At 55.4% G+C, this 56,719-nt stretch carries 52 protein-coding genes (1 of these 52 cut by a window edge); 24 read left to right on the top strand and 28 right to left on the bottom strand.

The window, feature by feature from the left end:
- Nucleotides 1–551, bottom strand: partial view of a Fe(3+) ABC transporter substrate-binding protein gene (locus QQ91_RS03565; RefSeq protein WP_166280094.1) — the 5' portion only. Its footprint begins 490 nt before the window's first position; 551 of the gene's 1,041 nt are visible here — the first part of the coding sequence; the start codon lies at nt 549–551; its stop codon lies off the left edge, out of view.
- Between the two features lie 420 nt (nt 552–971).
- Between QQ91_RS03565 and QQ91_RS03560 the strand changes: the two genes are divergently transcribed.
- The 6 genes from QQ91_RS03560 to QQ91_RS03535 all read left to right on the top strand — a co-directional run bounded on the left by QQ91_RS03560 (nt 972) and on the right by QQ91_RS03535 (nt 6,708).
- Entirely contained in the window at nt 972–1,736 is a 765-nt protein-coding gene (locus QQ91_RS03560; protein WP_166280091.1) for a helix-turn-helix domain-containing protein, read from the top strand.
- A gap of 120 nt (nt 1,737–1,856) precedes the next feature.
- Complete coding sequence (locus tag QQ91_RS03555) at nt 1,857–2,999, top strand: nucleotidyltransferase family protein (protein ID WP_166280088.1); 1,143 nt, start codon at nt 1,857–1,859, stop codon at nt 2,997–2,999.
- An 809-nt stretch (nt 3,000–3,808) separates the two neighbouring features.
- Nucleotides 3,809–4,108, top strand: a complete 300-nt coding sequence (locus QQ91_RS03550; RefSeq protein WP_201277304.1) for a hypothetical protein — start codon at nt 3,809–3,811, stop codon at nt 4,106–4,108.
- A gap of 19 nt (nt 4,109–4,127) precedes the next feature.
- Entirely contained in the window at nt 4,128–5,393 is a 1,266-nt protein-coding gene (locus QQ91_RS03545; RefSeq protein ID WP_166280085.1) for a tetratricopeptide repeat protein, read from the top strand.
- Nucleotides 5,394–5,579: 186 nt separating this feature from the next.
- Nucleotides 5,580–6,026 (top strand): hypothetical protein, encoded by a 447-nt coding sequence (locus QQ91_RS03540; protein ID WP_166280082.1) that lies wholly within the window; start codon nt 5,580–5,582, stop codon nt 6,024–6,026.
- Nucleotides 6,019–6,708 carry a TIGR04282 family arsenosugar biosynthesis glycosyltransferase gene (locus tag QQ91_RS03535; RefSeq protein WP_166280079.1) on the top strand — a complete coding sequence of 230 codons (690 nt, stop codon included), beginning with the start codon at nt 6,019–6,021 and terminating at the stop codon, nt 6,706–6,708. The genes QQ91_RS03540 and QQ91_RS03535 overlap by 8 nt, the downstream gene beginning before the upstream one ends.
- A 230-nt stretch (nt 6,709–6,938) precedes the next feature.
- On the opposite strand, the gene QQ91_RS03530 is transcribed toward QQ91_RS03535, so the two are convergent.
- A complete protein-coding gene (locus QQ91_RS03530; RefSeq protein ID WP_201277303.1) occupies nt 6,939–7,535 on the bottom strand; it encodes a hypothetical protein in 597 nt (198 codons plus the stop codon).
- A 174-nt stretch (nt 7,536–7,709) separates the two neighbouring features.
- On the opposite strand from QQ91_RS03530, the gene QQ91_RS03525 reads away from it, so the two are divergent.
- On the top strand, nt 7,710–8,072 hold the full coding sequence (locus QQ91_RS03525) for a TMEM14 family protein (RefSeq protein WP_236096057.1): 363 nt from the start codon (nt 7,710–7,712) through the stop codon (nt 8,070–8,072).
- An 80-nt stretch (nt 8,073–8,152) separates the two neighbouring features.
- Here the strand turns inward: QQ91_RS03525 and crtL are convergent, their stop codons facing one another.
- From crtL to QQ91_RS03510, 3 genes are all read right to left on the bottom strand, one after another.
- Nucleotides 8,153–9,388: a lycopene beta cyclase gene (gene crtL, locus QQ91_RS03520; protein ID WP_166280073.1), complete on the bottom strand. Its 1,236-nt coding sequence runs from the start codon at nt 9,386–9,388 to the stop codon at nt 8,153–8,155.
- A gap of 425 nt (nt 9,389–9,813) precedes the next feature.
- Entirely contained in the window at nt 9,814–12,195 is a 2,382-nt protein-coding gene (locus QQ91_RS03515) for a metallophosphoesterase family protein (protein ID WP_166280070.1), read from the bottom strand.
- A gap of 313 nt (nt 12,196–12,508) precedes the next feature.
- The gene (locus QQ91_RS03510; protein ID WP_166280067.1) at nt 12,509–12,745 is read right to left on the bottom strand and encodes a hypothetical protein; all 237 of its coding nucleotides are present in this window, start codon (nt 12,743–12,745) and stop codon (nt 12,509–12,511) included.
- Between the two features lie 148 nt (nt 12,746–12,893).
- Here QQ91_RS03510 and QQ91_RS03505 point away from each other — a divergent pair, with 148 nt between their 5' ends.
- The 3 genes from QQ91_RS03505 to QQ91_RS03495 all read left to right on the top strand — a co-directional run bounded on the left by QQ91_RS03505 (nt 12,894) and on the right by QQ91_RS03495 (nt 14,876).
- Nucleotides 12,894–13,466: a hypothetical protein gene (locus QQ91_RS03505; RefSeq protein ID WP_166280064.1), complete on the top strand. Its 573-nt coding sequence runs from the start codon at nt 12,894–12,896 to the stop codon at nt 13,464–13,466.
- 506 nt (nt 13,467–13,972) lie between these two features.
- Complete coding sequence (locus QQ91_RS03500; protein ID WP_166280061.1) at nt 13,973–14,380, top strand: Na-translocating system protein MpsC family protein; 408 nt, start codon at nt 13,973–13,975, stop codon at nt 14,378–14,380.
- A gap of 88 nt (nt 14,381–14,468) precedes the next feature.
- Nucleotides 14,469–14,876, top strand: coding sequence for a Na-translocating system protein MpsC family protein (locus QQ91_RS03495; RefSeq protein ID WP_166280058.1), 408 nt, complete (start codon nt 14,469–14,471; stop codon nt 14,874–14,876).
- 2 nt (nt 14,877–14,878) lie between these two features.
- Here the strand turns inward: QQ91_RS03495 and QQ91_RS03490 are convergent, their stop codons facing one another.
- On the bottom strand, nt 14,879–15,364 hold the full coding sequence (locus QQ91_RS03490) for a response regulator (protein WP_250833244.1): 486 nt from the start codon (nt 15,362–15,364) through the stop codon (nt 14,879–14,881).
- A gap of 486 nt (nt 15,365–15,850) precedes the next feature.
- Between QQ91_RS03490 and QQ91_RS03485 the strand changes: the two genes are divergently transcribed.
- Nucleotides 15,851–16,759 (top strand): mechanosensitive ion channel family protein, encoded by a 909-nt coding sequence (locus tag QQ91_RS03485; protein ID WP_166280052.1) that lies wholly within the window; start codon nt 15,851–15,853, stop codon nt 16,757–16,759.
- A gap of 25 nt (nt 16,760–16,784) precedes the next feature.
- On the top strand, nt 16,785–17,123 hold the full coding sequence (locus tag QQ91_RS03480; protein ID WP_166280049.1) for a 2Fe-2S iron-sulfur cluster-binding protein: 339 nt from the start codon (nt 16,785–16,787) through the stop codon (nt 17,121–17,123).
- Here QQ91_RS03480 and QQ91_RS03475 read toward each other — a convergent pair.
- Nucleotides 17,120–18,451 (bottom strand): adenylosuccinate synthase, encoded by a 1,332-nt coding sequence (locus tag QQ91_RS03475; protein ID WP_166280046.1) that lies wholly within the window; start codon nt 18,449–18,451, stop codon nt 17,120–17,122. The genes QQ91_RS03480 and QQ91_RS03475 overlap by 4 nt on opposite strands.
- Nucleotides 18,452–19,042: 591 nt before the next feature.
- On the opposite strand from QQ91_RS03475, the gene carA reads away from it, so the two are divergent.
- Complete coding sequence (gene carA, locus QQ91_RS03470) at nt 19,043–20,188, top strand: glutamine-hydrolyzing carbamoyl-phosphate synthase small subunit (protein WP_166280136.1); 1,146 nt, start codon at nt 19,043–19,045, stop codon at nt 20,186–20,188.
- A gap of 79 nt (nt 20,189–20,267) precedes the next feature.
- On the opposite strand, the gene QQ91_RS03465 is transcribed toward carA, so the two are convergent.
- From QQ91_RS03465 to QQ91_RS03445, 5 genes are all read right to left on the bottom strand, one after another.
- Nucleotides 20,268–21,113 carry a carbonic anhydrase gene (locus tag QQ91_RS03465; protein WP_166280043.1) on the bottom strand — a complete coding sequence of 282 codons (846 nt, stop codon included), beginning with the start codon at nt 21,111–21,113 and terminating at the stop codon, nt 20,268–20,270.
- Nucleotides 21,114–21,195: 82 nt separating this feature from the next.
- Complete coding sequence (locus QQ91_RS03460) at nt 21,196–22,113, bottom strand: alpha/beta fold hydrolase (RefSeq protein WP_166280040.1); 918 nt, start codon at nt 22,111–22,113, stop codon at nt 21,196–21,198.
- Nucleotides 22,114–22,266: 153 nt separating this feature from the next.
- The gene (locus tag QQ91_RS03455) at nt 22,267–23,124 is read right to left on the bottom strand and encodes an ABC transporter permease (RefSeq protein WP_166280037.1); all 858 of its coding nucleotides are present in this window, start codon (nt 23,122–23,124) and stop codon (nt 22,267–22,269) included.
- Entirely contained in the window at nt 23,121–24,140 is a 1,020-nt protein-coding gene (locus QQ91_RS03450) for an ABC transporter permease (protein WP_201277302.1), read from the bottom strand. Before QQ91_RS03450 ends, QQ91_RS03455 begins: the two co-directional genes overlap by 4 nt.
- Nucleotide 24,141: 1 nt before the next feature.
- Complete coding sequence (locus QQ91_RS03445; RefSeq protein WP_166280034.1) at nt 24,142–25,782, bottom strand: ABC transporter substrate-binding protein; 1,641 nt, start codon at nt 25,780–25,782, stop codon at nt 24,142–24,144.
- Nucleotides 25,783–25,938: 156 nt separating this feature from the next.
- On the opposite strand from QQ91_RS03445, the gene QQ91_RS03440 reads away from it, so the two are divergent.
- On the top strand, nt 25,939–27,600 hold the full coding sequence (locus QQ91_RS03440; protein WP_201277301.1) for an alpha/beta hydrolase: 1,662 nt from the start codon (nt 25,939–25,941) through the stop codon (nt 27,598–27,600).
- On the opposite strand, the gene QQ91_RS03435 is transcribed toward QQ91_RS03440, so the two are convergent.
- The 6 genes from QQ91_RS03435 to QQ91_RS03410 all read right to left on the bottom strand — a co-directional run bounded on the left by QQ91_RS03435 (nt 27,597) and on the right by QQ91_RS03410 (nt 36,321).
- Nucleotides 27,597–29,123: a M16 family metallopeptidase gene (locus QQ91_RS03435; RefSeq protein ID WP_166280028.1), complete on the bottom strand. Its 1,527-nt coding sequence runs from the start codon at nt 29,121–29,123 to the stop codon at nt 27,597–27,599. The genes QQ91_RS03440 and QQ91_RS03435 overlap by 4 nt on opposite strands.
- Before the next feature lie 75 nt (nt 29,124–29,198).
- Nucleotides 29,199–29,951, bottom strand: coding sequence for a DUF748 domain-containing protein (locus tag QQ91_RS03430; RefSeq protein ID WP_166280025.1), 753 nt, complete (start codon nt 29,949–29,951; stop codon nt 29,199–29,201).
- Between the two features lie 2 nt (nt 29,952–29,953).
- Nucleotides 29,954–32,638: an FHA domain-containing protein gene (locus QQ91_RS03425; protein WP_166280022.1), complete on the bottom strand. Its 2,685-nt coding sequence runs from the start codon at nt 32,636–32,638 to the stop codon at nt 29,954–29,956.
- 227 nt (nt 32,639–32,865) lie between these two features.
- The gene (locus tag QQ91_RS03420; protein ID WP_166280019.1) at nt 32,866–34,140 is read right to left on the bottom strand and encodes a serine/threonine protein kinase; all 1,275 of its coding nucleotides are present in this window, start codon (nt 34,138–34,140) and stop codon (nt 32,866–32,868) included.
- Between the two features lie 167 nt (nt 34,141–34,307).
- On the bottom strand, nt 34,308–35,477 hold the full coding sequence (locus QQ91_RS03415) for a pyridoxal phosphate-dependent aminotransferase (protein ID WP_166280016.1): 1,170 nt from the start codon (nt 35,475–35,477) through the stop codon (nt 34,308–34,310).
- 145 nt (nt 35,478–35,622) lie between these two features.
- Nucleotides 35,623–36,321, bottom strand: a complete 699-nt coding sequence (locus QQ91_RS03410) for a DUF1995 family protein (RefSeq protein WP_166280013.1) — start codon at nt 36,319–36,321, stop codon at nt 35,623–35,625.
- 224 nt (nt 36,322–36,545) lie between these two features.
- On the opposite strand from QQ91_RS03410, the gene QQ91_RS03405 reads away from it, so the two are divergent.
- The gene (locus QQ91_RS03405) at nt 36,546–36,875 is read left to right on the top strand and encodes a hypothetical protein (protein ID WP_166280007.1); all 330 of its coding nucleotides are present in this window, start codon (nt 36,546–36,548) and stop codon (nt 36,873–36,875) included.
- A gap of 41 nt (nt 36,876–36,916) precedes the next feature.
- Here QQ91_RS03405 and QQ91_RS03400 read toward each other — a convergent pair whose 3' ends face one another.
- Complete coding sequence (locus QQ91_RS03400; RefSeq protein ID WP_166280004.1) at nt 36,917–39,130, bottom strand: amylo-alpha-1,6-glucosidase; 2,214 nt, start codon at nt 39,128–39,130, stop codon at nt 36,917–36,919.
- A gap of 184 nt (nt 39,131–39,314) precedes the next feature.
- Between QQ91_RS03400 and QQ91_RS03395 the strand changes: the two genes are divergently transcribed.
- On the top strand, nt 39,315–39,530 hold the full coding sequence (locus QQ91_RS03395; RefSeq protein WP_166280001.1) for a death domain-containing protein: 216 nt from the start codon (nt 39,315–39,317) through the stop codon (nt 39,528–39,530).
- A gap of 11 nt (nt 39,531–39,541) precedes the next feature.
- Here QQ91_RS03395 and QQ91_RS03390 read toward each other — a convergent pair whose 3' ends face one another.
- Entirely contained in the window at nt 39,542–39,796 is a 255-nt protein-coding gene (locus tag QQ91_RS03390; protein WP_166279998.1) for a cyclic di-GMP-binding domain-containing protein, MshE-related, read from the bottom strand.
- A 126-nt stretch (nt 39,797–39,922) separates the two neighbouring features.
- The gene (locus QQ91_RS03385) at nt 39,923–42,685 is read right to left on the bottom strand and encodes a UPF0182 family membrane protein (RefSeq protein WP_166279995.1); all 2,763 of its coding nucleotides are present in this window, start codon (nt 42,683–42,685) and stop codon (nt 39,923–39,925) included.
- Nucleotides 42,686–43,003: 318 nt separating this feature from the next.
- On the opposite strand from QQ91_RS03385, the gene QQ91_RS03380 reads away from it, so the two are divergent.
- A complete protein-coding gene (locus tag QQ91_RS03380) occupies nt 43,004–43,141 on the top strand; it encodes a hypothetical protein (RefSeq protein ID WP_250833243.1) in 138 nt (45 codons plus the stop codon).
- A 94-nt stretch (nt 43,142–43,235) separates the two neighbouring features.
- Here the strand turns inward: QQ91_RS03380 and QQ91_RS03375 are convergent, their stop codons facing one another.
- The 5 genes from QQ91_RS03375 to QQ91_RS03355 form a co-directional block, all read right to left on the bottom strand.
- The gene (locus tag QQ91_RS03375) at nt 43,236–43,391 is read right to left on the bottom strand and encodes a hypothetical protein (RefSeq protein ID WP_166279992.1); all 156 of its coding nucleotides are present in this window, start codon (nt 43,389–43,391) and stop codon (nt 43,236–43,238) included.
- A gap of 252 nt (nt 43,392–43,643) precedes the next feature.
- Nucleotides 43,644–44,903, bottom strand: coding sequence for a family 10 glycosylhydrolase (locus QQ91_RS03370; RefSeq protein WP_236096056.1), 1,260 nt, complete (start codon nt 44,901–44,903; stop codon nt 43,644–43,646).
- 415 nt (nt 44,904–45,318) lie between these two features.
- Entirely contained in the window at nt 45,319–45,921 is a 603-nt protein-coding gene (locus QQ91_RS03365; RefSeq protein ID WP_166279989.1) for a hypothetical protein, read from the bottom strand.
- Nucleotides 45,906–46,199, bottom strand: a complete 294-nt coding sequence (locus tag QQ91_RS03360) for a hypothetical protein (protein WP_236096055.1) — start codon at nt 46,197–46,199, stop codon at nt 45,906–45,908. Before QQ91_RS03360 ends, QQ91_RS03365 begins: the two co-directional genes overlap by 16 nt.
- 293 nt (nt 46,200–46,492) lie before the next feature.
- On the bottom strand, nt 46,493–46,798 hold the full coding sequence (locus tag QQ91_RS03355) for a hypothetical protein (RefSeq protein ID WP_166279986.1): 306 nt from the start codon (nt 46,796–46,798) through the stop codon (nt 46,493–46,495).
- Between the two features lie 277 nt (nt 46,799–47,075).
- On the opposite strand from QQ91_RS03355, the gene QQ91_RS03350 reads away from it, so the two are divergent.
- The 3 genes from QQ91_RS03350 to QQ91_RS03340 are packed head-to-tail and all read left to right on the top strand — an operon-like array spanning nt 47,076 to nt 50,469.
- Nucleotides 47,076–47,870 carry an ECF transporter S component family protein gene (locus QQ91_RS03350; protein ID WP_166279983.1) on the top strand — a complete coding sequence of 265 codons (795 nt, stop codon included), beginning with the start codon at nt 47,076–47,078 and terminating at the stop codon, nt 47,868–47,870.
- Between the two features lie 2 nt (nt 47,871–47,872).
- The gene (locus QQ91_RS03345) at nt 47,873–49,609 is read left to right on the top strand and encodes an ABC transporter ATP-binding protein (protein WP_166279980.1); all 1,737 of its coding nucleotides are present in this window, start codon (nt 47,873–47,875) and stop codon (nt 49,607–49,609) included.
- A complete protein-coding gene (locus tag QQ91_RS03340; RefSeq protein ID WP_166279977.1) occupies nt 49,609–50,469 on the top strand; it encodes an energy-coupling factor transporter transmembrane component T family protein in 861 nt (286 codons plus the stop codon). Before QQ91_RS03345 ends, QQ91_RS03340 begins: the two co-directional genes overlap by 1 nt.
- A gap of 564 nt (nt 50,470–51,033) precedes the next feature.
- Here the strand turns inward: QQ91_RS03340 and QQ91_RS03335 are convergent.
- Complete coding sequence (locus QQ91_RS03335; protein ID WP_166279975.1) at nt 51,034–52,779, bottom strand: diaminopimelate decarboxylase family protein; 1,746 nt, start codon at nt 52,777–52,779, stop codon at nt 51,034–51,036.
- 427 nt (nt 52,780–53,206) lie between these two features.
- Between QQ91_RS03335 and QQ91_RS03330 the strand changes: the two genes are divergently transcribed.
- Together QQ91_RS03330 and QQ91_RS03325 are read left to right on the top strand one after the other, a co-directional pair.
- Entirely contained in the window at nt 53,207–53,659 is a 453-nt protein-coding gene (locus QQ91_RS03330) for a GNAT family N-acetyltransferase (RefSeq protein ID WP_166279973.1), read from the top strand.
- On the top strand, nt 53,656–54,474 hold the full coding sequence (locus QQ91_RS03325; RefSeq protein WP_166279971.1) for a M90 family metallopeptidase: 819 nt from the start codon (nt 53,656–53,658) through the stop codon (nt 54,472–54,474). The genes QQ91_RS03330 and QQ91_RS03325 overlap by 4 nt, the downstream gene beginning before the upstream one ends.
- Before the next feature lie 123 nt (nt 54,475–54,597).
- Here QQ91_RS03325 and QQ91_RS03320 read toward each other — a convergent pair whose 3' ends face one another.
- Nucleotides 54,598–55,716, bottom strand: coding sequence for a TRAP transporter substrate-binding protein (locus tag QQ91_RS03320; protein ID WP_166279969.1), 1,119 nt, complete (start codon nt 55,714–55,716; stop codon nt 54,598–54,600).
- A gap of 166 nt (nt 55,717–55,882) precedes the next feature.
- Here QQ91_RS03320 and smpB point away from each other — a divergent pair, with 166 nt between their 5' ends.
- Nucleotides 55,883–56,350 carry an SsrA-binding protein SmpB gene (gene smpB / locus QQ91_RS03315; protein ID WP_166279967.1) on the top strand — a complete coding sequence of 156 codons (468 nt, stop codon included), beginning with the start codon at nt 55,883–55,885 and terminating at the stop codon, nt 56,348–56,350.
- Between the two features lie 180 nt (nt 56,351–56,530).
- Nucleotides 56,531–56,719, top strand: a 189-nt coding sequence (locus QQ91_RS03310; protein ID WP_166279965.1) for a DUF1800 domain-containing protein, incomplete at its 3' end; no start/stop codon positions are given.

The raw sequence follows: 56,719 nt of genomic DNA, 5'->3' as shown, positions 1-56,719 counted from the left end.
CCACGGGACTCGATCATGGATCCAATCAGGGACTGATTGTAAACATTCGAAGAGCTACGGACGCAAACCCGCCCTTTCCATTTGGGCTGGGCGAGATCTTCATAGGTGGACAGTTCCTCAGGCTTAACCTTGTCTTTGTTGTAAACCAAAATCCTTGCCCGCTTGGTGAGGCCAAACCAGTCCCCGTCGGGATGGCGCAGGTTTTCTGGAATGCGTTCCGTCAAAACCTCCGACTGCACAGGCTGGAGCAGACCGTCTTGATCTGCCCGCCAGAGCCGTCCCGCATCCACTGTGATGAAGACATCCGCTGGACTATTGACGCCCTCGGCCTTGAGGCGAGCCACCAGCTCATCGTCTTTTCCCTCCACCAGCTGCACGGGAATCCCCGTTTTCTCGGTGAAGCTATCGTAAAGCGCAGTGTCGGTGTCATAGTGACGCGCTGAATAGACGTAGAGTACTGGTTCTGTGGAGCTATTGGAACCTCCTCCACAGCCTGCCAACAGGGCAGAACCCGCGATCGCCAGAAAAAGTTGTTGGTAGAATCTGCGCATGAATCACTAAAGCCTTGGACAATCTAATTTTAATGAAAATCATTCTTGATTAAAAAATACAGATATCGTGACTTCATTGTCAATGGAAATTTTTTGCAGGGAGATGAAAAATCCTGAAATCACTGGTATCTCAAAGGATCTATGTCAAGGAATGTCCATCACCGGCGCATATCAGCGGGAGATTCGCCACCCTGGTTTTTAATAAATAATTTCGTTTGTAGGCCCGACGCCCTCGCGGCTACGCCTAACCAGCTAGGGTCTAACTGGCGTTTCCTCTGCTCCAGCAGAGGCCCAAGTCAATGGGCAAACCGATCTCGATTCGTCTCAAAAAGCTGCACAGAACCGAGGCATGAATAATAGAATAGATAAACTCTAGGGTTATTCAGACGACCTTTGAACCTATCCCGTCACCCAATCAGCATGACTCGAAGCAAACTCTCGGCCGCAGATAAACAAGACCTGATTCAACTGTTTAAAGAGACATCTGAAACCATTACCAATTTAGCGGAACGCTTTGGGGTGAGCGTATCAACGGCACGGCGAATTCTCAAGCTAGAGATTATGCCCGAGGAGTACGAAGCAATCGTGACGCGGCGACAGGGGACGCGGCAGGGCAAAAAGCACACTCCATCTGCCAATTCATCCGCGAACTCCCAGGCTGAGATGCCCTCAAAGCGATCGCGTCGAACACGCCACCGCAGGGTATCGCCTGACCCAGAGGATGGGGCTCTCTCTCCCAAGCCCACGCTGCCTGACCCCAAGCAAGCCCCCTCGGTGCTGAGCGCCCAGGAGGAGGAGGACATCATCATCCCTGGAAATGGAACTCAACAGGCTGAGTCCTCAGCGGATACGGGAAGCCGATCAGCGCCATTGCAGGTCTTGCCCATTGACGATGCCGACCTGCCCAAGCAGTGCTACCTGGTGGTAGATCGAGCCTCAGAGTTGATTACCCGACCCCTCAAGGACTTTTCGGAACTCGGGGCCGTCCCCCAGGAAGAGGAATCTGCCCAAACCCTGCCTGTCTTCTCGAACCACAAGCTAGCGAGTCGATTCCTACGCCGATCCCAGCGCGTCGTTAAAATTCCCAACACCGATTTACTGGAGAAAACCTATCCTCTGTTGAGCGCCAGAGGCATTAAGCGAATCCTCTACGACGGTCAGGTTTTTACTCTGGTGACTTCTTAATTTTGGTTGCTGGATTAAAGCTGCCTTGGAGCATGAGATTTGGTTAAACCCGACAAGAGACTCTGTTAAAGTAGCCTTGATACCTTCGCATTTGTTCAGGCTCCATCATTTGACTCACGCATGAAAGCTATGATTCTCGCTGCGGGTAAGGGAACTCGCGTTCAGCCAATTACCTACAGCATTCCTAAGCCCATGATTCCCATTCTGCAAAAGCCAGTGATGGAGTTTCTGGTTGAACTGCTTCGCCAACACGGGTTTCAGGAGATTATGGTGAACATTAGTCACCTCGCTGCTGAAATTGAAAACTACTTTCGGGATGGTCAGCGCTTTGGCGTGAATATTGCCTATTCCTTTGAAGGAAAAATAGAGGATGGTCAACTGGTGGGTGAAGCCCTAGGGTCTGCGGGGGGCATGCGCCGGATTCAAGATTTTCACCCCTTCTTTGACGACACCTTTGTGGTGCTCTGCGGCGATGCTCTCATTGATTTAGATTTGACCCAAGCCGTCCAGTGGCATCGAGCCAAGGGATCAATTGCCACGGTGATCATGAAGTCGGTACCAGCCTCTGAGGTATCTAGCTATGGCGTAGTGGTGACTGACGAAGACGGCAGAATCCAAACCTTTCAGGAAAAACCGAAGGTGGAAGAAGCCCTGAGCAACACCATTAATACGGGGATTTACATTTTTGAGCCTGAGGTTTTGGACTATATTCCTTCGGGACAAAAATTTGACATTGGCAGCGATTTATTTCCCCTACTGGTGGAAAAGCAAGCTCCTTTTTACGGCATCGCCATGGATTTTCAATGGATTGATATTGGTCGGGTGCCGGACTACTGGCAGGCAATTCGCAGCGTGCTAAAGGGTGAAGTTAAAAACGTTAAGATCCCAGGCCATGAGGTGAAGCCCGGCGTTTATACCGGCATCAATGTGGCCGTGAACTGGGATAAGGTTGATATTCAGGGACCGGTCTACATTGGCGGCATGAGCAAAATTGAAGACCATGCCAAGATCATTGGGCCTGCCATGATTGGCCCCAACTGTCACATTTGCGGCGGCGCGATTGTCGACAATAGCGTCATCTTTGAATATTCCAGGTTAGGGCCAGACGTGCGGCTTGTGGATAAGCTGGTGTTTGGCCGCTACTGTGTGGATAAGACAGGCATGGCCATTGATGTTAAGGCAGCCTCCTTGGACTGGTTAATTACAGATGCTAGGCAGGATCCTCCCCAGTCGCAGTTTACCGTGGCGGTCCCAGAGGCCTAAGATTTTTCGACAACCGGACGCCACCGATCATTTCCGATCCGCTGACTGGATCTCAAACGCCCTCTTTCCCCTGCCCCGTTTTTGATCCACACAGGCCATCGTTGCCGGGACTGCCTCTCGCTTAAACGCGCAATCCACAGGGGAGTGCAGGTCTCCTGACTTCAGCCATTCACCCAGAGAAACTCAGGCTGCTGGGAAGGGCTCCATAAACAACCCTCGCACCCCCTTATGGCTCAATCGGCCCCAGATCTAGGGTCCCATTCCCCTCCTGGATTCAACAGCTGGTGCTGGCTGCAAATCAGTTCATGGTCCATCGCTCCCTCTGGTCAACCATCCCTCTGGACAAACGATCATTGTTGGCCATTCCTGGGTTGGGGATTGGGTCCGCGATGCAACGATGAACCTGCGGGGCGAGCACCAGAGGAGGGGACATGGCCTGAGAGAGGATTCAGACCTTTACTCAGTCCCTGGATCACGGGATGCTGCCCAATACTTTTCAGAGGCGGGAGTCAGCCCCAGGACAATAGGGTGGACGCCATTGTCTGGTCTTTTGAGGCCTTCCAGACTTACCATACCGCCACTCAGGATGAGGCGCTGATTAGGCCCTGGCGCAGGATCTGGGCTATGCCCCCTATAGCGCCTTGGCCGAACAAACCCTGGGCTTTCAGCGCTATCCGCGTACTTCAATCCAGTCCCGTCCTTTGCAGGCGCCTTGCAGCAGAGACATCGAATATGATCAACCCATGATGATCAACCCATGATGATCAACCCATTGACCCCAGCACAGAACCCGCAAGGAGGCGAAAGTAATGGGATTTAAATTAACCGTCCGCAAACGCTGGATCGGTCTACTGCTGCTCTTTTTAACGCCCCTGATCATGGGGGCAGCCAGAAAAGGAGTGGGTGTGGTGATCGGTCTGCTTTTTTACTTGCTGCTCCTGGGGGCCTTTATTGGCAGCCTGGTTTGGGCCTACCGGGACGCAACCCGGCGGGGCAAACCGGGGTTTTGGGTGGCGCTGATGGTGGCTATCCTCTGGCCCCTTGGCATTCTCCTCTGGATTGTGTTCCGCCCTCCACTGCAAGGGGACCGAGTTCATCCTCACTCTTAGACAGACTCAGCAACAGGATATGACCCATTCTCTATGGACCCAAGCCCTGGCCCAGATCCAAGCCCGCGACTATACCGGAGCGATCGCCACCTTGACCCAACTGATCGAGAGCCATCCCCACGATGCCCCTGCCTACTTTCAGCGGGGAAAGGCCCACTTTCAGGCCGGACAAATTTACGAGGCGGTGAGCGACTACGGCAAAACCCTGGCGCTTGATCCCCAGCATGCCCAGGCTTACTATGGACGCGCTTTGGCTCGCCTCACCCTCAAAAATCCCCTTGGAGCCTTAGCAGATATCAACGCAGCTCTGGATCAGCAGCCCGACTACGCAGCAGCCCACCAGCTGCGCGCCACCCTGCACGAACGCCAGGCCCAAACCCGCCAGGCGATCGCAGACTATAAGGCCGCCGCCAAACTCTTTTTGGCCCAGGACAAACCGGATGGCGCTCGCTATTGCCTGGACAAAATTGATCAGATCCAGGCCCAGACTATCCGTCCCCCCTCTTCTCACCCTCACTCCCCAACCCCAGGCGAAAAGGACTATTTCCAGCACATCCTTTCCCTTACGCAGCAGGGCGATACCCGACAGGCCCTGGAGGATATCAACTGGATTCTCCAGGCCGATTCCCAGGATGGTCGCGCCCACTGCTGCCGGGGGCTCGTGTATCTCAAGCAGGGCAACCTGCAAGGGGCAATGGCGGATCTCAATCAGGCTCTGGCCCTCCAGTTTACGGACGCGCTGGTTTACCGCAGTCGCGCCAAGGCGCGACTGCAGCTAGGAGATATCCAGGGGGCCATTGCTGACTGTAACCAGGCCTTGAGTCTGAGTCCAGAAGATGCCGAGACCTACGTCGCTCGGGGGAATGCCTATCGATCCATGCAGCATTACCTGGGCGCCATCGAAGACTATGGCGAAGCCCTCAGCCGCCATCCCGAAAACCCCGAAGTCTTTTTTGATCGGGGGAACACCTACGCCCTCATCGGAGATCGTCCCCAGGCCATCGCCGACTATCAGCGCGCCATGACCCTATTCTGCGCCCAGGAAAACTGGCCCCAATATCACCGGGTGCAAAACCAGCTAGCAGCCCTGGAGTCCCAGGCTCCCGCCGCCGCCGCATCCTCTCCTGGCGATCGCCTCTATCAAAGACTGCTGGGATTGATCGGGGGCAACCGCGATCTCGCAGAGGGGATGATTAAGCGCATGAAGCATCAATATCCAGGCCGATCTCAGGAGTGGTACCTGGAGTCCGTCATCCACAATCTGGAGCAGAACCTGGATTTTTAGATATCCATAGAAAAACTTGACGACGAAGCTTTCGCCCGGTACAGTACAATTGTACCAATTCAATCCAAGGTGCCCCGGCATCAACGGGCGAATTCAAGGGCGCAAATTTAAGGGCGCAACACTCTCTCCCAATCACTGGTGCCGCCTGCCGTCCAAGCGTTGTCCTGAACCTAGGGAAAGTTTTTTATGGAATGCCTGATCCCCCCCTCCTCTCGGAATGCCGTTCTTGCCACGGTGGAACTGTCTCCTGTAGACGAGCAATATTTGCGCCACCGCAGCCGCTACGAGCAGCAGCGTCAAGCGGCCGCCCTGCGACTGCGCCGACGGTTAGTACATGATCGCGGAATTTTTCAACGCCGTTTGAATCAAGGGCTAAGCCAGTCGCTACAGCAGGATCTGGGTCTGCGCGTGCAGCTCGATGCGCGTTACCTGAAGCATCCTGAGTTTGTGGCCGTCTTCAACGCCGACGGTCAGCGCTGGGTTCTGGGCTACCAGCGATCGCCCTGGGGAGGACGTTGGTACTTCCGCTCTCCCCAGGCCGGGAAGCTTTACAGTTGCAAACCCCGCCAGCTAGAAGCGCTGCTCTGCTATGCTTTGGGGCAGCAGCGATCCTCAATGGTCCCGCGTGTCTGACTCCCGTGCCATCCTGCTATTTGTGAAGGCGCCCCAGCCAGGACAGGTTAAAACCCGGTTGGGGAAACGCATTGGCGACAATCTCGCCTGTGATCTCTACCGCTGCTTTGGCCTGGATCTCTACCAAACCTTGCAAGCAGTGCAGGTCCCGATTCTGGTGTTTTACGCCCCGGCTCACCAAGCCCCGCAGATTCGCGCCTGGCTCACCTGCGATCGCCTGTTTTATCAAGGAGAGGGGGACCTGGGTCAACGGATGCAGCGCGCCTTCGAATGCGGATTTGCGCTAGGTTACAAGCAGCTGCTCATTCTCGGTAGCGATAGTCCCGATGTGCCCCTCTCCATGCTGCAAGAGGCATGGCGCCATCTGGCCCAGGGGCGAGGGGTGATTGGCCCCAGCGAGGATGGAGGCTACTACACCCTGGGGTTCCATCGCGATGGTTTTAGGCCCGAAGTGTTTCAAAATATGACCTGGAGCACCCCAAGGGTCTACCAGGAAACGCTGAAACGCCTGAAAGCTGCTTCAGTTCCAGTGCATCAGCTTCCGGTTTGGTTCGATGTGGACACGGCCTCTGACCTGAGCGCCTTTATCCAGCGAAACCAGGGAAACCCGAACGTCCAGCTTACGCTAAACCTTTGCGCGGCCCACAGCCTCACCCCTGACACCGACTTTGGCCCAGATTAATTGGCCAGAATTCATGACTGAACTCCCCGTCACCCCGACTCCACAGGCCTTTTCCATTCCCCGTTGCCCACGGGTACAAATCACGGAGCTGACCGAAATTGCAGTCAACTAGCGGCAGCCGATTCAGCCCCAGCTTTAACCCGGCCGGCGAGGTTGGTTCCTGCGACACCCAGGCCTGAAGCCTAGGGGTAGAGCCGACGCAGGTCACTGGTGCAGATCACTAGTGCGGGTTACTTGTCTCGCACCACCTCATCAAAAAAGTCATCATCAAACTCGTCCCAGTTTTCGTCAGAATCCTGGTTCGGGCGCGAGTAGGGTGTAGAAACCACCCGATATTCAGCATCCACAATGGTTTGATCAGGACTCGGCGGGGAGGGCACCGCCTCTGCTGAGGGGCGATCCAAATCGGCGGCAGATTCTCGGCTGCGACGTGGGTTTGGGGACACCGATTTTTCTGGGGCTGACCAAAACCGGTCCTCTGCCTCTTGCTGTTCTGCCTGTTCACTCCAGGAGGAGGTCCCTCCTGTATTCCAACCCCCGGCTTGGGTGCCCGAGGACTGGGCCGCAGCAGGCCGACGTCTTCGAGAGAACCGATCCGACCGCGGCGATCGCTCATTCTGTCCGCTGGCGCGGCTGGCCGGCAAGAACAACAGCTGTAGAAACAGCCCCAATCCAACTCCAACCCCCAGGGCCGCTGCCGCCCAAAGCCCTAGGGAGAACGGTCGCGATTGCAGTCCCAAAAAGGTGAGCTGCAAGACGGGCGTTCGATTTTGCAAAATTAAGGCAGTTAGGGCAACAAGAGTCGCCAAGACAATAGGGATACGCATGATAGAGATCGCAACAGGCCTCCGAGGAAAACCGGGGCATTCACTTGCCCAGCGACCGCCCTCTCCTTAACGCTATCATCTCAGCTGAGGGGTGGGGGATAGTGGACCGGGCCAATTTTCTACTCTCCACGCTAAAAGTGGCGGCAACAGATCGATAAAATCGGAATCAGGTTAATGCCCAATGGGTATGCCCAATTTCTCCGCCCAGCCTTTGTAGCCCAGGAGGCAACTGCCATGGTGGGAATTCTATTTACCTCAGTGTACGGTCTGCTGGCCATAGTGGGTGGCATCCTAGGCTACCGACAGGCCGACAGCAAGCCTTCTCTCATTTCCGGTCTCATCAGCGGGACGCTGCTGCTGGTGGCGGCGGGTTTGCAGCTGCAACAACAGCAGAGCGGCCTGTGGTTAGCGATCGCCGTTAGCCTGCTGCTGGTCATTGTTTTTATCGTTCGTCTTCTCAAAACGCGCAAATTTATGCCCGCGGGTCTCATGACCGCCTTTGGGGTCGCCACCCTAATTGCCCTAGGGAGCAGCTAAGGGGATGTATCGCGGCGGCGGCACGCTCCAGCCAGAAATCAATACCAGCCAGAAATCAAGAATCCTGTGGACCTCAGTGGCTAGGCCGTGATGGAACGCCAGAGCAGCGGCGCTTCGCGCTCGGCAAACTTCATCAGCCCCCAGCGCACATCGTTGGGAGCAAGGGCAAAGAGGTGGATCATGGCTTGGACCAGTTCTGGGGTGGTGAGGGTGTTGGCTAAAAAGCCGGTCCACTGTTCCTGGGGCAGGCTAAAGAAGGTTTCAAAGAAATGATGCAGGCGAGCTTCTTCAAAGCGCATCAGCTTTTCCAGGCCAAAGCGATAGAGATAATATTTACGGAGCTGATCCTGAGGCCAAAGCGCTTTCCAGGCTGATCGGGCAAGGGTTTGGGGAGAGGGATTGCCCATCACAAGAGCCATGGCAATGGCATCGGCCACATCGGGCGATCGCCGCAGGAGCGATCCAATCATGTAGCCGGAGGCCGGATGAACCATACTGGCGGCCCCGCCAAATCCAATCACGGGCTGGCGCAGATCGGGCATGGGCAGATTCATGGGAAACAGGCAGCGCTCCACTTCATGGGTTTCCACCACCTCAACCCCTCGGGCCTGAAGCCGCTGATGCAGGCGACGCTCCAGGACATCAAAGCCAACAGGGGGGGCAGCGGCCAGGGAGGTTTCCTCCACAAAGAATACGTCGTTGCCCAGATCCATGGCGTAAAGAAAGGTGGGGGGATCTTGGGCCTTATCCGCCGCCGTAAGGTGGTCGGAACGATAGTCCATCAGCACAAACTGATTCTGGGCAATGGGGGGATGGGTAAAGCGACCCACGATGCCGTAGGCCGCTTGGTAGGCCACGGTGGTCTTGCGCAGCGATCGCTTCACAAAAACCGGCTGATGACCGCTGGCGTCGATGACGACTCGGGCCTGAAACTGGTCGCCTTCGTGGGTGGTGACGCTGGAGTGGTGGGAATGGTGATCCAGGGTGGCCGCATGGCCTTGATGCCAGCGGACCCCATGTTTTTGACAATCCTCGAGAAAGTAGGACTGTAGCTTGCGTTTATCGAGCAGTCCATAGGTGCGCTGGTGATTAACTTCCCCCTGGGAGAAATAGGAAACGCTGTAGGGCCAGCGATGGGAAAGTAGACCGGTCAACCCCAAAGCGTCAAGTTCATCTTCCCAGATGCCAAAGGTGTTCACCCAGGGTTCTGTGGGGGGTTTTGGAGAAAGACCTTGAACACTCAGTCCCCTGGCACAGAGGGCCGCCGCCATGGTCAGCCCCGCTGGCCCTGTCCCAATCACCAACGCATCAAACACTTGCTACCGTCCTTGCAAACTCCCGTATTTCCATTATTGCTCAGCAAGGAGCCCTCCAGGGAGCAAAACCCTGCACAACCGTCATCCCTGGGGGGAGCCGGATCCTCTTTTGGGTATCCGCTGCTGAGCCCCATATTCTAGGCATGAGCCTCCAGGGAATCACCGGGGAAGGAGGCCCTCCGGCGACGGTATCAGGCCAAGGGAGCGCGGAGACAAGGCTACGTGAATAAGAATACAAGAATACGCTCAGGTTTCCCAGCATGTGAAGGTGGGGGCCCACAAAGGGTCACTTTCCCCTGCCCCCCAGGCCCTGTGGCGTTCTCTACCGTCGGTCTCTCGACAATGCGCGCTCTGTGATCCCCCTCCAAGCGACATCGACCGATCAGCAAGGAGACTGGACTAGACCAGTGGGGATGATTCCCGTTTCATTCGTCGCGAGAGGGCAAAGGCTGCTCCGTCTGATTTCCAATGGATGCACAAAAGCGACTGCTCACCACCTGCCCTGGATGCCAGGGTGCCAACCAATAGCTATCTTGAACCACCCTCAATTCACCCGCTTCGATCTGAAACGACACCTGACAGAAATTGTTGTGGCCAATCACCTCCGGGCCTTCTTGAAACCAGCGATTACTCCAGATCCAAGAGAGAGAAGACACCTGGGGACGTTCCGGTAGTTGGAAGGGCGTGGTCACAGCAGCCTGACGCCGCAGCCAACGGAGTCGATACCGCCAGTCTGGAGGAGAACTTCCCGGTGCTGGCAGGAGGCGCCAGGCAATCCAATCATTGCCGTGACTGCTCCAAAACCGTTGGGTCGGGCACCAGTAGGGACCTTCGGCAGGCAAGGATTTCACACGCCGGGAACTGTAGCCGTCTTGCACCACCACCTCCAACAAGGTTGGGGGCGATCGCCAACCTAACCAGTCCTCAGAGGGCTCTGGCAGCAGCGATTTCAGCTTGGTGTGAATCACATGGGTGGAAGTTTCCGCATTTTTAATGGCGCTGGAGGTGAGCTGCACTAGCGTGCAGGGGGCCTGATGCTGTGACTGCGGGTGGCTCAGGGCTTTCCCAAACTGGGGCCACACCTGCATCTGCACAGCGCAACTGTAGTGAATATCCCCGGATAGAATGATTAGCCGCTGTCGATACCGACTCAGGGTGAGGAGAAGTCGGGTAAAGGCCACCTCGTGGAAGTTCCACGAATCTCCCACATCATGGGTAAACACGCGATCGCGGCACCAGTCCCACTCCTGCACCCAGTCCACCACCGTTAGGGCCACTAGGTTGGTCGGCAACACCACAAAGGTCAGAGGTGGAGGGTTAGCACTCTGGGAAAGGGGACGCTCTAGCTGTTCTTCAAAGGCGCTAGGAGACAACAGCATGGGCGGGGCAATGCCCTTGCCCTCTGGATACCCGCGCCAGGTGCGCGTATCGAGAACCAGCACCTCATGGCCACAGCTGCGCACCCAAAAATGCCAGCGCAAGGCATCGGGATGACGGTTCAGAATCTTCACATCCTGATCGCGGCAGAACCACTCTCCAACCGTCTGATCGGGCATGCCCAGATAGCGAGCGATCGCCTGGGCCGCAGCTTGATCCTCGCCATGGCTGTTTGACCAGCGCTCGATGGCGGCCAGTAGCTTTTCACCGGGCTGCCCCGGCAAGAACTGCTCAGGGGTATTGCCCCAGGCCTGGCACAGGGCATAGGCCATCAAGCCGTTAAACACAACTCGATACCCCAAGGGCTTAGCCAGAACGCGCTCACACCACTCTCGATTTAAGTACCAATCATCGCTAATGTCATGGTCATCGCAGATCATATAGGTGGCTACATTCGCCAGCGCGCGGCGCACCTGGGGAAGCATTGCCACGAAGGACTGGAGAATCTCGACATCCTGGCTCCAGCGATCAATGACCCTCACCTGGCCTCGAATCTCCGCCTTTGCGGGAAACTGCTGAGGCCAGAGGGCTGGAGACCAAACCAGCAAATAGGCCGCCAAATATTCTGCAAAGGTAAAAAAATGGCTGTTGGCCCGTTCCTCTCCCTTGCCAAGGGTAGCGGTCAAGCCCGCCTGATGCTCTGCAATATCGGAGCGCACCCCCGGCCTGAGGGCATAGGACTCGTAAACGGTTTCTTCGTCCTGGGAGTCAGCATTTCGGTCCTGGATGGGCAGGGCTTCCGTCCAGCCCAGCAGCATATCGCCGACGTCGGTGGCCACCCAAAGCAGCGCATCCGCCACATCGTCTCCATAGATTTGATCACCGGTGAAAAAGAGCTGCTGCACCCGATCCTGTGGCGTCGCCGCATGCCTGGCCAGGAGTTGATCAAGCAGCGGTAGGGAGTCTTGACCCTGACCATGGGGTTTCCGACAAGATCCATGGGCAATTTTGAGATCTTTAACCTCCCTTGGAGGAAGAACAAAGGTAGGCAGGCCGTGATTAAAATAGCTCACGGAATCTGATCCAGTAAAATACTGGGCCAGAGAATCCACATGAACATCATTTCCATCCAAGGCCAGATCGTAGGCATAGAGTTGACCGGCTTGCAGGGGGTCATCCCCGGTGGCGGTAAGGGCACACAGGTAAAGCGCCGATCCCACCTGAATAGTCTGGCCGTAGCCTAGCAGGATTGGCGGTCCAAGTTTGGTTCCGCCGTCCCCCGTGGGATAAACGCTGAGGGTTCCGGCCACCCCCTGTCGAGCTGCAAACCAGACGGTAACCGACGTTACGTTCACCTGACGTAGTATGGGTCCGGCAAGCAAGAAGGGAATTTCTGCCAGGCGATCGCCAAAGTACCGTTTTCGAGCCAAGGGGATCGTTCTTTTTGCAATAGGGCTGAGCTAAGTATAGACCAATCTTTTCCTCTCGATCTTGCTCCAATTGGGGAGCTTCTCAGGGACAGACTCTCTCTTTAGAAGGAGTTCCTCCGTTGCGATCTTCGCCCAAAATATGGATTTGCATCGGCGATCCGCTCCATTAATTTAGAAACAGAAACGGTTACCTAATCTACGCGACTTTGAGGGGCTGTCCCGTCCAAGTCAGATTCGGTTCCGCCGGATGGGATGTTAAATCCCTTGCCCTTGGCTTTAGGAGACAATCACTTCCTCCCTCCCTTAGGAGCCCTCAATAGGTGAGTTGTAGGCTTGCCTCCCAAGGCCAAAGCTGTTTGATGTCGGTTTGAGGAACATTACAGTGAGAAATCACAGTCATTTCCCCCCCCTTGATCACAAGCGTGCTCAGGTACTCCAGGCGCGTCAGCGCCGTGACAATATCTTGGGGGTCTTTATGGGTACGACTGTCGTTGCCGTCATGTTCCTGACCGGTACAGCTCTCTGGATCAGCCGCGAGGCCTCCTCTCAACCTGCATCAAAAGATCGTTCGGCCCTCCCTGTTCTTGTTTTTACCTATGAACAGGGCTCCGCTCCTACCACAAGGTAGCAAGGGCATTTCCCCATCCTTGCTTGGCTTATCAACGTGTTATCCAAGACTTACCCCAATCTTTAACTCTATGAAAGACTCTCATCCCTCCGCCCCCCCCCATTCCGATGACACCCAAGCCCGGCGTGAAGCAGCCTACAGGTCTGGCTACCGAAATGCCAACCGCCAAAATCGCGAAGATAACCGCTTAACCCTGGGGCTGACCATTGGTGTAATCATAGCGATCGCCCTAGGCTTGGGGGCCTTTATCTGGTATCTGCTCGACCAGAGCAATCGCACCAATATTGTCCCTGTTCCCGTTCCCCAGGAGCCAACACAGGAGCAGCCCGCCGCTGAATCATCTCCCCCCAACATCAACGTCACCATTACAGAGCCTGATACAGATAGCGCCTCTCCCAGCACCGAGACCCAGCCGCCCGACGCTCCCGAATCCAACGGCTCCCCCTCGGTCAATACGTCCATTGACGTCAATACCGCTCCCCCAACAGCTCCCAACTCTGGCAGCAGCCCCCCCTCTTCCTCCTCGACCGATCCAGGCAGGGCCGCACAACCGGAAACCCCTCCCCAAAGCTCCTCAGACCCGTCTCAAGGTAACCCAACCCCCTCCAGTTCCGAGGGGCCCACTGGGCAATCTCAACCCTAAAAGTAACCGTCATTTCGTCATTTAAGTCCTCCCGCAGAATCTGCGGGAGGCATTCGCCTGATGCACCGTCCCCCCAAACCTGGAACCAGGTTTCACCCGGATTAACTTCTCCCTAAAGCAGCCCTCCCTCGCTGGAGGAGCTTCCATCCATCACTGACTGACTGAATTCACACATTAACTGATCTATCACTCGCTGATCTATCACTTGTGGGTCATGCGCCGCCGCCTTGTCTCAGATCCCTCCAAAGACGGAATTACAAAAACCACAGAGTTCTATCCTAAGAATCTTTAAATTTATTTCTAAGTGAAATTAAGCTTAAGGCTAAGTAATGTATCACCTGTAAAATCCTGCTTTTAGCAACTCTGATTATACTCATTAATCAGCTAGCCCCCTTAATTTAGGGGCAACTGTCCGGGTTATCCATGGACTAACCTTGAGCTTAGCCTGGGAGCTGACAGGTTGATGGGTGAAGGCGGTTTCTAAGGGGATTACGTCTATGAGTAATATGACTAATTCGAAATCATCCGAGTTTGTACTACCTACGTCAGGCCAACTAGAGCGATCACTCTCCCAAAAAATTAGGGCCTTTTACAGCGAACAGCTAGGCCATCAGCCCAGCAAGGTGAGTTGCCAGCTCTTTGATAGCCAGCTCGCCATCATCCTCGAAGATACCGTGACAAAGCCGGAAAGGATATTAGCAGAAGAGGGAAAGGATGACCTGGCTGAGCAGGTCCGAGAAGACTTGGATCGGGCACTCCAGCCCCAGCTTAAAACGTTAATTGAGGAGATTCTCTCAGTTCCGGTGCTCGATATCTTAAGTGACTCTACGTTGAATACCGGTCGTGGGGGAATCATTGTGATTCTTGAACGTGCTCCCCAGATACGACCCAATCGAACTCAGCAAGGACTTTAGGCGAAGGAAGGAAAATCCCATGGGATCTTCCGGATCCCTCCCCTCATCGTCTTCATTTACTATCAAGATCAAATTGCGACCCAATACCATGAATAAGTTCAGATCTATCGAGGAGACCCTTGCTCACAAAATTTGCTCACTTTACCAATCCTTGGTGGGTCATGCACCGGATTTGGTAACCTGTCAGTTCCTGAACCAGGAACAACTGGTCTTGATTTTCCAAAACGCGATTAGTCCCGTAGAGCAACTGCTGTTCCGCATGGAACAGCAGCCTCTCGCAAAGCAAGTCCGCTCTCAAATTGATTTGACCTTTCATGAGCAGCTGATCGGTTTGGTTGAAAAATCTACTCAGCGATCAATTATTGATCTACTTTCGGAGTCAAAGATTGAAACTGGGCGAAAGAGTATCATCCTGGTGCTCAAGCCAGCCGTGCTTGCCTCCTCTACCTATGCTGGCAACGGATCTTCATCAGAGAAGGCATCAGAGAAGGGCTGATTTTAAGGGGCGGAGCAGTTTGCTGAAATCGGGAAAAACGATGATTGGTGCTGGTAGAGATAGTTTTGCAGCTTTTGTCGCAGTAAGGACAGATCGAAGGGCTTGATCAGACAGTCCGTAAATCCCTTTTGGGCAATAGCATGACGATCTTGAGCGCTTGAGAGAGCGGTCACGGCAATAATCGGGATTTGCAGGTTACTGAATTCACGGCGGATCAGATCAATTAAGTCTAGACCGTTGATATCGGGTAAAAGAATATCCAGCAGAATCACGTCAGGGCGAATACTTCTTAAAGCCTCCAGCAGCCCTGCGCCGCTATCCATGGATATGTGTCGACATTGTATAGATTCCAGAACATAGACCACCACTCCTACGCTATCTTCGTGGTCATCTACCACCACCACTAAGGGACCATCCGCGTGGGGTGAGGCCTCTGGGAAAGCCGCACCCTCTGACCTGTTGCCATATGAGTCTTCGCTTGGATTCACGCTCAAAGACATTTTCCACCTACGCAACTGATGAATTGGATATCAGGCAAGAAGGCTGCTCTAGCACAGAGACACAGCTGACACAAGGTAGGCTTTTGCCTTAGGTAGGTCGCGAACTTTTGCTAACGGACGATCTCTATTCAGCAGGAAAAGATTGAGCGAGCTACGCCCATCATACCTCATGAGCAAGAGAACTTTATATTTTTTTTAGGATTGTCAAGCACCTCTGACATCCTTTCCCTCCAGCGATTGGACAGTTCTAGGCCATGGCGCAATCCTTGGGCCTAAGATGCCTCCACTCAGGTGCAAGACCCTCTTTTAAAATGCTCTTTTGAAAGTGAGTTGGGGGCAGTTTATGTCTGACCCTAGCAGGATGAACAGGAGAGGGGTAATTGACTATAATAAGTCGTTACCTTTTTCCCTTCTCCCAAGTCTTTAAGGTTGAGGGGGGAGGCCCAAAGGAGCAGACGAAATGGCAGACCTATTATGACTAGATTCTTAACCGAAGTTAAATCGACAATCATTGAGCTGATTGGTAACGGTATTGCCACCTTGCCCGGTCTTTTGTTAGCAATTTTTATTTTAATTTTGACCCGGTTTTTAGCCGGATTTGTGAATAATATTGTGCGCAAGGTGGCCAGCACCACCTTGCGTAATCGATCTCTCCAGGTTCTCATGACCCAAAGCAGCTTTGTGCTTACCTGGATTGTGGGCATTCTCATGGCCTGCGTCATTGCCTTTCCGGGCTTAGCGCTAGGCGATATCATTGCACTGCTTGGTTTAAGTTCCGTTGCCTTTGGTTTTGCCTTTCAAGATATCTTTAAAAACTTTCTGGCTGGGATCTTGCTGTTGCTTCAGGAACCGTTTGCCCTGGGGGATCAGATTATCGTGGCGGATTTTGAGGGAACGGTGGAGACGATTGCGCTGCGATCGACCCAAATTCGCACCTACCGGGGCGAGATGGTGGTGATTCCCAACTCCGTTGTATTCACCAGCCCGGTGCAGGTGCTGACGGAGCGGCCCCAGCGTCGCACGGATTTAGAAATTGGTGTGGATTACAATACGCCCTTGCCAGAGGCTGTGCAAACCTTGTTTGAGGCAGTGGTTCAGGTGGAAGGGGTTTTAGATCAACCCAAGCCAGAGGTGGATGTGGTCAGCTTTGGCGATAGCTCGATTAATTTAGTGGTGCGCTATTGGACGGCTCCTAAAATTGCGGATGTGCGCCGGACTCGGTCTCGGGTGATGATTGCTCTGAAGCAAGCCTGCGATCGCGCTGAAATTAGCATTCCCTATCCGATTCGCAGTCTGTATTTCTTTGATCAAGAGCAGTTTAACGACCACCAGCAGCAACCGCTTCAAGACCAGCCTGCCACCCGCAATGGCCGGGATTCTTAGTCGGTGAAGTTTGGGAGTCAGTCCAATGCCAACCATCCGCGCCCAAGGCCGCACCCTTACCTGTCATCCCGGCGAAAATCTGCGGCGGGTTCTGCTCAGAGAAGGAGTAGATCTCTATAACGGCACTGCCAGACAGATCAACTGTCGCGGCATCGGCACCTGCGGCACCTGTGCCGTGGCCCTGCAGGGCGAGAGGAGCGATCGCAACTGGAAAGAAACTGGACGCCTGTCTCTGCCTCCCCACCACCTGCACAATAATCGCCGCCTGGCCTGCCAGATCCGCGTTCATGACGACTTAGATCTGACTAAATACGATGGCTTCTGGGGCCAGGGCGATCGCCCCCTTTGGACGCCTGAAGCTTAAGCAGCGCTCTCGTTATTCTCGCAGAGGAGGGCTCGCTTGGGTCCGTGAATGGGATCTTCAATGATAATAGTCTGGTCGCGCGCAGCCCCCAGAGAGACGATGGCAATGGGCACCTCCATCAGCTTGGCCAGGAACTCCAGATAGTTTCGCGCCTCCCGCGGCAGATCATCTAAGGTTCGGCAATGTTCCGTGGAGCATCGCCAGCCCGGTAGGGTTTTGTAGAGGGGCTTGCACTGGGCAAACTGACGTGAGCTAGTGGGAAAGTCCCGGCATTCCTGGCCATCAATGTCGTAGGCCACGCAGACCTTAATTTCATCTAGGGTGTCCAGCACATCCAGCTTGGTAATGGCCATGCAGTCCATGCCGTTGATGCGCACCGCGTAGCGGCCAATCACCGCATCAAACCACCCGCAGCGGCGCTGACGCCCAGTTGTGGTGCCAAATTCTGCCCCGCGATCGCCCAGAACTGCCCCCACACCATCCTCTAGTTCGGTGGGAAATGGACCTTCGCCCACGCGCGTGGTGTAGGCTTTGGCCACCCCAATCACCCGATCAATCATCGTGGGGCCAACTCCGGTTCCCACACAGGCCCCGCCCGCCACTGGATTGGAGGACGTCACATAGGGATAGGTGCCATGGTCTAGATCCAGGAGCGTTCCCTGAGCCCCTTCAAACAAAATATTCCGGCGCTTTTGAATGGCATCATAAATCTTCAGCGAACAATCCACCACGTGGGATCTCAACCGATCCGCAAACTGTTGATAATGGGCAATTACCTCCTCCGGGTCCAGAGGATCTAGATTGTAGAGCTTTTCTAAGGTGACGTTTTTGTGGTTCACTGCCCAGGACACCTGATCGCGCAGGCTCTCCGGATCCATCAGATCGAGTACGCGAATCCCGGTGCGCTCCGACTTATCGGCATAGGTCGGGCCAATGCCACGCCCGGTGGTGCCAATCTTAAATTCCCCCCGTCGCTCCTCAGCGGCCTGATCAATCAGGCGATGGTAGGGCATCGTTACATGGGCCGACTCTGAAATGAACAGATTTTGAGTTGAAACCTTGAGTTGCTCCAGGGTGTCCAGTTCCTCAATGAGGACTTCCGGGTCAATGACCGTCCCTGAGCCAATGATGCATTCGGTTCGGGGATAGAGGATGCCGGAGGGAATTAAGTGCAGCTTAAAGGTCTGATCATTCACCACCACAGTGTGGCCTGCATTGACGCCCCCTTGATAGCGCACGACCACGTCCGCCGATCGACTCAGCAAATCTGTGATCTTGCCCTTTCCTTCGTCGCCCCACTGAGCACCGATAACAACTACGTTAGCCAAGGTTTTATTAAACGGATAGTTTACACAAACTCTTATTGTCTCCACCGCTTCGCTATTCTGTCAAATCCAGAATTGACTTCATGTCGAATCACACCGGCAACATCCGCCGGCACAACCACTTAAACCGTAGGCATCCTCTCCAAATGGCCCGCGATCCGGTCTAGAGATCCCCCCCAATGGGCATTGGAATCGCTCACGTCATCCGAGCTGATGCCGTCAATCCTTTCCGTCCTCAGACCACCACCATCGTCAGGCTTTCCTAACGTGGCGGCGCAAAGTCCCGCGCTACCGGTGGACAATGCTTTAAACCCAACCACCGCTGCCAGAGGAGAGAAGAGGTCAGGATAAACGTCAGGCAGAATCAGGGAGCCTAGCTGCACGAGGCGATCTTGTACCCGATTCGAAGCAGGGGGGGATCTCCCCTGAAAGCAGCCCGATGAGATGAAAGGTATCGGAATCTTAAGCAAGTTCTTAAGGTCTAAATCCAGCGGGTTGGCGGAAGATTAGCGTATGATTTCTAAGGCTTGCGGAATTGTTCCCACCGGAAATACCCTGGCCCATCCCTTTGTTCCTCGCGCACAAGTCATCCCCATGCCTCTGACTTCTCATTCTCCGGCTCTACTGGTCCTCGCAGACGGAAGCGTATATCGCGGCTGGTCCTTCGGCGCCCAGGGCACCCGCGTGGGCGAGGTGGTGTTTAATACGGGCATGACAGGCTATCAAGAAGTCCTGACCGATCCCAGCTACCGCGGACAGATTGTCATCTTTACCTATCCTGAGCTAGGAAATACCGGGGTCAATGCGGAGGATGAAGAGTCCTCCCAACCCCAGGTTAACGGGGCCATCGCCCGAAATATCTGTTTTGAACCCAGTAACTGGCGCGCTGCGCAGTCCTTACCGGATTATCTGAAGCAGCACCATCTCCCTGGCATCTTTGGGATTGATACCCGCGCCCTTACCCGAAAGATTCGCTCCCTGGGCGCCATGAATGGAGCCATCTCGACGGAAATTCTCGATCCAGATCTGCTTCTGCAGCAGGTGAAGGCGGCACCCTCCATGACCGGGCTGAACCTGGTGAAGGAGGTCTCAACCCCCCAACCCTACGAATGGAAAGATAGCACCCCTGCCGCCTGGGAATTTTCCCCCCAGGTCGGATCTCAACAGGCCTTTGTGGTGGTGGCCCTGGACTTCGGTGTAAAACGCAATATCTTGCGGCGACTCTCCAGCTACGGCTGCCGGGTGATCGTGGTGCCCGCAGAGACCAGCGCCGCAGACATTTTGGCCCACAATCCAGACGGGATTTTCCTCTCCAATGGTCCCGGCGATCCTGCCGCGGTCACCGAGGGGATAGCGACAGCTAAGGCGCTTTTGGCGGCAAAGAAGCCCATGTTTGGCATTTGCCTAGGGCATCAACTTCTGGGCCTTTCCCTGGGGGCAAGCACCTTTAAACTCAAGTTTGGGCATCGCGGCTTAAACCAGCCCTGTGGATTGAGCCAGCAGGTCGAAATTACCAGCCAGAACCACGGCTTTGCCCTGGATGCCGATTCCCTGGATGCCGAGGAGATTGAAATTACCCACCTGAACCTAAATGACAAGACGGTGGCTGGACTTAAACACAAAACCCTACCCATTTTTTCGGTGCAGTATCACCCGGAAGCCAGTCCCGGTCCCCACGATGCTGACTACCTCTTTGAGCAGTTTATTGAGGCGATGCGTCAAGCCAAGGCCGCGAGCTGATGAGAGGCCTGGGTATCAGGGTCGGGTCTGAGCGCTGGAGGGGGCGGCCTCAGCGGTATCCTCCAGCAATAGCCGTTCTTTAGCCGTTATAAATACGATGGGCCTGCTCAGGACTGAGCCAGGTGGGCACAAAGGTTTCCTGGGACCCCCTGGGGGACGAGGGCTGCTGCGGAGTTGTGTAAGCTGAGTGGTCCTCCGCCTGGGGCTGTCCCAGGTAGTGGGGGTTTTCGCAGGCCACGACTGGGGCACTGGTGCGCACGTACCGTCCGGGGGCCGGTCCCACTTCAGGATGGTATTGTTCTAGTTCGGTCTGGGGATATTCGTAGGCGTGGGTGTCAGGATTATAGGCCAGCACTTCGCCCGTCTCGATGTGGTAAACCCAACCGTGGATGTCCAGCTTGCCCTGGAAAAGACGCGATCGCACCACCGGATAGGTTTTTAGATTCTCAATCTGCGTCAGCACATTTTCTGCAACGGTGACCTCCATCAGCTCTTCGCCGCTCAGGTCCGGGTAGTTATCGTTGACCAGCCGTCGCGTGGCCTGGGCATGCTGCAGCCAATCGTAGACCAGGGGTAAATCCTCTTGAATTTGATTGAGCTTGAGAAGGCCCTTCATGGCTCCGCAGTGGGAATGGCCGCAGATGATGACCTGCTTGATATTCAGGGCGCTGATGGCATATTCAATGGTGGCCCCTTCCCCCCCATTAGCGGACCCGTAGGGCGGGACAATATTGCCTGCATTGCGGATGACGAAAATATCGCCCAAATCCGTCTGGGTAATCAGGGCCGGATCCACGCGGGAATCCGAGCAGGAAATGAATAACACCCGCGGATGCTGCCCCTGGGAGAGCTGCTCAAATAAATCTCGATGCTGGGCGTAGTAGGTTTCTCGGAACCGCTGCACGCCTCGAATTAGCTTCTCCATTGCGTCCCCTGATCCAATCGGGTGGGTAACCCCGTGACAATCACCCTTCTAAGAATCCCATGGCTTATACGAAAAGGGAAGTCTAGAGGGTTAGCTTATGTTTGTGATTATGCAGCTGAGGGGTTTGCCGATCTAGCCACTGAAGCAGGATGGGGTTGACCTGATCGGGCGCTTCATCCTGGGGGCAGTGTCCCACGCCAGGCAGGGCAATGAAGTCCTCAACACAGTCAAATTGAGCCAGATCTTGCCCTAACGCCAGCGGTTCCCAGGGATCTTCGGCTCCCCAGAGGATCAGCACTGGGCAGCGCACCTGGGGCAGCAGGTCTTCGGCCAGGGGACCGTGGGAATATTGAATGAAGCTCAAAAACACCGCGGCTGCGCCCGGTTCCAGGGCTGGGCGGTAGATATATTCCACCAGATCCTGGGTGACTGCGGCTGAGTTATGGTAGGCCTGACGCAAAAAGTTGGCGATCGCCCCAGGTCTGGCCACCTGGGAGAAGAAAAACTGTCCCACCGGGGGCAGGCCTAAAACGCGCTGAAAAATGGGCGTACTGATCTGCTGATACCAGGGCAGGGTGGGGCGCTTGCGTTCGTGGAGCAGCCGCAGGGAGCAGTCTAGCAGGGAGAGGCTGTGACACCGATGGGGGTCTTGGACTGCGGCCTGCAGCGCCACAATACAGCCAATGGAGTTGCCAATCAGATGAACCGGCGCCTGCACCACCGCCTCACAGAAGTCCAGCACCTGATCGGCCCAGGTTTCAAAGGTGTAGGAAAAGGATTGGGGATTGGGCTTATCGGAGAAGCCAAAGCCCATGAGGTCCAGGGCATAGACGCGATGCTGGGTGGCCAGGGCCGCAAGGTTGTGGCGCCAGTGATCGCCGGAGGCGCCAAACCCGTGGATCAAAATTACCGCACTGCCGCGATCGCCCAGGGTTTGATAGCGCACCCGATGACCGCGCCAGGTCCATTGGTGCGTCGTGGGAAAGGCAGGGCTGTTCATGGATCTGGTTACTAAAATTGTTACGGGCCAATGTTCTAATCTTGACGCATCTAAACTAAAAAATCATGCAAGGATTCTTTGCATACTCCAAAAATCTAAGCGCTGGGAAACCAGCGCTTTTTTCTGGGCTGACCGTTGCCTGAGTAAGGTTTTTTAGAGTCTTCGGGGGGGATGTAGGGCATCCCGCAGGCCATCGCCCAGCAACGTAAAGGCCAGCACCATCAAGGTAATAAACAGCCCTGGAAAGAGAATCGTCCAGGGAGCTGAGAGGGAGTAGCCTCCCTTGAAGGCATCGGAGAGCATGGTGCCCAGTTCCGGGGCAGGCGGTTGGGTGCCCAGGCCCAAAAATCCCAGCCCGGCAGCTTCCAGAGTGGCCGTCCCGATGGCCAGGGTCGCCTGCACCGTCAGCGCAGACAGGCACGCGGGCAGGAGATGTCGAGCCATGATTCGCCCCGGCCCGGCCCCAAAGGCTTGGGCAGCCTGCACAAAGGCCTGCTCCCGTAGCGAGAGGGTGAGGCTGCGGGTCAGGCGAATAAACTTGGGAACCTGCACTAGTCCCACCGCCACCATGACGCTTATCCGGCTTGGCCCGGTGACGGTGACCACCGCGATCGCCAGGAGGATGGACGGAAACGCCAGCATCACATCGGTGAGCCAGCCAATCACCCCATCAACCCAGCCGCGAAAATACCCCGCCAGTAGCCCCAGCAGCACCCCCGCCAGCAAGCCCAGCAGCACAGAGATCAAGCTAATTTCTAAGGAGGTGCGGATGCCGTACCACACTTGGGTGAAAATATCGCGGCCCAAACCGTCCAATCCAAACCAGTGCGCCCCATTCGGGGCCTGCAGGCGAATGGCATAGTTGCGATCTTGAGCCGGATTGTAGGGATTCAGGAAAGGGGCCAGCACCGCGGCCCCCCCCAGGAAACTGGTGAGCCCCAAGCCGATTCGACCTGCCATCGAGGCCAGCAATCGACGCAGCGCCGGGGACTGGCAAAATTGGCGGATCATTGCAGCCGAATCCTTGGATCTAGAAGCTGGTAAGACAGATCCACGAAGAGGTTCACGATCACAAACACGCAGGCGACAAAGAGCACCCCTCCCTGCACCACGGGATAGTCTCGCTGCAAAATACCGTCATAGATCCAGGTGCCAATTCCCGGCCAGGAGAAAATTGTTTCGGTGAGGATCGCGCCCCCCAACAGCGTGCCAAACTCCAGACCCATCAGGGTGACCACCGGCAGCAGCGCATTTTTTAAACCATGGCGAACCACCACCCACCCCTCTGCCACCCCCTTGGCACGAGCGGTGCGGATGTAGTCCTGGGAGAGGGTCTCCACCATGGTGCTGCGGGTCATCCGTCCCAGGGTCGCCAGGGGAATGGTACTCAGGGTAACCGCGGGCAGCACCAGATGTTTGGCCCCGTCCCACAGAACTGCCCCATTGCCCTGAATCAGGGCATCCAGCATTAAAAATCCAGTTTGGGGAACCCAGGGGGTTTCTATTCCAAGGCGGCCACTGGGGGGTAGCCATTGCAGATGCACGGCAAAGCCATACACCAGCAGCAGTCCGAGCCAGTACACGGGCATTGAAACTCCCAATAGCGAAGCAACCATAGCGATCTGGTCTACCCAGCGGTGTTGCTGCACCGCTGCGATCACCCCCAGGGGAATCCCGATCATCACGGCGATCGCCATGGCCGCCAAGGCCAACTCCAAGGTGGCGGGCCAGTAGCGTCGGATCTCCTCCCAGATGGGAACGCCGGTGAAGATGCTGGTGCCCAGATCCAGGCGGATCACTCGTCCTAAAAATGCCAAGTATTGCAGCGGCAGCGGCTGGTTCAGACCCAGGCGATCGCGCAGGGCCTCAATCTGTTCGGGGGTCGCGCGATCCCCCAGCAGGGTCACCGCCGGGTCTCCTGGAATCAGGTGCAATAGTCCAAACACCAGCAGGGAAATCCCCAGCAGCACGGCCCCCAGCCGCAGGAGGCGTTTGAGTAAATACAGCCCCAGGTCCTCTAACCCCATCTCACTTCTCCACCGCGGCGAAATCCTCACTGCCGAGGGGACTCGGCTGCCACCCCCGCAGGCGCGATCGCTGGGCCAGCAAGGGCTGGGAATGCACGATGGGAATCCGTAGGGCTTCGGTAAACAGCAGTTGATCAATGTTCTGGTAAAGCTGCTGGCGCCGGGCTGGATCGGGGGTGGATCGGGCCTGATTGAGCCATGTAAATAGCTGCGAATTCTGGTATCCTCCCAAGTCCTGGGTTGATCCAGGACCAAAGTGAGCATAGAGGAAATTATCAGGATCGGCATAGTCGGCAGTCCAACCCAACATAAAGGCCTGAAACCCAGGAGCACGATTGCGATCGGCCAAATAGGATCCCCAATCCTTGGTTTGCAGCTTGACTCGAATCCCAATCTGGCTTAGTTCGGCGGCCAAGGCCTCCGCAATGGGCTTGGGGTTGGGAAAATAGGGCCGACTCACGGGCATGTACCACAAATCCAAATCAAACCCGTTTGGATATCCGGCCTGGGCCAGGGCTTGCCGGGCAGCAGCGGGGTCGTACGGGTAATCGCTAACTTCGGCAGCGCGAAAATCTCCCAGGGCGGGGGGAATAAAATGACCATCGGTTTGTCCCAGGTCTCCCCAAAAGGCCTGGACAATCTCTGACTTATTCAGGGATTGGGCCAGGGCTCGGCGCACTTCCGGCTTGGAGAGGGGATCATAGCTGGGATTCAGGGCCAGATAGCCCACATTGAGCGAGGGGCGAACCACCGACTGCAGCTGGGGATCTTGCTCAATTTCCGGACGCTGATCCGGGGTGAGGTCCACCGTGAAATCCAGGGTGCCAGATCGCAGCTGGGCCAGTCGGGCCGCTGGGTCTTCCACAAACCGCAGAATCAGGGTTTCGGCCCTGGGCCGATCACGCTGCCAGTAGGTTTGATTTTTGGTCAAGGTGAGGCGATCGCCGCTGCGCCAGTCCTGCAGCACAAACGGTCCGGTTCCAACCGCGGGTCCCGAGGGTTTGCCGTAGCTTGATCGGGCCGACCGGATGGCTGTGGGACTGGCGATGCCAAAGTAGCCAGAGCTAATGGCCGCCGGAAAGGCGGCAAAGGCAGTGGTGAGCTGAAAGACCACCGTCTGGGGGTCAGGGGCCTGGACCGAGGCCAGAATTGAGGCGGGATCTCCCTTAAAGCCCCCAAACAAGTTGGGCCAGATTTCATACAGGTTTCCCTGGTCGCGATCGCCAAAGTCAAATTCTGGATCCCACCAGCGCTGCACGTTAAACACCACGGCCTCAGCATTACAGGGGGTGCCATCGTGGAATTTCAGCCCCTCACGCAGGGTAAAGGTCCAGGTCCGTCCATCCTCTGAGGAGGTCCAGTTCGTGGCCAGTTCCGGAACCAAGTCCGTCCTGCCAGCCTCTGTGCCCAGGAGGGTATTGTAAAGCTGACGCTGGGCATAGATGGAGTTGCCATCGGTGACATTCCCAGGGGTCAGATTGACGGGCTGGCCGCCAGAACCAAACACCAATAGCTGAGACTGCCCAGATTCCGGTGTTTGCGGTGCAGAACAATTTCCCAGGGTTGTCAGTAAAACCACGGCCAGACCCGCCAGGAAGCAGCGGCGAAGAATTGCGCGTCGGCACCAAGGTCTATGGGGCATGGGGAATCCTTGTGTCCATGACTGTGCTGGAACTGTAGCATTATCAGTAGGGACTGTGGCGATCCTTTTGGGTCCTGGCCCCAGCGCTATGATGAAACCAGACAGGGGAACAGTGTCCCTGGATGATCTCCAAGGAATCGCAGAGAGGGCGGCCCAGTGAACGCGCTAATCCACAGGGGAATGCTTGCCGTAGCCATGGGACTGGGCGTGATTCTGGCCCCCCGCCCGCTTCTAGGGGCAGAGCAGATCACCTTTTCCTACAGCGCCCTCCGGTTTTCAATCTCGGTGGCGGATCTGGAACAATTTGCCCAAACCGGTCAGATGCCAGGAACGCTGAGGCCTTTTCTCCAGCGGCTAAGCGAGGACCAGCGGGCCGATCTGCAGCGGCTTCTGTCCACCCGCCTAGAGATCAAGGGGGTGGCTCTGTCCCAACTGCTTTACTCTTCCTTTGGAGAGAGCACGTTGGCCTTCTTAGGGGAAAGGCTGCAAACGGAGCAGCGCACCAACGGCGCCACGGCCCTGCGATCTGCGATGATTCAAGCGGCCCAGCAGCCCGAAGGACTCTCGCCCATTTCCCTGCTCCAGTCCTTTCCCAACCGCACGGTTTACCTTAACTCCAAAGCCCTGCAATCGACCCTGACCCTTCTGCGCCAGCGGGCCACCCTTGCCCGCCAACTCGCTGCCAGCGCCCATTCCAGAGGGGGGGGGCAGTCCTCTGGCCAGGCGGCATCCCTGGAGATGTTAAGCGTTGCCGGTCCCCAAGGGACGGAGGCAATTCAAATTGAGGTGCAAGATACAGCGCGCAACCGCCGCATTCCGGTGGTGCTGACAATGCCCGCGTCAGCGACCGCTGCGCCCCTGTGGATTATTTCCCCTGGCTTTGGAGACGACCGCAGTGCCTTTCAAAGCTTGACCCAGCATTTAGTGTCCCATGGAATTGCCGTGGCCATTGTTGAGCATCCCGGCAGCGATCGCGCCTGGTTCGAGAAGCTGATCTCCGGTCAGGAGCAGGAGGTCATGGATCTCCAGGAATGGTCCCACCGACCCCGAGATATTCAAGTCTTTCTAGATTGGCTCCAAGGTCCCTCAATTCCCGCGCCCGTGGCACGCATTGATCCTCAGCAAATCGGAGTCCTGGGCTATTCCATTGGTGGCAATACAGCCCTGACCTTGGCCGGGGCTCGGGTGGACCCCAACCTGGGGCAGCGGGGCTGCGCCCAGCCTGTGACCCAGCGGCGGATGGTGGATTTTGCCCTGCTCCTGCTGTGCTCTGGATCCAGGGCACCCGCCAGTTCCGATGATCCGTGGGAAGAACCGCCCTTTGATCCGCGTATTCGAGCGGTTGTGGCCCTCAATACCTTTGGCACCCAACGCTTTGCCCCTGAGGGCCTGGCTTCTATCCAAATTCCCACCTTGATGATTACGGGCAGTCAAGATCTGGTGGCCCCGTCTCTCCCAGAATCCCTGTGTCCCTTTCAATTCATGACCCACCCCCATCAGTTCCTGGTGATGATTGAGCAGGGGCAGCATTTCTTTGGCAATGATTTTGGGGAGCAGGGCCTCTTCCTGGTGCAACCACCCCTGAAGCAGCCCGATCCGGCTTTGATGAGTCACTATCTCAACGCCCTGGTCTTAGCCTTTATCCAATCGACCCTCCCTAATCCTCACCGGTCGGCTCCTCCGCTGACGCCTGAGAATTTAGCCTCCCTGAGCCAGAAGCCCTACCCCTTGAGACTGGTTACGCCTCCGGCCCTGAGAGCCCTGGGCGATCCGCTCACCCAAGCCTGTGCCTCTTCCCTGGGCAACGGACACGATTAACCGAGATTGCCCTTGGGAATGGTGACATCCACAGGTGTAACCTGGGGAGCTAGGCTGGTCAGGGGAGGTTGGATGCTTGCCTGGTTGCCCACCACCAGGGTGACCAGCTGATCGGGCCTGAGGTTGCGCTGAGCCGCGCCTAAAACATCCGCTTGCGTCGTGGCCTTCACCGCGCGCTGGTAGCGAAAAATAAAATCCTCCGGGTAGCCATAGTATTCGTAGCGCATCAGACGCGTCAGCACTTTTCCGGGGCGATCAAAATTAAAGACGAAGGAATTTAAGATGGCATCTTTTGCCTGTTGGAGTTCCTTGGCGCTCACCTGGGTCTCCCGCAGCTTTTTCAGTTCTGATTTGACGGCCTGAATAAAGGGCACCGTGGTATCAGATCGCGTTTGTCCCCCCGAAATGAGCAGCCCCGGATAATCATACTGGGGACTCCAAACCCCATAGACGGAATAGGCCAATCCCTGACGCGATCGCACTTCGTTAAACAACCGTCCTCCAAAACTATTCAGGATTTCGTTCATCACGTAAAGGGGGAACACATCGGGTTCGTCGAGTCGCCCACCCAAATGCCCAATTTGCACGGTACTCTGGGTTAACTGGGGAAGATTAACCAGATAAAGACCCGGATTGGCGGTCTGTGCCACCTCAGGCAGCGTATCTTCCACCCCAGAAGCACTGGGTCTCCAGTCTCCCAGGGTTTGATTGATCTGCGCCAGGAGGGTGGGCGTGTCAAAATCACCCACAATGCCCAAGATCATTCGATTGGGCTGAAAGTATGTCTGGTAAAACCGTTGAATATCCTCGCGCTGGATATTGTCAATGGTCTCCACCTCCTCAATGCGGGCGTAGGGACTTTGGCGGCCATAGATAAGCCTTCTAAACTCGCGGCTCCCAATATCCTCTGGATCGTCGTTGCGACGCTGAATAGACCCCAGATGCTGGGTTTTAGAGAGATCAATTTTGTCTGGGGGGAGGGCAGGCTTGCGCAGAACCTCACTGAACAACTCAAACACCTGCGGTAAATCTTCGGAGAGCGCGCTAAAGCTGGCGGACCCCGCCGTCGTATCGATGGACACCTCCACGGCTGCCGCTCGCTGCTCCAGCAGTTCATTGAGCTGATCGGCTGGATGAGTCAGCGTGCCGCCGCTGCGCATCACCTCCCCAGTGATACTGGCCAATCCCACCTGATCCGCGGGTTCCCATCGAGATCCGGTTTTAATCCAGGCTTGACCGCTCACTAGCGGCAGGTCGTGATCTTCGAGCAGGTAAAGCGTCAGGCCATTGTCCAGCGTGGTGCGCTGGTAGTCCGGAACCTGAACCTCGGGCAGGGGTGGAAAGGTGAGTTCGTTATAGTGACGGGGCGTCGCGGCCAGGGCTGGAGTCATCCAGGTGATCAACAGCAGCAGTCCTGGAATGATCAAAAAGCAAATCACCAGGGTGATCCCCTGGACCAGACGGCGCTGACGAGACAGGGTGGATTGAGAATGGAGCGATCGCAGGGGGCGGTTCAAGGGCATGGGTACATCGCATCAAGGACAGGGCTGGGGGCTAGGGAGGGTCCAAGCCAGGATGGCATGGGGACTGGGATCACGCTAAAAGGGCAGGACATCTAAAACTTTGTCGATCACGCCCTTCGATCCCGCCCCATTCATTTTGTTGGGAAGCTCGGTGGTAATGCCACCGGCTAATCTAGAAAGCAGATCGGAGATGATGTCGTTGAGGGTTCCTTCAAGAACGGTTTGGGCATTTTCAGAGGTCACCTGCTTCAGCTCAATATCAGGAATCGAGAACTCAAGCTCGGGGGAAAAGTTTCCAAAGGGAATCAATCCACCCAGGGGATTCAGGTTCACGTTCACCTGAATATCCTTGAGGTTTGCCTGGTTAATTTCAAACCGCTTGTCCTGAAAGTTAAACTGGGCCGTCGTGGGAGTCTGAATCCGCCAGCTCTGAGACCGCCCCTTCACATGGTTCACAATCTCCAGAATATTGTTGCCCTCCAGGGTTTGTTCAAAACTTGCGCGGATATTTTGGAAAACCAAACGGTCAATTTTAATCGTCGATTGAAACAGGCTCCAGGGATCAAAGGCCACATCAATTTGCTGAACCGCAACAATTTTATTCGCGGAATAGCCTTCGGGATTATCAATTTCCAGGTTGTCAAACTGGGCTTTCCCCGCCAGTTGTTGAAGCTGCAGCCGTTCAATGTGAACCGGTACGCCCAGAACGCGGGTGAGATTTTCCTCTAGGGCTTGATGGGCAATGGCCTCAAGGCGGAACCAGGCAATCACCAGGGTAATTAGAAATCCCAGCCCGAGGAACATCAGGATTTTAGTCAGTCGCTTCATACCTACAGGATATCCTTGAGCTTCTGAACCAGCAGAATTAACCCAAAGACAATCAGGTTATATATGGTGAGAACAATCCAATGGCCCGTCACCTCCACCTTAAAAGCTTGGCCAAACTTATCGTAGAGTCCATCGATGTTGCCTTCCGCCTCGGCGATCGCGCCGTTGTATGCAATTTGGTAGTTGCTGAGCTCCTCTGACCATTCATTGAGTTGCGCTTCATAGGCTTCTAGTTCCTGCGGATTGGTGGGTGACACCGGCTTTTCTGGGGGATCTTGATCAATTTCAGGGACGTAAAACTGTTCAATGCCTGGAAACTTACAGCCTTTGAACAGATTTGGACCCAGGCACTGACAGTTTTCCTTCTCGTCGTTTTTCAGATCCCGGCGCTCCTCGCGTGGCAGAGACCAGCAGGAATCCTCAGCCACATCGGTGCCAAATTCGGTGATAGTCATCAGGGCCTCAAAGGGCCACTTGGTCAGAGCTAAATTGTTTAAGGTTTGACCAGCCGGGCCAAAGGTATTAACCGGCAGCACCCCACCGCCAAACAGAATCTGCGGCACAATAAACACCAGCACAATCATGGGGGCCACGCTCTGGTTGGGAGAAACCGCCGAGCCCAACAGCCCCATGAGCATGCCGCCCACCGTAGCTAGGGCCATGGTGATATAGAGACTCACCAGGGTGGTGGTATCGCTGGGAATATCAACCGCTAGGGCCTTAAAAAGGACAAAAATAAAGGCTTGGTATAGGGCCAGCAGCAGCGCCACCCACACCTTAGACATCACATAGGGTAAAATCTGAAGCCCAATGATACGCTCCCGCTTGTAGATATCAATCTCTTTAACAATTTCCCGCATGGTGGCCAGACTGCCCACCATCACTGCGATGAGCACCATGGTAAACAGCATGGAAATGGCCAGACTGGGGTTGCCCTCTTCTGCTTGGGTAAACAGCACTGGGGGCCAGGCGACAAAGTCTAACAGTCCCAACAAGGGAGCCACCGCGAGCATCAGGGCCAGCCCTATGCGATCGCGCATGAGGATGGCGAGATTGCGCTTGGACAGAATAATAAACTGACGCAGGCTGGAAATTCGCCGAACGCGGGCCCCCGGCAAGGGCTGGTTGCGCCCGGCTCCGCGACCGCCGTGGCTCCCGACCGCACCCTGAATGACCTGCTGACGAGCAACTACATAGTTTTGAAACTGCTGGGATTGCAGGTAGCGCTGCTTCCATTCTTCGGGCGATAGCTCATTTTCCACCTTGCGATAAATCTCGTTGAATCGCTGCACCCCAAAGTAGGCGAGCGCCTCCTGGGGAGGGCCGTAGTAGGCCAGGTTGCCGCCGCGAGCCATGAAAATCACCTGATCACAGAGCATCACATTGTCTGTGGCGTGGGTGATCAGCAAAATGGTGCGCCCCTGGTCGGCGAGCTCACGCAGAAGCTGCATCAGCTCACTTTCGGTGCCGGGGTCTAGTCCTGAGGTGGCCTCATCCAGAAAGAACAGGCTGGGCTTGGTGAGCAGCTCTACGCCAATGGAAACTCGCTTGAGCTGTCCACCGCTCAGGGAGAAAATCGGCAGCTCCCGGCGGTGGGTCAAGTTAAGCTCCCGCAGCACTTCGTCCACGCGCTTGCGGCGCTCTACGCGGGTGGTATCGGCGGGCATTCGCAGCTGCGCCGCAAAGTCCAGCGCCTGCTCTACGGTGAGCTCCATATGCACAATATCGCGCTGGGGCACATAGCCAATTTCGGCGCGGTAGGCGTTGAAGTTGCGATAGAGATCAATCCCGTTGACGTAGACGTTGCCACTGGTGGCCGGGCGGAATCCGGTCAAGCTGTCCATGAGGGTGGATTTGCCGCCGCCGCTCACCCCAGCAATGGCCACAAATTCCCGTGGCAAAATGCTCAGAGAGATATTTTGCAGCAGATTTAAGTCCTTGCGGATTTGCTTGTTAAGATTGAGCGCATCAACTCTGAGGTTCCCCTCTTCATTGGTGCGCAGCAGGGTCTGATTAAGCTGAAACACCAGACTGGTGGGGCCAATGCGAATGTTATCGCCAACCACCAGACGCCGTTGCCCAAGCACCTGTTGACCATTCACGTAGGTGCCATTGGTTGAATTGAGGTCGTAGAGGGTGTAAACGCCATTTTCAAACCGAATCTGCGAGTGGAAGCGCGACACCGAGGGATGATCAATAATCATCTCGTTGCTGGGGTCGCGGCCAATGGTGAACTGATTTTTTCCCTGGAGATTTAGCTCCTGGGCAGGCACGGGCGCGGCCTGGGCCCGAAAGTTGATATCCGCCCCCAGGATGGTCTTATACTGCTGATCTCGGCCGCCGCTCTGGTTCACAGGCCCTGCACTCGGCGCCAGCTGGGCGGAAAACTTGATTTCAAACTCGGTGCCCATGCGCACAATGTCGCCATGGGAGAGCCTGTGAGGCACCTGGGGGGGGAGTCGTTGCCCGTTCACATAGGTGCCGTCGGAGCTGCCCACATCGGTAATGACGTAGTCGTTGTTGGTCCAGGCAATCTGGGCGTGGTAGCGCGATACGGATAAATCATCGCTGAGACACAGCGTGTTATCCGGGGCACGACCAAGGGTGATGTAGCTCTGAGACAGTGGTAAAGATTGTTGTAGGATGCCAGCGCGAATGACGTCTATTTTGGCGGTTTGTTGATTCATTACTAAACCTAGTTATCCCCTTAATGCTGTCCTCCAGTCGGTGAATCGAGCTACACTCCTGCGACCGTGTCGGTTCAAATATCTTAGCCTGAGTGGTCAAGCCACAGGGATTCTCAATTTGCGTATCTTAAGAAAGTGGCCTTCTTTATGGGGGCGACCCAGTCTGGGTGTTCCCCGCGCCCTATTCCTGCGTCTTGTCCCCCAACCAATTTCCGCTGTTCACGGCTCTAGCCGCCAAGAGCCTGACGAAAGGACTGGGCGGCCTGGGGATCGGGGATATTTTGGGCGATCGCATTGACAAATTCTTGCTGGGTCCAGGTTGATCGCTGGGCCAAGGTGCGCTGGCATACAATCGCCGCAATGGGGCCAATCCGTTCCGCTAGATTCAGCTGACACTGGGCGAGAAAGTCGCTGGAAATGGCCTGGGAGTGAGGATTCCCGGTGTAGACCGGAGGACTAGGCGGGTTCGATGGCGCACTTGTGGCTCCGGAAAAGGGGGGCGGGGAGGATAGGGGTCCCGAGTTAACCGGAGGGAGGGGGGATTCCCGTTTCTCGGGGTGAGCCAGCAGGGTTTTGGCATAGCCCAAATTTCCCGAGGTTGATGGAGGCTGCAGCAGTTCTTGTTCAAGGGTTTGAAGCTTGGACAAAATCTCCTCTGCGGTGGCGGGGCGCTGGGCTGGCAGCGGGGCCATCAGTTGATCTAAAAACTCCACGAAGGCTGGCGACAGGTGGGGCACCGCATCGTGCCATTCAAAATCGGCCGTTAGCGGTTTGTAAAACTCTCCGAGATCTTGGCCGGTGAGCAAATACACAAAGGTGCGCCCGAGGGCAAAAAAATCCGATTGGGGCACCGGATGCCCCTTCATTTGCTCATCGGGGGTATAGAGGGCAGACATAATCCGGGTGGCCTGCACCTGACCAGCACTGTCATAAATATTGGTAATGGATCGGGCTGTGCCAAAGTCCACCAGCGCCAGGTTCCCATCGGATTTGAGCATAATGTTGGATGGCTTAATGTCCCGATGCAGAATGTTCTGGTGATGAATGGCCTGCAAAATTTGCACCAGCTGGCGGATCCACTGCAAGGCTAGCTTTTGATCCAGAGGATGTCCGCGCTGGCGCAGATATTTGTGCAAATCAAGACCAATAATTTTTTCCATCACCAGGCAATGGAGGGGTTCTGTACTGGCCTTGGGCAAGGTGGTGAAATAGGCATTGGTCTCCACCGAGGGGATGCCCGGATGACGCAGATGGCTTAGGAGAAAGGCTTCGCGCTGAAACAGCTCGATATATTTGGGATCGTTATTGATCAAGATTTTGAGGACCTTAACGGAACCGTCGCGATCGCTCACTTCATAGGTTTTGCCGCAGCCTCCGGCCCCGAGCATTTGTAGCACCCGATAGCGTCCTTCCAGGAGCAGTTCTGTGCCGCAGGTTTGACAAAACAGATCCTCCTTGGAGTTTTGCGGCTTGGTACAGGTGGGGTTAATGCAGAGACTCATGGTTGGAGAACAAGGGCGGTGGATTAGCGGTGGGGAAGATCAAGGCATAGACTTTCCCTGGTCCTATCCTAAAGTTGCCCCAAGCAAGATACCGTGATAAATCTCACAGGCCCATCGTAATGGCTCCTCCATTGGTTCACGGAATTTGCACCGAAATGTTTACAAAATCAACCCATCACCTGGTTCATAAACGTTTCCAGTCGATCTAGCCCCGCCTGGATTGCCTCTAGGGAGGTGGCGTAGGAGAGACGAATACAGGCATCATTTCCAAAGGCAATTCCCGGCACTGCGGCAACGTGCTGTTCCTGTAAAAGGCGGTTACAAAAGGTCAGGGAATCTAGACCCGTAGCGGCAATGGAGGGGAACAGGTAGAAGGCCCCGTGGGGAGCCGGGCAGTCTAGGCCAGCCATGGCCTGAACTCGCTCTAGCATGACGCTCCGGCGCTGGGCAAAGGCCTGCCGCATCTGTTCTACACAGTCTTGAGAGCTTTCGAGGGCGGCGATCGCACCATACTGGGCAAAGGTGCAGACATTGGAGGTGCTGTGGCTCTGCAAACGGGCCATGGCTTCGATACCGTCCCGTGGCCCTGCTAGATAGCCGATGCGCCATCCGGTCATGGAATAGCTCTTGGCGAAGCCGCTGCTAATGAAGGTGCGCTCTTGCAGCTGGGGATCGGCGGCGGCAAGACTGAGATGCTCAGTGCCTTCGTAGAGGATTTTGTCGTAAATTTCGTCAGAGACAATGGCAATCTCAGACTCCCTTAAAACCGCTGCAATGGCCCGCACCTCCTCGGGGGTGTAGACCATCCCCGTGGGGTTAGAGGGAGAATTAAAAACAAATAGCTTGGATTGGGGTTTTATAGCTGCTCGCAGCTGCTGCGGCGTAATTTTATAGGCATTATCTGCCTTAGCCTCCAGCAATTTCACGGTGCCTCCGGCTAATTTCACCATTTCGGGATAGCTCAGCCAGTAGGGAGAAGGAATAATCACTTCATCTCCCGGCTCGATCAAGATTTGCATCAGTCCATAGAGGGAATGCTTGCCGCCATTGGTGACAATAATCTGGTCCGGTTGAAAATTCAGCCCTTGGTGGGCGTTGAGGGACTGGGCAATGGCTGCGCGCAGCCGGGGTTCTCCCGGTGCCGGACCATACTTGGTTTTGCCCTGATCAAGGGCTTGCTTGGCGGCGGCCTTAATGTGATCGGGGGTATCAAAATCCGGTTCGCCTGCGCTGAAGCTTAGGACATCAATGCCAGCTGCGCGCATTTCCTTTGCCTTCGCCGCAATGGCCAGGGTCAACGATGCAGGAACCTGTTGTACGCGCGCTGCCAGTTTCATTGCAAATCCTTAATCGGTTTTTAAAGATTGTCGCAGTGGAAATGATTTTTTTGGGATGGCTGCCAAAATTTTTTTACGAATTAACACAAAATCATCAACGATCGCCAAGTGCAAACCTGGGTTAATGGTGCCAGATTGGGGGGGGTTAACGGCTCAAGGACTTGAGAAAGCGCGTCAGGGACTGCAGCATCCCCATTTGTCCCTGGGGATCACCCACTTTTCCAAAAATTTCCTCAATTTCTTCCCCACTGGGCTTACTCTCCCTGGACTCCAGGAGCTGATAGGCGTCGGTTTCGGTTTCTTGATAAATCTCCCAGGGTTGGGGGAAGGATCGGAAAAGGAGTCCCCCCGCGAGGGGGCACAGATAATAGCTGGTTTCAAGGGTGCTGAGAAACCGCTCGCGCAGCTGCCGCCCCGCATAGCCAATGCCGACCCCGCTCACGTCTTGGAGTTGGGGATTGAGCAAAATATAGGGGCGATCGCCACTTTGGTTGGCAATCGTCTCGGCCTCATTAACCTCAACCGCTGAGGGAGCCACCAGCACAAAGGCTGCATCCTCAGGCTGCACAGGCTCAAGCAGCTCTTTAATTCCCTTGAGGATATAGGGAACCCCCTCCCAGTCTCGCCGGGCTAGGGCTGCCGCTCCCGCATCGGGGAAAAACACCTTCAACGGAGTGCCCAGTTCGGGGTATTCCGCCAGGAACTGCTGAGCGATGCCCATGGGCTTGAGTTCAGGAATGACCAGCTCCACTTGGACCCGAGATTGGCCGGCGGCGATCGCGGCTTGGGTGGCAGTCACGGATTGGGACACAGCCTGTTCAAGGCTTTCAGGAAGCTGGGACATGCAATCTTGGGTAGCACCTTTTCGGCTAAAAGAATACGACAGTTTGTTCCCCAATCTTTGCCTGAGCAAACAATCCGTTACGATTAATCCGATCCACCTGCCCCAGGTACTGACGCTGGCTGTGATTTCCGTTCCTTGGTAAGCTGAACAGTATTTTAGCCAGCCCTCGACCCTGCGCAGGATCAGGGATCTTGAGGGTCAGCATTGGCCCCCTTTCAGAACCTATGGACCCATCTTCTCCCCCTTTGCATTCCTCTCCTCCTTCCTTTCAATCCATCTCTGAAGCGGTTCATCAAGCTGCATCCGAAGCACAGGGAGATCTTGCTGAATTGCTCAAGCTTTTGCGCTTACTTGAAAAGCTGCATCGCGAAATTCGAGACGATGCTTTTTTGCGGCTATTGCCCACGAACCGCCAGGCCCTCTATGCTTTGCTGCGAGATATTGAGCAAGAAGGCGGCTGGCCCTATATTCCCAGAATGAAGCTGAGAAAGCTGCTGGAGGGGGAGGAAGGGGTCCAGGCCGAATCCTTGCCCTTTGCAGACGCTGATCCCTGACGATCTGCCAAATCCCAGGGCCTGTTCTGGAGGGGCCTGTTCTAGAGAATCTCTACCCTGAGATCTCCGCTCCTGCGCACCACTTCGCAGTGGGTGTGGGATCCCTGACGGGTCAGCAGCAGATCGACTTGAGCGCTGCCGACGCTCAGATTCCCAACAAACAGCGAGGTGAGGGTGGCCGGGAGTGCCGGGTGGATCAGAGTGAGGCGCTGCTGGGCTGCGTCCGGGACGGGATTGAGCATCAGCTGCAAAAACTGAAAGATACTCCCCGTGGCCCAGGCTTGGGGAGAGCAGGCAACGGGATAGGAAACCGGACCCTGCTTGGTTTGCCGATCAAATCCGCAAAACAGCTCCGGTGGACGGCCTTGGTTCTGCATCTGGGTCATCTCCAGTAGAGACTGCACCAGCTGAAAGGCCGCGTCGGTTTTACCCAGGGTACGCAGACCCAGGGCAATCAGAGCGTTGTCGTGGGGCCAGATTGATCCCATGTGGTAGCTCATGGGGTTATAGGCTGGGGATTCACTGCTAAGGGTGCGAACTCCCCAACCGCTGTACAGGTCAGGGGCCATCAAGCGATCGGCAATCTGCTCTGCCTTGTCTAGATCCAAGATTCCTGACCCCAGACAATGACCCGGATTTGAGGTGATGCTGTCAATTTGCTCTCCGGTATCGGTGAGGGCCAGGGCCAGAAACTGGGCCTCGGGCATCCAAAAGTCTTGGTTAAATTGCTCCTTAAGGGCCGCCGCCTGGGTGCGCCAGTGTCGGCTTAGATCCAACTGTGCCCGACGCTCAGCTAGGGCGGCCATGCGCTGATAGGCACCATACATATAGGCTTGCACTTCGCACAGGGCGATCGCCCCGGTGGCCATTTTGCCCTGGGCATCCACAATACAATCCCCAGAATCCTTCCAGCCCTGGTTGTCGAGTCCCCGCTGGGATCGCTTCCGGTAGCTCAGATACCCGCGGCGATCGCGGGCCGACTCGATCCATGCCATGGCAGCTAGGGCGTTGGGCCACAGCTCATCCATCAGGCCCTGGTCATGGCTCCAGTCAAAATAATCGCCATACAGCAAGATCCATAGCGGCGTTGCATCAATGGTGCCGTAGTAGGGAGTATGGGGGATTTCATGACAGCGTGCCATCTCTCCTAAGCGCAGCTCGTGCAAAATTTTACCCGGCGCCTCGTCGTGCCAATCGCTATCGCTGCGGCCCTGGAACTGAGCCAGGGTTCGGAGGGTATCGCGGGCAATGGTGGCATCCAGCATCAGGGTTTGCTGGGCGGCAATAATCGCATCTCGGCCAAACAGGGTGGAATACCAGGGAATCCCGGCGGCCAGAACCTTTCCCCCAGAAAAGGACTGCAAGAGCAGGTAAATGTCCTGTTCCGCCTGGGCAATGACTTCATTGAGGGGCTCACTATTGGATCGGATGCGAGTGGCCCTCTGATGCCAGTGGTCTTGTTCGATCTGGGAAATCCGCGAGCTTTCGGCCAGATGAGTAACCGGAGCAATCTGGGACATGGGCTCCCCATCCATTTTGGGGGTCAGCTGATACCCAAGACAGATCGTTTCCTGGGGACCCAGGTGCAGATCCCAGAGTAAGGTGCTGCCCACCCAAGCGCTGGGCGACCTGTGGGTAATCGTGACCTCAGCGCTCAAGTGCTGTCCGCAAAGCCCCCGGTAGACAAACTCCAGCTGGTTTGGGGCCGATCGTTGAACCTGCGCCTGGCCTCGTTGGGGGCGATCGGCAAACTGACGCACCTCAAACAAATCCCGAAAGTCTGCCCCCAGGCTCAGGCTCACCTGGAAGGTGAGGGGATCCACCGAGTAGTTGCGCAGCTCAATTTCTTCAAACAGGCGACCGCGTAGGCTGATTGTCCGGCGGATTCCAATCTTTTCGCCGGGTAAAACCTGAGGGATCGCGGGATTGGTAGCAATCACCTCCAGAGAAAAGCCATCGCGGCTGTTGTTGCCCAATAAAATCGGGGCACAGCCGGCGATTTGTAGTTCAGAATGGCTCAGAACGCGCGTATCTCGGCAAAAGAGGCCAGTGATGGTGGGCCAGACCGGCGCATAATTTGCTGGGTTCTCGCGCCCGGTCACGTTGCCCAGGGGATCGGTAATTAAAAACAAGTCATCTTCCTTAATGACCAGCGTCTCATGCTTCAGTTCGGACAGGGCGCTGGGCCAGGGGGACGCGGTAGATGAACCAGGAGAATTCGGAACGGGTTGGGGCGAAGGAACTGTTGAAATCATGACTTACCAAGTTGATCAAAAGTGAACTGTCCCTGGGGCTCACAATCTTTCCATAGAGACTTCGGGCAAGGGACCATGGCTCAAGCAACACCGCAGGTTGTATTCAGCATGCACAATCTGACTGCCATTGTTGCGGAAGGCGGGTCAAGTTCCCGGTCTAGGAGGATGGCCTTCAGACCCCTTCATGGCAGCAAAGGTCAGCACCGACACCCGTCCTGCACCTAGAGACAAATATCGCAGCTTCAAAATCTTAAAAAAACATCAAGAAAGCATTAAAGTCGCTAGCGCCATATTACTGGATTCGATGATGCAGGAACAGGCCCTGGGATATTTTGTTCCAGAACCTGGAGGGCCACTGGATAGAGATTGCCCACAGATCGGCCCCGCAATCGAGGGTTGATTGAGGGTTGATTATTGTAGAGAGGTCGAGAAAAAGTCCGGTGGCTTAATGGGGCTGCCTAATAGACGTTCGGGCTCAATGATGTAGCTGCACAAAAATTCAATGGTTGCCGGGCTGACCCAGCCCCTGGCCACTGCAATATCTCCAAACCGCAGATGGGTCTGGGCCTGATCGGCCAGAATGACATCCACTTGATTGGGGTCCAGCAGACCCGCATCGATCAGATAGCTGCCAATCCGTTTACACCGAGGGTCATAGGTCAACATGGGGCAGGCAAGGGAGACAAGGTCTCAGAAGATTACCAGGCCTTAACCTTGGCTGCATGTCTCCTGGGATAGATTTATGGGGGGGACAGCGCTGAATAGGAGGCGCGATGCGATATGGGGCCGCTTTCACCTGGATGGGGGGCTCTGATTCAGGCGTTGCAAGATATCACGCAGGCGCTGCTGCAGCTGGCCAAAGCGAGACCACTGCCCTGCGCGGGCAGCAGCGTCGGCCTGTTGATGGGTTTCCAAAGCCTGTTGAGCGAGCTGATCAAACAGGGGGGAGGCAGAGGAGACGGAATCTTCGGAGGGGGGGGGAGTCGCTGTTTTTTCCTCGCCAAAAATCTGGGTTAGCGCCTCAGCAAAGGTTTCTGCCATCACGATGGATTGGTCGTAGGCGACAATGACTCGCTTGAGTTGGGGAAGCTCGGCCTGTTCTGCGCGCAGGTAAATGGGCTCAACGTACAGCAGCGATCGCTCAATGGGGAAAATGATTAAATTGCCGCGAATGACCTTGGACCCAGACTGACTCCAGAGGGTAAGCTGCTGCGAAATCGTGGGGTCTTGATCAATGCGAGCCTCAATTTGGCGAGGACCAAACACCAGACTCTGTTTAGGAAAATTAAACAGAATAATCTTGCCGTACTGTTCGCCGTCGGTCCGTGCAGCCATCCAGGCAATCATGTTGTCCTTTTGATTCGGCGTTAGGGGTTGAATCAGGATGAATTCTGGCTCTGTTGCCCCTGGAAGCCGCATGATGACGTAGTAGGGCTCCATGACAATCGCTTGATCTTCATAGACCTGTGTGGGCAGCTGCCACAGGTCTTCCCGATTGTAGAAAACCTCGGGATCGCTCATGTGGTAGTTCAGGAAAAGACTGGTTTGGATCCGAAACAGATCCTCGGGGTAGCGAAAATGACGCCGCAGACTGTCTGGAATGGTGGTGGGGGCGCGAAACAGATTGGGAAAAATCCTTTGATAGGTTTGCACAATCGGGTCGCTGGGATCGATGACATAAAAAAGAACAGTGCCATCGTAGGCATCCACCACAACTTTAACGGCGTTGCGAATGTAGTTGATGTTGCCTTGGGTTAACCGATGGAGGGAAGCGGGTCGATCATTCCCATTGATTTGGGGGTTGATGGGTTCTGCGTAGGGGTAGCGATCGCTGGTGGTGTAGGCATCGATAATCCAGTTCAGCTTGCCGTCGATGATCGCCAGGTAGGGATCGCTGTCGTAGCGCAGGAAAGGCGCGATGTGCTGCACCCGTTGCCGAACCTGTCGGTCGTAGTGAATGCGGGTTTGGGAATTGAAATAATCGGAGATGAGCAGCTGCAGATGGCTCAGGTCGAGGGCATAGGCCAGCCTTCGTCCGAGGCTGTCAAGGGGAACGCCACCCAGACCATCATAGCGATTGAACACATTCCCACTGCCCTGGGGATAGTCAAATTCATCGGTGGTGGTCCCGGTAAAAATTGGCGATTGAGTGAGTTCGCCATAGTAGATATCAGGATTCTCCACCTGGGGCGCAAGTCGGCTCTGGGGAGGAATGTTTTGAATATAAAATTCGGGCAGTCCTTCGGTGGAGACCTGGTTCACCGGGCTCATGACCAGGCCGTGGCCGTGGGTATATTTTAACTGCTGGTTGACCCAGGTTTGGGCTTGGCTAGGGAGTTGGGAAAGGTCTAGCTCACGGGCGGAAAGCATGACGGCCCGCAGTTGTCCCTGGAGGCGATACCGATCCACATCGACATCCTGGAATCGGTAGTAGGATCGAATTTCTTGCAGCTGCCGATAGGTTTTGAGCAGGGGCTGATAGTCCCAGAGCCTGACGTTCTCCAGGGTGGTCTGATTCTCCTGGAGCTTATCCAGGGTCAGCCCTGCCTGGACGTCATATTTTTCATTCTGCACCTGTTCCAGGTGATAGGCCGCCTGGGTGTAGCGAATGTTGTGCGCCAGAAACGGCTTTTCCTTGGCCAGTTCATTGGGCCTGACGATCAAGGACTGCACAAGCCAGGGATAAATCCCCTCTAAGGAGACAAAGGCGAGGCCAAAGAGGGTCAGGGCAATGATGATGGGCCTTAGCCCGCGCCGCCACAGGGAAACCAAGACCGCCATCGCCACCCCCACCGTGACCATGCTCATCAGGCGATGGCTTAATAGTCTGGCATGATAGTCCGTAAATCCGATCCCAAAGACCACCCCACTTTGCCGGGTGAGCAAATGATACTGCCCCAGCCAAAATCCCCAACCTAACAAGAGAATCAGCGCCGCGATCGCCAAGCCCAGGTGGATTTTAATGCCGCGTTCCAGGGAAGAGGGCTCGAAGAGACGGTTGGCCTCCGTGAAGATGCCCTTCAGGCTGTAAATGGAGAAAATTAGCACCAAAGACCAGGTCGCCAGCATTAAGAAAATTTGGCGCAGCAACTCTAGGAAGGGCAGCTGAAACAGGTAAAACCCGAGATCGCGATTAAAGATAGGGTCGGTTTGGTGGAAGGACTGTCCCTGGAGAAACTCTGGCGCACGGGTCCAGGCGCTACTGCTGTTATTGGCAGCCACCAGAGCCACAAACCCAATGATCAGCAGGCTAATGCTGCGGACCAGGGATTGTGAGTAGGGCTGCAGCTCGCTGTAGGCAAAAAACTGATAGGGGCGATCGCGGGTGAGCCGGTGGGCCAGTCCATAGTGAACCCCCAAGACCGTGACGTAGAGCGTAAAGGTGATCAGTCCTAAAATTCCCTGCCAGGTGAGCGTGGTCCAATACACCGAGCTGTACCCCAGGGCTTCAAACCACCAGCTTTCGGTGAGCAGGTGGATTAGGGCACCTCCAGCCGGAATACCGATGAACAAAACGATACAAAGGCCAAGAATTATTTTGCTTGCCACACTCATGCAACCTGCCTCAACCTCGGACTGCACCTCAACTACGCCAGGGACAGGACTTTCTCTGCCCCCCTAGCCAGGGGAATAACGCCCTGCTAAAGATCTTCACTATACGTTCGCTGTTGAGATTCGAGCCTCGACAGACGGCAAAACTTATCACTTTTTGATATGTCCCCCCCTTTGATCTGTCCTCCTCTCAGCTGGTTCGGAATCAAACAGCTGCTCATTCGCCGAATCCAATGGCTCTATTCTCCTGGCCCCCTGCCGGGACTTAATCCCCCTTGAACCCTGAAAAGTCTGCAATCCTATGGCCTGGATTGACCCCTCATGGAAGTGAGCGGGTTCATTGGGAGAAAGTGGGTCGTGGAAATTCGTCTTGCCGGTGCCCACGACGATCTGAGGAAAGGCAAAGATCCCATGGACGGCGCAGCCGCGAACCAGCGAACTGCGCCAGATCCTTGGTAAAAATCTCTTCCCCGGCTTACCGAGTCGCACCGGTCTGCTGCGCGGTTTCAATCAGCAGTTACAGAGGTCGGATCATCTCCTGGTGCTGGCATCTTTAAATTGCAGTCCGTTTAAGCTCGTAAACGGATCCTGAGTCATGCCGTGGGACATCAGCTCCTCGTTGCCATTGCCGATCGCCTCCCCCAATACTGCCGACCTGAAGATTTTCTAGCCCGGAGAGGGAAGACAATTTTGCGGTTGCCCACATCATGGTCACTCTGGCTCCACAGCTGGAAAGGGCGGTCATTGCGGAAGGCCTTGAAACCCCGAATCAGCTTGACTGCTTGGCTTAGCGAGGCTGTGACTTGGGATAAGAGGACGATTCTGCGATCCCTATGGCGCCAACAGAGATTAGGGCGGCCTCTCTTGGCTCCCTGAGTTGGGCAGTGGGCCAGGCCTGGACAAGGGCTGGGCCATCATCCTAACGGGGATTTTACGGGGGAGGGGACCGCCAAACCGATGCTCAATCGCGAGGAATTGACAGCAACTTGGGTGAAGCCGTCGCCGGAGAGGAATATTGCTGCGCGCTAAAGCTAATTGCCCGCCGCGCTGGCGTCGGAAATAGGGCCCGAAACCTGGCTTTTCGATATTCAACCGGCTCAGGCGCCACATCCCACAGGCTTTCATAGAAGAAAAAGGCCACCCCTAAATTGCGATAGCGGGCTGTCTGGATCTTGGATTGAATGAGATTGATGTTCACCGGGCGGTGGCGCAACCCGGTCAAAATGCCAACGCCAGTGGGAATCTTCTGACGAGCTTCTTGGATCTCCGGCTGGACAAGCTGCTGGTCAAAGCTTCCCAGGTCGGGGCGATAGACTTGAACAATTAGCTCATCCACAATCCCTTGACGCACCCAACGCAGCCAATCTTGGAGCGAGGCTTTGTAGGCATAGTCGTAGGGATTCGGCGAAACGGAAAAAATGGCGCTGGCCTTGCGGGCCTTAACGGCCTGATTCAACTGGGTCATAAATGCCGTCAATTTATCGGCACGCCACTTTACCCAGGTTGGATCGTGGGGATTCGGCGGCGGATCTTTCTTAGTTTCGCTCTTGTATAGATTTTTAGTATAGCTATCATAGCCAAACTCAAAGGGCAAACTCATGTGATCATCAAACTGGATCCCGTCCCCGTTGTACTGGGTGACCACCTCCAACACCAGGTTGGTGATTAGGGCTTGCACCTCGGGATGAAAGGGGTTGAGCCAGACGACCTCCCCAGCTGCTCCTTCCCAGTGGGTACTTCCGTCTTGGCGCTGAGTCAGCCATTGGGGATGGGCCAGGGCTAGCTCGGAGCTAGGGGGGGCCATAAACCCAAACTCAAACCAGGGAATCACCGTCAGTCCGTTTCGATGGGACTGTTCGATGATGTCTGCTAGGATGTCTTGCCCCTGAAGTCCCCGGCGAATAAAGGGCTGAAATCCCTCGCGTTGGGCAGTGGCGCTGGGATAAAGGGCATAGCCAGAGTTGTAGACCACGGGATAAACCGTGTTGAAATTGAAGCTGCGGAGCTCACCGATGGCCTGGGTCAGTTTTGCGTGATCCCTGAGGGTTGGGGTATCGTTGGTGGTCAACCAAACCGCCCGAATTTCCGTGCTGGGGGCATAGGCCTTGGCCGCACTGAGCTGCCCCAGGACCACACTGATCACAAAGGACAGCGCACACAGGAACGCAAACAAAGATCGCGGCGATCGCTGGAGGAGGGAGGAGAGATTCTTCATCAGCATGGAGTCAGCCCTAGTGAACAGCGTGATTCTGGGCAAAGACGCGCTTAATCCTGTAAAGTTCCGAAGAAATAGGCGCTTCACGGAAACAGCCCTTTCTCGGATCTTCCCAGAATGATATGGATGCGCTAGGGTCAGTGATTTTACGGATGATCCTGTTTACCATAGCGTGGATTGTTGGGAGATCCAAGCGAAAGCTGTCAAAAAGGCATGAGGGGGTGAACACAGGATAGCGGCATTGAAGAATAGCCAGATCGTGTCCTTGCTGATCGACGCGAAGGGGGCAGCCCCCCTAAAGTCGGCGCCCCAACGCAGTCTGCACAAAAAAATCTGCAAGGATATGGCCTTATCCTTGCAGACCTCCACCATTCTTCAGTTCTCGGATTCGTCAATCTAGCGCATCATCGTTCCCTGGCAGCTAGCGGCCTGGAGAGAGGGAAAATATTGGACAGAGGGGGTTCCACAATCGCTCCGCATAGCAGACCCTACGCAGTTCCGCAATTGAAATACCGAACAGTTCACGCACCTGCGCGATCGATCGGTCTAGGTGCAGGGAGAAGTCGACGAGATGGATATCTCGAAACGGCAACCTTTGCCCGTATAGGACGCCCAAATCAAAGGATTTCAGATGTCCTTCGCTAAAGCGGTAGGGGGGAGGATAAAAGTGGGACGCTACCAGGCGAAAGGTATTTAAATGACGCTTTTGCAGTTCTCTGGCATTTCCCATCGTAAATCCAATAATAAAGGCTTCATCGAAGTTATCCATGCCGCGATTGAGCAACAGATGCAAACAGTCGTGACCAAATAAATCAATGCTGCCTGGCAGGGCAATGGGGCTGGCCGGATTTTCTAGCAGACGGATAATTAAGGGGATATCGGCCTGTTTGTCCTTGGCAAACGCCCAGTAGCCTTCCCGAAGTGTTAAATCCCCAATATTTTCCTCTAAACCCATTCTGCACAGATTGAGAGTCTGGAGTCCCTGAACTCGACTCTCCTCTGGAGAAACTACTGTAGCAACCATCGATACACTCCCAAACAATCCACGAAGCAAAAGACAGAACCGGAATAGACCATTAGGCCCCGATTTCCCGTTAAGCCACTGGTCAGCAGCATTTGTCCAGAACTTAGGGCGAGCAGGAGAAATCCATACTTGCTAACTGGGGTGTTTGAAGCCAGCAGCACGCCTCCAGCAACCGCGCAGACACTGCTGGAAAACTGGAGCAGGGGAGCTAAATTTAAGGGTTTTGCTGGGGAAATAATCGGGAGAAAGTCTGAATTATCGATGTTTGCACCATTCATGCGTGGGGGGATCTCCTACAACGGGGAACTGAACAATTCGTTTTCCTCGCCCCATGGCAAGGAAAATGGTAGAAGGAGAAAACTCAATCAGCTTGGCCAAGCTTGATTTTTCCTTGTTCAGAGTTTAACTATTTTGTCTCAGCGCCTCCTTCCGTGAGATTACGGATTTAATCGCAATTGGATAAAAATCGATAAATCCCCTCAAAGTAAATGCGATCGCCCCTCATGAAGGGGCGATCGCATTTTGGTTCAGGTTAACTTCAAATTTTCGCCGTAGGATGGCGCCAGAAAGGTTAATCGTGTTTTTGGCGATAGATTTGGCGAGATTGGCGATTGAGTCGATGGTTAATGCGCAAAAACTCCACTGGATTTAAGCCATTGCCATCTTGGATCTGTCGTTGCCGAAAATCCTCAATGCGATCCTGACGATTTTGCAGGCGCTGATATTCTGCATAGGTGAGATCCCCGCTCTGCACCCCCTGGGAAATGCGCTGATCTTGGCGATCGAGGCGATTTTGGATTGGGCCAGCTGCAGCCACCGTGGAAACGGACAGTAAGGTGACAAGACTCAGGGCGCTAATCTGGGCAAGTTTCAACATGGATGTTCTCCTGATCGTGGGTTTAACAGTGGGCGTTAGAGGTGTCGCGCTTGCCTCACAAGCTCAAACCGCGCAAGTTCAAGCTGATCAGATTCAAACGCTATGGGTTAGACCCCACCTTGAGAAGAAAGGTTCAAACTTTTTTGAGATTTCTTCAAAGCGCCTGCATACGGTCAATCTAGCCTCTGCGGCCTGGCCGATTGGTCCCATCGAGGGGCAGGCTGCCCCTGGAAACCTCCCTATAATGAGGGAGGTTCAGTGAATGTAGGCGTTCTCCATGACTTTAAACCTTCCGCCCGACGCCGAAGAGCGTCAGGTGCAGTATCTCGGCAGCGCCGCCCTTGACGGATCTCCCATTGCCTACGTGGTTGTCCTGGCTGCCGTCATCACCGCCCTAGCCTTTATTCCCTTTTCCTTTGTGGTGGGCGCCTCTGGCGGGGGCATTCCCCTCAGCAGCAGCGTTTTTCCGCTATTGGGATGGATCTTAGGCCCCATTGCCGGAGCCCTTGCCAGCACCATTGGCAGCCTGGTGGGAGTCTTTCTTGCGCCCTATACCGCCGGGATTCCGGCCATTTCGGTGGCCGGGGCGGCGATCGCCAGCTTCGCAGCCGGTGCCATGCGTCCGGCCCAGGCCTCGCGTCGGTTTTGGTGGGTGGGCATCAGCGGGGTAGAACTGCTAGCTCTGGGGGCCTACATCAGTCGGGCCGTCCTGCTCAACGGTGTGGAATGGCCAGTTATCTGTTTAGGCGCCTTTGTAGACGGGTCAGCGCTGCTGCTGTTTATCTTACCCACTCGCCAACTGTGCGGTCGCTGGATTGGCAGTCCCCAGATCCGTCAGGTTGCCTTAGGGCTGTTTCTGGGCACCTGGATGGCCTCTGGGCTGGGTCATTTAGCCCAGCTTTCGGTGTCCTACTTTATCTTTAACTGGCCTCAGAAGGTTTGGTTGGGGCTCATTCCGGTGATGCCCCTGGAAAATTTAATCCGCTGCGTTGCGGGAACGGTCATCGGAACTGGGGTCATTGCTGGCCTGCGAGCCATTGACCTGGTGAAACCCAGGGAGGCGATCTACTAAGTATGGATTCACTGGCAACCTTTCATAAGGTGTCCTACCTGTATCCGGGAACCCAAAGGCTGGCCTTACGCGACATCTCCTTGACCCTGGAGTCTGGAGAATTTTTTGGCTTGATTGGGCCAACCGGGGCGGGAAAGACCACCCTTTGCCTGGCGCTGAATGGCATTGTGCCGCAGTTTTTCGGGGGCCGATTTTTTGGCTATGTCACCGTAGCGGGCCTAGATACCTTAACCCATCCGGTTAGCACCCTGGCCCAGAGGGTGGGAGCCGTGTTCGAAGATCCTGCCACCCAGCTAACGGCCACCTCCGTGGAAAACGAAATTGCCTTTGCCCTGGAGAATTTGAAGGTGCCTCCAGCGGAGATTCGGGCCCGCATTCCCCAGGTATTGGCTGCCGTGCGCCTGGAGGGAACTGAGCAAAAGCATCCCCAGGATTTATCGGGGGGACAACAACAGCGCCTAGCGATCGCTGCTGCCCTGGCACTGCGTCCACGCCTGCTCATTTTGGATGAGCCAACCTCCCAACTCGACCCGGTGGGAACCCAAGAAGTCTTTGCCACCGTGAAGGCCCTAAATCAGGATCTGGGTATGACCATTGTCATGGTGAGCCACGCGGCGGAGGAGATGGCGCAATATTGCGATCGCATTGCCCTGCTCTCGGGCGGGGAATTAGTGGCCACGGGCACCCCTGCCCAAATTTACAGTCAACCGGAACTCCTGTGGCAGCACGATCTGCGCGCGCCTCAGGTGGCCCAGGTGTTTGAGCAACTGAACGCCAAGGGCCTTGCTGTCCATCCGATTCCGGTTACCCTGGACGCGGGAAAACAAGCCATGACCCCCCTGATTCAGCAGGCCACCCCTGCCGAGTTCCCCCTTCCCGGCTTGCCGCACGCCCCTGGCGCCTTGCCGCTGCTGTCGGTACAAGGACTCAGCCATACCTACGCAGACGGCACCCAGGCGCTGCGCGATCTTTCCCTGGATATTCATGCCGGAGAATACGTGCTGGTGGTCGGTCAGAATGGGGCCGGGAAAAGCACCTTGGTGAAGCATTTTCTGAATCTGCTCCAGCCCACTCAAGGAACGGTGTGGATCGAGGGGCGCAAAAGCACGGACTACACCGTGAGCGAACTGGCCCGGCGCATTGGCTATGTGGCCCAAAACCCCGACAACCAGATTTTTAACACCACGGTTGAGCGGGAGGTGACCTTTGCCCTGAAAAACCTGGGCTATGGGGACACGGAGATTCAGGAAAAGGCCGGGGCGGCCCTAGAGGCCATGGACCTGATGGATTTGCGTCAGGCCCATCCCCTATCGTTGCCAAAGGGCGATCGCGCTCGGATTGTCATTGCAGCCATTCTGGCGATGAACCCCGAGGTGATTATTCTAGATGAACCCACCGTCGGTCAGGACTATCGTGGATCTCGGGAAATTCTTGAGGTGAGTCAGCGACTGCACCGCATGGGAAAAACCCTGATGGTGATTACCCATCACCTGCATTTGATGCCGGGTTATGCTGAACGGGCCATCGTAATGGGCAAAGGCACCCTGCTGCTCGATGCTCCCCTGCGCTCTGCCTATCATCAGACGGATCAGTTGGCGGCCACCTATCTAACCCCCCCGCAGACGGTGCTGCTGGCCCAGCATCTGAGTAAAATCGTGGGGCACAATTACCCCCTGCTCACCCCTGGGGAGTTGGCGGACTGCTTGACCAAAATGGCAATGACTCAGGATATCGTTTAATGGGACAGGTTCAATGGCAAACGGTCAGCCGTGAGTCAATTTTCACGCGCTGGGATTTTCGCACCAAACTCGCCATGATGGTGACCCTGACTGGGGTTGCCTTTCTCTGGGAAAGCCCCCTCCTGGGGGGCGGACTCATGCTGGGGGTTTTGCTAGCCTGTTTGCTGGCGGGCGTACGCTGGACCTATCTGGCCACCATCTTGAAGGTCCTCATGCCCCTTTATTTGCTTTTACTGTTAGGCATGGGCTTTTTTAACGTCACGCAGGTGAAGGCTCTCACCGGTCACGCCACCTTGACGCCCCTGTTGACGCTGCCCTCTGCCTGGCCTGGGGTGGGGGGATCTAGCTTAACCCTGGAAGGCACGCTCTATGGTTTAAATCTGACGTTTAAAACCTTGACGATGATTTTAGTGCTGCCCCTGGGAGTCTTCACCACGGATATCAACAATATGATCCTCTCCCTGGTGCAGTTGAAGATTCCCTACAAGATTGTGTTTATTTTTTCCTCAACCCTGCGCTTTTTCCCGCTTTTATTTGATGAGCTACAGTCCATTATCCAGGCGCAGCGCCTACGCGGACTGGCTCTGGAGGAAATGGGGCCCGTCCGCCGCGCGAGGGTCTATGCCACTATTGCCGTGCCGCTGATTCTGGGCGCCCTATCTAAATCCCAAAAGCTGGAGGTGGTGCTTCAATCCAAGGCCTTCTCCGGTAGCTCCGATCGCACCTATTTACACGAGTCGGTGATGACCTTAGCCGATTACCTGGCGATCGCTGGGTTTAGCCTCTTCTGGCTCGGTGCCTTTGGCCTATACTTCAAGTGGGGAGTGGGACAGTTTGCCTGGATGCTTCCAGAAATCTAAGGGGGCAAATGTTTTTCTGGTCCGAGGCGGTTTTTTCTCTGGCTGTCAAAAATAATTGTCCCGGTGGGAATATTGAGGGGGAGGTTAGAAAACATATCTCCACCCGCGTCAGTCCTGGCCCCAACGGCATGGGTAAGGGCTTGATGGAAAGGGCGGAGGCAAGGATTGAACATGAGCTTAAACCGCAGCAACGACTCTATCTCCGTCGGGGAAATCCACCCGATCCCTCCCACTTGCGATGGCTGTTGTCACTTTAATTCACGCCATAACTTTTGTACCCAGTTTACAATTCGGCATCTGCATGGAAAGGTCTATTTAGAACGATTCCCGGAGTCGCCCGTTTGCCGGACCGAGTATTTACCCCGGCCGAGGGCCGCAGACAGCGGCTGGGCGGACCGAGTCAACCCTTACTCACGCCAAGACACCCAGCACGATGTCCCCCAGCACGGGGTCCTGGAAGGGGGATGATCTAAATCAAGGCTTCCCCCCAATCCAACACTGCCGAGCCAGGAGGCCGCAATGGATCCAAGACATCCAGCGGCCATGTATGTATTGGAGGGGGGATTAGACCAGAGCCAGAATATTGCCAGACCCGGCCCCCTCTCCCAGTTGCCAGTAGGCAATGAGTTCTTGGTTTTTAGAGTGGGGGGATTGCGTTCTCTCTGTGAGATGAATGCGGAGGCGATGTCGTCGCTTTGACCGCAAAAGACTCTTGAGAGAGACGTTAAAGCGACTGCCCCAGACCGAAATGGTCTTCTCTTCGCATCCCAAGCTATCGATAATCACAGCTACGGCAGCATCAGAAATGATTCTCATGACGGTGGGGGCCGAAATGAACGCCACGGAGGAGTGGACTTCAATACTCATTTCATACTGACCTGGGGCAACTCTGATGCACTCATGAAAGGTATAGCGGTCCTGGCTGCATTCCTGATGGAGATAGACGCTACGGAGTTGATTAAATTGTTCTGGGGTAAAGGGCTTTGCCTCCCCCGGCAATTCCTCCAGGGCAGCTGGCTGAAAGCTTTGGATCACCGGCTGCCAATAGGGGTCTTCCGGCCCATACACCAATCCTAGTTCCTGGTCCTCATCCACCATCAGCATGGCGGGTTCGGTCTGGCCGTTGAAACGGTTGCCAATTGACCGACAATAGGCCCCCACCTTAGGCAGGAGCAGGACATCGCCTTCTTCTATCCCGCTGAGGTCCGTTTCAGGGAGAAGAATATCCCCCGCAAAGCACAGGGGGCCAGCAATACTGTCCATGCCGCTTCTGGGCAGGGGGGTGCCGTCAGCGCGCAGAATCTCCTGGGCAAATCCAGCCAGGGTCACTTTCAACAGCTGATCGGTGCCAACATTAACAATGGCCCAGCCTTTACCGCGAGACGATTTACGAGTCATGACCTGGGTCAACAGCACCGTGGCATCTCCGAACAGGGCGTTGCCTGGCTCCATTTTATAGGTGAGTTCTGGCCGGAATCGGTCCTGTAGAGCCTTCGCCAAGTCAGAGATCAGGGGAAACCGTTCGCCTGCGTGGGCCGCAACGCCTAATCCTCCCCCTAAATTCAGCTCGACAATCCTGTGAGGGGTAATGGCATGGATGACATCGCACAGCTCATGCAGCGCCTCCAAACTTTCTTGAAAAACCTCAACGTTGTCCATTTGGGTGCCCACATGGATGTGAAGTCCGGAAAAGGGAAGCGTTGTTGAATTGAGAAAGGGAATGACCTCTTCGCTAGGGAGACCAAATTGACTGGACTCATGTCCGTGGGCGGTGTGTTTTTGATAGTCGGCTGTTCCGCGGTAGCTGTGATAGAGGGGAGGATTCACGCGCAGCAACAGCTTTCCGGGAAAGTCCTTGCCCTCTAGGTGGTCTGATAACGCCCTCAGGGCTGAAGGGGAATCAATGACCACACTGCCCCCGTTGCTCAGTAACGTGATCGCCAAGTTCAGATCCAGGGCCGGGGAATAGTAACTTAATTGAGTCTCCGGCACACCAGCGAGTCGCGCAAGTTGAACCTCGCGACGGGAAGCACAATCTGCACTACATCCCAGCTTGGCTAGCAGCTTGAAGGTGGCTAAGCAAGGATTGACCTTGACCGGAAAGTAGACATTTTTAGTCTCGCCCAATAGATCCTGATAGGCCCTAAGATTTTGAACAATCCGCGCCTGATTGGTGATGTAAAGCGGGGTTGAATATCGGTGAGCAATGGCCTGGATATCAAGCTGTTGGTACCAGGCAGTCCCTTGAGAACGGGAGGGAAGAGTTCGGTCTAAAACTTTTAGGTTTCCCTTTAATACTTGATGCGTCATTTTCCCCTCCATGGCAATTAATTCATAGGAAGAAAGGCTAATATTATTTAGAAACAATAAAAGCCGCCCAATCTATGACAAAACTGGTAAATTATGTTGCCAGGTTGCCCAATTCATTCAGAAAAGGATCATCTCGCCCGCTTAATTTCCACCTTTGAAAAGAGCAGTATTTAAAATTAGCCAAATAAAAATCGAGATCGCAGCTTCTGCCCAGGGGCTCGGGATGAGATTTGCGAACTCATTGCAGTCTAGGTGAGGCCTGGCAGCAGAGGGAAGGCTCGCCTATATTACAGATTGGGGGTTGTGCAAGCTGGGGATAACGTTGAGGGAGACGGCTATGTAGTTTCCGGGAGGCTGTCCGAAAAAAGCTGTCCGTTGACGTTACCTCCTGCAAATCCCTGATTCCCGCCTCCTTAGTTGTCTGATTATGGCTTCCTTGACCATTAAAACTTGTTTGTTTGTCGCTGAAGCCCAAAGCATTTCTGGGATCCGCCATCGCGTTTTTGGCCAAGAGCAGGGCATTGACCCCGCCCTAGACTGGGACGGCAAGGATTCTGAGGCAGTTCATGTGCTGGCCTCCCTGGATCGGCAACCCGTGGGCGTGGCTCGTTTGCGCGAAATTGGCCCGAGGCGCCTGAAGCTAGAGCGGCTGGCGGTGCTGCCGGACTATCGCCAGCAGGGGATTGGCAGTGAGCTGGTTTACACGGCGATCGCCTATGGGCGGCAGCAGGGCTATGTAGAGATTGTCCTGCATGCCCAATCTCCCACAGTGCCCTTCTATGATCGCCTGGGATTTCATCCGGTCGGCGAAATTTTTCACGAAGCCGGTCTGGAACACCAGGCCATGTCTCTCCATCTCGTCTCCGATACTTCACCATGACCGCCCTGCTGGTTGTGTTGACGGTGATGGGCGTGAGCCTGGGAGTGATTTTTGGCTACCCGGTTTGGAAAAACTGGCGCCGTCGTCGCCTCCGAGCCAGCCCCTTTCCCGCGCAGTGGCTGGCCACGGTGCGCGCCACCATTCCCTTCTATGACCAAATCCCCGCCGATCTTCAGGGGCAGATCCAGGAATCCATCCAGGTTCTGTTGGCGGAAAAGCAGTTTATTGGCTGCAATGGCCTGGTGGTGACGCTAGAGATGAAAATCCAGATCCTGGCCATCGCGGCTCTGCTGCTCTTTTCCCAGAACCATCGCTATTTTCCCCAGCTCAAGACAATTTTGCTTTATCCCACGGCCTACCGGGTCAGGCATCGCTTGCCGGTGGGGGGAGGCATGGTGGAGGAGCGCCAGGAGGTTCGCCTGGGAGAGTCCTGGTCCCGCGATCAGTTGGTTTTGGCCTGGGATCAGGTGCAGCGCGATCTGGGGCAATGGCAGGATGGGCGTAACGTGGTTCTACATGAGTTTGCCCACCAGCTGGATCAGGCGGAGGGGCCTACCGAAGGGGTGCCCCGATTGGCCCAGTCAGAGGCCTATTCGGCCTGGGCCACCGTGATGACCCGCGCCTATCGACAGCTGTGCGCCGACGTGCAGCGGGGACGACCTACGGTTTTAGACCCCTATGGCGCCAGCAGTCCCGCAGAATTCTTTGCGGTGGCCACGGAAGCCTTCTTTGAAAAGCCCCAGCAGCTGTTTCGCCAACAGCGAGACCTCTATCATTTGTTGCGGACCTACTACGGTCTAGATCGACTGGCCTAGATCGACTGGTCTAGATCGACTGGCCTAGGCCCCCCGCTTCCCGAATCAGCCCAAGATAACCTACACCTTATGGCTTGTCTCCCTCTCACTGGTCACCGCTGCCTGGTCTGGGCCGTCAAGCCCTCACTCTGGCTCCGCTTGCAGGGCAGCGATCGCAAAGTTGTCAAAGCTGAGGGCATTGATTTTGTTCCAGCGATACACTTGAGTGCGAAACGCACGCCACTGCTCAAAGACCGTTTTGAAGGTGGCGTCAGTGCGGGCAGTGTCTTCATAGATCTCAAAGGCGGCCTGCTGGGCCGCCGTGAGAATCGCTGGACTATAGGCCGTTAGCTGGGTGCCGCCCTGGGTTAACCGGCCCAAGGCATCGCCATTGAGGGCATCGTAGCGTGAGAGCATGCTCAAATTGGCCTCAAAGCAAGCCGTCTTGAACACCGCTTGATATTCGGCAGGAAGCTTGTTCCAGGCCGCCAGATTCACCTGGGCTTCCAGAGTGGGGCCGGGCTCCCACCAGCCTGGATAGTAATAATATCTTGCGGCCTTGTGCAGGCCTAAAATTTCATCATCGTAGGGGCCGACCCATTCGGCGGCATCAATGGCTCCGCGATCTAGGGCCAAATAAATCTCGCTTCCCGGCAGAACCTGCACATTGACGCCCAAACTTGCCATGACCTTACCGCCCATGCCGGGAATGCGCATTTTCAACCCCTGCAGATCCGTTAGGGTTTGGATGGGGCGCTTGAACCAGCCCCCCATTTGGGGACCAGTGTTGCCGGCAGGGAAGTTAATGATGCTAAAGTCCCGATAAAGGTTTTGCAGTGCTTCAAGACCCCCACCCTGGTAAAGCCAGGAATTTTGCTGCTGGGCGTTGAGGCCAAAGGGCACTGAGGTGCCAAACACCAGGGTGGGATTTTTGCCGATGTAATAGTAGCTGGCGCTGTGACCGCATTCGACGGTGCCCGCCTGCACAGCATCGAGGACCTGTAGTCCCGGCACCACTTCTCCGGCCGCAAATGGGGTAATGATAAAGCGATTGTCCGTCATCTCGGCCACCCGTCGGCAAATGGTTTCCGCTCCCCCAAAAATGGTATCCAGGGATTTGGGCCAGCTTGTGGCCATGCGCCAGCGGAGGGAAGGCAGGCTGCTGGTGGTGCGGGAGGTCATGCGACGAATCCGAATGCAGCCACTGAGTCCCACCGCTGCGGTTGCTCCGGCTGCTCCTGTGATCAGGTGACGACGCTGCATAGATGCTGCTCATGAGGGCTGGTTTATTTTTACTCCTTGAGGGAAGGAACCGCAATCATCCCCCGGTGCTGCCGCCTTGAAATCTCAAATCATCAAGCTGCGTGGATCCCGGATTGAGGGCGAGAAAGGGTGCCCGAAATGCTGAACCTTGACGTAGGATGAGGGTATGAGCGACACATCCTACAAAGTAATTGCCGACAATCGTAAAGCCCGCTTTCAGTATGAGATCCTGGAGGTGTACGAAGCCGGGATTGAGCTGACGGGAACCGAGGTGAAATCTATCCGGGCCGGGCGGGTCAACCTACGCGATGGCTATGCCCGCGTCAAGGAGGGGGAAGTGTTTCTGCTCAATGTGCACATTTCTCCCTCCACCAACGTGGGGAGCTACTACAACCATGAGCCCCGGCGCGATCGCAAGCTGCTTCTGCATCGCGGCGAAATTCGCAAGCTCATTGGACAAACGGAACAGCAGGGATTGACCCTGGTGCCGCTAAAAATGTACCTGAAACGCGGCTGGGTGAAAGTTTCCCTGGGCCTGGCGCGGGGTAAAAAGCTCTATGACAAGCGTGAGGACCTAAAAAAGCGCCAGGACAACCGCGACATGCAGCGAATGTTAAAGCATCAAAACCGTTGACCGCTTTCTAGAGAGAATTTTCGCAAAGACAAACCGGATTGTTAGAATAGCCGATTAGATGGGGTTGGAACCCTCAATTCCTGGGTTGCGTCCCAAAGGATAGAGATCGCCTAAATCTTCCCCGATTGTTTTCTTTGAGGAGGTATCCCCTTGGACCCCAATGCCGCCGCGACCCCCGGGATGGCTTCTGCTGCCTTTGGGGCTGATGCCAGCCAGCAGCTGATTGCCCAAACGATGGCGATCCATTCATCGGGTTCCCAGAGCACTCGTGCCCTTCACGTTCTGAATCGACTGGGGTTGGGTCCCTCTCCCTGGGATTTACAGCGCCTTGAGTCTATGGGCCTTGATCGCTATATTCAGCAGCAGCTC

The organism is Lyngbya confervoides BDU141951 (genome assembly GCF_000817775.3).
In the GTDB taxonomy this organism is placed as follows: Bacteria; Cyanobacteriota; Cyanobacteriia; order Thermosynechococcales; family Thermosynechococcaceae; genus Lyngbya; species Lyngbya confervoides.
Note: the sequence above shows the minus strand (reverse complement) of the source record. Positions and strands in the feature narration are given on the sequence as shown.

What these genes read in the sequence shown, in the direction of transcription:
- QQ91_RS03345 (WP_166279980.1), top strand. Translation starts at nt 47,873, where the DNA reads ATGGATTCACTGGCAACCTTTCATAAGGTGTCCTACCTGTATCCGGGA.
- QQ91_RS03555 (WP_166280088.1), top strand. Translation starts at nt 1,857, where the DNA reads ATGAAAGCTATGATTCTCGCTGCGGGTAAGGGAACTCGCGTTCAGCCA.
- QQ91_RS03540 (WP_166280082.1), top strand. Translation starts at nt 5,580, where the DNA reads ATGGAATGCCTGATCCCCCCCTCCTCTCGGAATGCCGTTCTTGCCACG.
- QQ91_RS03380 (WP_250833243.1), top strand. Translation starts at nt 43,004, where the DNA reads ATGGAAGTGAGCGGGTTCATTGGGAGAAAGTGGGTCGTGGAAATTCGT.
- QQ91_RS03335 (WP_166279975.1), bottom strand. Translation starts at nt 52,779, where the DNA reads ATGACGCATCAAGTATTAAAGGGAAACCTAAAAGTTTTAGACCGAACT.
- QQ91_RS03530 (WP_201277303.1), bottom strand. Translation starts at nt 7,535, where the DNA reads ATGCGTATCCCTATTGTCTTGGCGACTCTTGTTGCCCTAACTGCCTTA.
- QQ91_RS03360 (WP_236096055.1), bottom strand. Translation starts at nt 46,199, where the DNA reads ATGAATGGTGCAAACATCGATAATTCAGACTTTCTCCCGATTATTTCC.
- QQ91_RS03350 (WP_166279983.1), top strand. Translation starts at nt 47,076, where the DNA reads ATGACTTTAAACCTTCCGCCCGACGCCGAAGAGCGTCAGGTGCAGTAT.
- QQ91_RS03405 (WP_166280007.1), top strand. Translation starts at nt 36,546, where the DNA reads ATGGACCCATCTTCTCCCCCTTTGCATTCCTCTCCTCCTTCCTTTCAA.
- QQ91_RS03425 (WP_166280022.1), bottom strand. Translation starts at nt 32,638, where the DNA reads ATGAATCAACAAACCGCCAAAATAGACGTCATTCGCGCTGGCATCCTA.
- QQ91_RS03435 (WP_166280028.1), bottom strand. Translation starts at nt 29,123, where the DNA reads ATGCCCTTGAACCGCCCCCTGCGATCGCTCCATTCTCAATCCACCCTG.
- QQ91_RS03320 (WP_166279969.1), bottom strand. Translation starts at nt 55,716, where the DNA reads ATGCAGCGTCGTCACCTGATCACAGGAGCAGCCGGAGCAACCGCAGCG.
- QQ91_RS03465 (WP_166280043.1), bottom strand. Translation starts at nt 21,113, where the DNA reads ATGGAGAAGCTAATTCGAGGCGTGCAGCGGTTCCGAGAAACCTACTAC.
- QQ91_RS03415 (WP_166280016.1), bottom strand. Translation starts at nt 35,477, where the DNA reads ATGAAACTGGCAGCGCGCGTACAACAGGTTCCTGCATCGTTGACCCTG.
- QQ91_RS03460 (WP_166280040.1), bottom strand. Translation starts at nt 22,113, where the DNA reads ATGAACAGCCCTGCCTTTCCCACGACGCACCAATGGACCTGGCGCGGT.
- QQ91_RS03445 (WP_166280034.1), bottom strand. Translation starts at nt 25,782, where the DNA reads ATGCCCCATAGACCTTGGTGCCGACGCGCAATTCTTCGCCGCTGCTTC.
- QQ91_RS03400 (WP_166280004.1), bottom strand. Translation starts at nt 39,130, where the DNA reads ATGATTTCAACAGTTCCTTCGCCCCAACCCGTTCCGAATTCTCCTGGT.
- QQ91_RS03560 (WP_166280091.1), top strand. Translation starts at nt 972, where the DNA reads ATGACTCGAAGCAAACTCTCGGCCGCAGATAAACAAGACCTGATTCAA.
- QQ91_RS03410 (WP_166280013.1), bottom strand. Translation starts at nt 36,321, where the DNA reads ATGTCCCAGCTTCCTGAAAGCCTTGAACAGGCTGTGTCCCAATCCGTG.
- QQ91_RS03370 (WP_236096056.1), bottom strand. Translation starts at nt 44,903, where the DNA reads ATGCTGATGAAGAATCTCTCCTCCCTCCTCCAGCGATCGCCGCGATCT.
- carA (WP_166280136.1), top strand. Translation starts at nt 19,043, where the DNA reads ATGCCTCTGACTTCTCATTCTCCGGCTCTACTGGTCCTCGCAGACGGA.
- QQ91_RS03485 (WP_166280052.1), top strand. Translation starts at nt 15,851, where the DNA reads ATGACTAGATTCTTAACCGAAGTTAAATCGACAATCATTGAGCTGATT.
- QQ91_RS03505 (WP_166280064.1), top strand. Translation starts at nt 12,894, where the DNA reads ATGAAAGACTCTCATCCCTCCGCCCCCCCCCATTCCGATGACACCCAA.
- QQ91_RS03455 (WP_166280037.1), bottom strand. Translation starts at nt 23,124, where the DNA reads ATGATCCGCCAATTTTGCCAGTCCCCGGCGCTGCGTCGATTGCTGGCC.
- QQ91_RS03480 (WP_166280049.1), top strand. Translation starts at nt 16,785, where the DNA reads ATGCCAACCATCCGCGCCCAAGGCCGCACCCTTACCTGTCATCCCGGC.
- QQ91_RS03365 (WP_166279989.1), bottom strand. Translation starts at nt 45,921, where the DNA reads ATGGTTGCTACAGTAGTTTCTCCAGAGGAGAGTCGAGTTCAGGGACTC.
- QQ91_RS03385 (WP_166279995.1), bottom strand. Translation starts at nt 42,685, where the DNA reads ATGAGTGTGGCAAGCAAAATAATTCTTGGCCTTTGTATCGTTTTGTTC.
- QQ91_RS03545 (WP_166280085.1), top strand. Translation starts at nt 4,128, where the DNA reads ATGACCCATTCTCTATGGACCCAAGCCCTGGCCCAGATCCAAGCCCGC.
- QQ91_RS03550 (WP_201277304.1), top strand. Translation starts at nt 3,809, where the DNA reads ATGGGATTTAAATTAACCGTCCGCAAACGCTGGATCGGTCTACTGCTG.
- QQ91_RS03395 (WP_166280001.1), top strand. Translation starts at nt 39,315, where the DNA reads ATGGCAGCAAAGGTCAGCACCGACACCCGTCCTGCACCTAGAGACAAA.
- QQ91_RS03430 (WP_166280025.1), bottom strand. Translation starts at nt 29,951, where the DNA reads ATGAAGCGACTGACTAAAATCCTGATGTTCCTCGGGCTGGGATTTCTA.
- QQ91_RS03355 (WP_166279986.1), bottom strand. Translation starts at nt 46,798, where the DNA reads ATGTTGAAACTTGCCCAGATTAGCGCCCTGAGTCTTGTCACCTTACTG.
- QQ91_RS03390 (WP_166279998.1), bottom strand. Translation starts at nt 39,796, where the DNA reads ATGTTGACCTATGACCCTCGGTGTAAACGGATTGGCAGCTATCTGATC.
- QQ91_RS03330 (WP_166279973.1), top strand. Translation starts at nt 53,207, where the DNA reads ATGGCTTCCTTGACCATTAAAACTTGTTTGTTTGTCGCTGAAGCCCAA.
- QQ91_RS03500 (WP_166280061.1), top strand. Translation starts at nt 13,973, where the DNA reads ATGACTAATTCGAAATCATCCGAGTTTGTACTACCTACGTCAGGCCAA.
- QQ91_RS03450 (WP_201277302.1), bottom strand. Translation starts at nt 24,140, where the DNA reads ATGGGGTTAGAGGACCTGGGGCTGTATTTACTCAAACGCCTCCTGCGG.
- QQ91_RS03340 (WP_166279977.1), top strand. Translation starts at nt 49,609, where the DNA reads ATGGGACAGGTTCAATGGCAAACGGTCAGCCGTGAGTCAATTTTCACG.
- QQ91_RS03420 (WP_166280019.1), bottom strand. Translation starts at nt 34,140, where the DNA reads ATGAGTCTCTGCATTAACCCCACCTGTACCAAGCCGCAAAACTCCAAG.
- QQ91_RS03525 (WP_236096057.1), top strand. Translation starts at nt 7,710, where the DNA reads ATGCCCAATGGGTATGCCCAATTTCTCCGCCCAGCCTTTGTAGCCCAG.
- QQ91_RS03325 (WP_166279971.1), top strand. Translation starts at nt 53,656, where the DNA reads ATGACCGCCCTGCTGGTTGTGTTGACGGTGATGGGCGTGAGCCTGGGA.
- QQ91_RS03495 (WP_166280058.1), top strand. Translation starts at nt 14,469, where the DNA reads ATGAATAAGTTCAGATCTATCGAGGAGACCCTTGCTCACAAAATTTGC.
- smpB (WP_166279967.1), top strand. Translation starts at nt 55,883, where the DNA reads ATGAGCGACACATCCTACAAAGTAATTGCCGACAATCGTAAAGCCCGC.
- QQ91_RS03375 (WP_166279992.1), bottom strand. Translation starts at nt 43,391, where the DNA reads ATGATGTGGGCAACCGCAAAATTGTCTTCCCTCTCCGGGCTAGAAAAT.